At 69.7% G+C, this 57,671-nt stretch carries 48 protein-coding genes and 1 riboswitch (2 of these 49 cut by a window edge); of the genes, 19 read left to right on the plus strand and 29 right to left on the minus strand.

Annotated elements, in window-relative coordinates; translation table 11 throughout:
* The 7 genes from mpaA2 to MHY30_RS02505 form a co-directional block, all read left to right on the plus strand.
* Positions 1–72 carry the 3' portion of an MpaA2 family daptide-type RiPP gene (mpaA2, locus tag MHY30_RS15065; RefSeq protein ID WP_275437869.1) on the plus strand. 57 nt of this gene lie to the left of the window's left edge, so only the last 72 of its 129 coding nucleotides appear in the window; its start codon lies beyond the left edge, outside the window; its stop codon occupies positions 70–72.
* A gap of 59 nt (positions 73–131) precedes the next feature.
* A complete protein-coding gene (gene mpaA3, locus MHY30_RS15070) occupies positions 132–254 on the plus strand; it encodes an MpaA3 family daptide-type RiPP (RefSeq protein ID WP_275437870.1) in 123 nt (40 codons plus the stop codon).
* 70 nt (positions 255–324) lie between these two features.
* Positions 325–1,146, plus strand: coding sequence for a daptide-type RiPP biosynthesis methyltransferase (gene mpaM / locus MHY30_RS02485; protein ID WP_239274923.1), 822 nt, complete (start codon positions 325–327; stop codon positions 1,144–1,146).
* A 1-nt stretch (position 1,147) separates the two neighbouring features.
* On the plus strand, positions 1,148–2,815 hold the full coding sequence (mpaP, locus tag MHY30_RS02490; RefSeq protein ID WP_239274924.1) for a daptide biosynthesis intramembrane metalloprotease: 1,668 nt from the start codon (positions 1,148–1,150) through the stop codon (positions 2,813–2,815).
* Positions 2,812–3,528, plus strand: coding sequence for an ATP-binding cassette domain-containing protein (locus MHY30_RS02495; protein ID WP_239274925.1), 717 nt, complete (start codon positions 2,812–2,814; stop codon positions 3,526–3,528). Before mpaP ends, MHY30_RS02495 begins: the two co-directional genes overlap by 4 nt.
* A complete protein-coding gene (locus MHY30_RS02500) occupies positions 3,525–4,253 on the plus strand; it encodes an ABC transporter permease (RefSeq protein WP_239274926.1) in 729 nt (242 codons plus the stop codon). The genes MHY30_RS02495 and MHY30_RS02500 overlap by 4 nt, the downstream gene beginning before the upstream one ends.
* Before the next feature lie 8 nt (positions 4,254–4,261).
* The gene (locus MHY30_RS02505) at positions 4,262–5,020 is read left to right on the plus strand and encodes a hypothetical protein (RefSeq protein ID WP_239274927.1); all 759 of its coding nucleotides are present in this window, start codon (positions 4,262–4,264) and stop codon (positions 5,018–5,020) included.
* A 40-nt stretch (positions 5,021–5,060) separates the two neighbouring features.
* On the opposite strand, the gene MHY30_RS02510 is transcribed toward MHY30_RS02505, so the two are convergent.
* Positions 5,061–5,255 (minus strand): hypothetical protein, encoded by a 195-nt coding sequence (locus tag MHY30_RS02510; RefSeq protein WP_239274928.1) that lies wholly within the window; start codon positions 5,253–5,255, stop codon positions 5,061–5,063.
* Positions 5,256–5,324: 69 nt separating this feature from the next.
* Positions 5,325–5,777, minus strand: a complete 453-nt coding sequence (locus tag MHY30_RS02515) for an N-acetyltransferase (RefSeq protein ID WP_239274929.1) — start codon at positions 5,775–5,777, stop codon at positions 5,325–5,327.
* A gap of 177 nt (positions 5,778–5,954) precedes the next feature.
* On the opposite strand from MHY30_RS02515, the gene MHY30_RS02520 reads away from it, so the two are divergent.
* Positions 5,955–8,174 carry an NADP-dependent isocitrate dehydrogenase gene (locus MHY30_RS02520; protein ID WP_239274930.1) on the plus strand — a complete coding sequence of 740 codons (2,220 nt, stop codon included), beginning with the start codon at positions 5,955–5,957 and terminating at the stop codon, positions 8,172–8,174.
* A gap of 731 nt (positions 8,175–8,905) precedes the next feature.
* On the opposite strand, the gene MHY30_RS02525 is transcribed toward MHY30_RS02520, so the two are convergent.
* The 3 genes from MHY30_RS02525 to MHY30_RS02535 form a co-directional block, all read right to left on the minus strand.
* The gene (locus tag MHY30_RS02525; RefSeq protein ID WP_239274931.1) at positions 8,906–10,306 is read right to left on the minus strand and encodes a L,D-transpeptidase family protein; all 1,401 of its coding nucleotides are present in this window, start codon (positions 10,304–10,306) and stop codon (positions 8,906–8,908) included.
* A 101-nt stretch (positions 10,307–10,407) separates the two neighbouring features.
* Positions 10,408–11,772, minus strand: a complete 1,365-nt coding sequence (locus MHY30_RS02530) for an FAD-binding oxidoreductase (RefSeq protein ID WP_239274932.1) — start codon at positions 11,770–11,772, stop codon at positions 10,408–10,410.
* The gene (locus MHY30_RS02535) at positions 11,769–12,155 is read right to left on the minus strand and encodes a YrdB family protein (RefSeq protein ID WP_239274933.1); all 387 of its coding nucleotides are present in this window, start codon (positions 12,153–12,155) and stop codon (positions 11,769–11,771) included. Before MHY30_RS02535 ends, MHY30_RS02530 begins: the two co-directional genes overlap by 4 nt.
* Positions 12,156–12,248: 93 nt before the next feature.
* Positions 12,249–12,334, plus strand: a riboswitch (ZMP/ZTP riboswitch).
* A 57-nt stretch (positions 12,335–12,391) separates the two neighbouring features.
* On the opposite strand from MHY30_RS02535, the gene glyA reads away from it, so the two are divergent.
* From glyA to MHY30_RS02555, 4 genes are all read left to right on the plus strand, one after another.
* A complete protein-coding gene (gene glyA, locus MHY30_RS02540) occupies positions 12,392–13,666 on the plus strand; it encodes a serine hydroxymethyltransferase (RefSeq protein ID WP_239274934.1) in 1,275 nt (424 codons plus the stop codon).
* A gap of 228 nt (positions 13,667–13,894) precedes the next feature.
* A complete protein-coding gene (locus tag MHY30_RS02545) occupies positions 13,895–14,779 on the plus strand; it encodes a bifunctional methylenetetrahydrofolate dehydrogenase/methenyltetrahydrofolate cyclohydrolase (RefSeq protein WP_239274935.1) in 885 nt (294 codons plus the stop codon).
* 283 nt (positions 14,780–15,062) lie between these two features.
* On the plus strand, positions 15,063–18,896 hold the full coding sequence (locus tag MHY30_RS02550; RefSeq protein ID WP_239274936.1) for a hypothetical protein: 3,834 nt from the start codon (positions 15,063–15,065) through the stop codon (positions 18,894–18,896).
* Between the two features lie 173 nt (positions 18,897–19,069).
* Positions 19,070–19,555, plus strand: a complete 486-nt coding sequence (locus tag MHY30_RS02555) for a cytochrome C5 (RefSeq protein ID WP_239274937.1) — start codon at positions 19,070–19,072, stop codon at positions 19,553–19,555.
* 89 nt (positions 19,556–19,644) lie between these two features.
* On the opposite strand, the gene MHY30_RS02560 is transcribed toward MHY30_RS02555, so the two are convergent.
* Together MHY30_RS02560 and MHY30_RS02565 are read right to left on the minus strand one after the other, a co-directional pair.
* On the minus strand, positions 19,645–20,043 hold the full coding sequence (locus MHY30_RS02560; protein ID WP_239274938.1) for an HtaA domain-containing protein: 399 nt from the start codon (positions 20,041–20,043) through the stop codon (positions 19,645–19,647).
* Positions 20,040–20,954, minus strand: a complete 915-nt coding sequence (locus MHY30_RS02565) for a LysR family transcriptional regulator (RefSeq protein WP_239274939.1) — start codon at positions 20,952–20,954, stop codon at positions 20,040–20,042. The genes MHY30_RS02560 and MHY30_RS02565 overlap by 4 nt, the downstream gene beginning before the upstream one ends.
* A gap of 121 nt (positions 20,955–21,075) precedes the next feature.
* Here MHY30_RS02565 and MHY30_RS02570 point away from each other — a divergent pair, with 121 nt between their 5' ends.
* On the plus strand, positions 21,076–24,057 hold the full coding sequence (locus MHY30_RS02570; protein ID WP_239274940.1) for a cytochrome P450: 2,982 nt from the start codon (positions 21,076–21,078) through the stop codon (positions 24,055–24,057).
* A 53-nt stretch (positions 24,058–24,110) separates the two neighbouring features.
* On the opposite strand, the gene MHY30_RS02575 is transcribed toward MHY30_RS02570, so the two are convergent.
* The 6 genes from MHY30_RS02575 to MHY30_RS02600 all read right to left on the minus strand — a co-directional run bounded on the left by MHY30_RS02575 (position 24,111) and on the right by MHY30_RS02600 (position 30,622).
* Positions 24,111–24,914 (minus strand): HpcH/HpaI aldolase/citrate lyase family protein, encoded by an 804-nt coding sequence (locus MHY30_RS02575; protein ID WP_239274941.1) that lies wholly within the window; start codon positions 24,912–24,914, stop codon positions 24,111–24,113.
* On the minus strand, positions 24,899–25,684 hold the full coding sequence (locus tag MHY30_RS02580; protein ID WP_239274942.1) for a 2-keto-4-pentenoate hydratase: 786 nt from the start codon (positions 25,682–25,684) through the stop codon (positions 24,899–24,901). Before MHY30_RS02580 ends, MHY30_RS02575 begins: the two co-directional genes overlap by 16 nt.
* Positions 25,685–25,772: 88 nt before the next feature.
* Positions 25,773–26,921 (minus strand): 3,4-dihydroxyphenylacetate 2,3-dioxygenase, encoded by a 1,149-nt coding sequence (gene hpaD, locus MHY30_RS02585; RefSeq protein WP_239274943.1) that lies wholly within the window; start codon positions 26,919–26,921, stop codon positions 25,773–25,775.
* A gap of 1 nt (position 26,922) precedes the next feature.
* A complete protein-coding gene (gene hpaE, locus MHY30_RS02590) occupies positions 26,923–28,437 on the minus strand; it encodes a 5-carboxymethyl-2-hydroxymuconate semialdehyde dehydrogenase (RefSeq protein WP_239274944.1) in 1,515 nt (504 codons plus the stop codon).
* Between the two features lie 17 nt (positions 28,438–28,454).
* Positions 28,455–29,141, minus strand: a complete 687-nt coding sequence (locus tag MHY30_RS02595) for a GntR family transcriptional regulator (RefSeq protein WP_239274945.1) — start codon at positions 29,139–29,141, stop codon at positions 28,455–28,457.
* Complete coding sequence (locus MHY30_RS02600; protein WP_239274946.1) at positions 29,138–30,622, minus strand: fumarylacetoacetate hydrolase family protein; 1,485 nt, start codon at positions 30,620–30,622, stop codon at positions 29,138–29,140. Before MHY30_RS02600 ends, MHY30_RS02595 begins: the two co-directional genes overlap by 4 nt.
* A 105-nt stretch (positions 30,623–30,727) precedes the next feature.
* Here MHY30_RS02600 and MHY30_RS02605 point away from each other — a divergent pair, with 105 nt between their 5' ends.
* Positions 30,728–32,119 (plus strand): MFS transporter, encoded by a 1,392-nt coding sequence (locus tag MHY30_RS02605; protein ID WP_239274947.1) that lies wholly within the window; start codon positions 30,728–30,730, stop codon positions 32,117–32,119.
* A 94-nt stretch (positions 32,120–32,213) separates the two neighbouring features.
* Here MHY30_RS02605 and MHY30_RS02610 read toward each other — a convergent pair whose 3' ends face one another.
* The 3 genes from MHY30_RS02610 to MHY30_RS02620 all read right to left on the minus strand — a co-directional run bounded on the left by MHY30_RS02610 (position 32,214) and on the right by MHY30_RS02620 (position 35,161).
* Positions 32,214–32,441, minus strand: coding sequence for an aldehyde dehydrogenase family protein (locus MHY30_RS02610; protein ID WP_374204580.1), 228 nt, complete (start codon positions 32,439–32,441; stop codon positions 32,214–32,216).
* 148 nt (positions 32,442–32,589) lie between these two features.
* Positions 32,590–34,239 (minus strand): thiamine pyrophosphate-binding protein, encoded by a 1,650-nt coding sequence (locus MHY30_RS02615; RefSeq protein ID WP_239274948.1) that lies wholly within the window; start codon positions 34,237–34,239, stop codon positions 32,590–32,592.
* Between the two features lie 217 nt (positions 34,240–34,456).
* On the minus strand, positions 34,457–35,161 hold the full coding sequence (locus MHY30_RS02620; RefSeq protein WP_239274949.1) for an IclR family transcriptional regulator: 705 nt from the start codon (positions 35,159–35,161) through the stop codon (positions 34,457–34,459).
* A 96-nt stretch (positions 35,162–35,257) separates the two neighbouring features.
* Here MHY30_RS02620 and MHY30_RS02625 point away from each other — a divergent pair, with 96 nt between their 5' ends.
* Both MHY30_RS02625 and MHY30_RS02630 read left to right on the plus strand, forming a co-directional pair.
* Entirely contained in the window at positions 35,258–37,117 is a 1,860-nt protein-coding gene (locus tag MHY30_RS02625) for an FAD-dependent monooxygenase (RefSeq protein WP_239274950.1), read from the plus strand.
* Positions 37,118–37,365: 248 nt separating this feature from the next.
* Positions 37,366–38,838 (plus strand): NAD-dependent succinate-semialdehyde dehydrogenase, encoded by a 1,473-nt coding sequence (locus MHY30_RS02630; RefSeq protein ID WP_239274951.1) that lies wholly within the window; start codon positions 37,366–37,368, stop codon positions 38,836–38,838.
* A gap of 153 nt (positions 38,839–38,991) precedes the next feature.
* Here the strand turns inward: MHY30_RS02630 and MHY30_RS02635 are convergent, their stop codons facing one another.
* On the minus strand, positions 38,992–40,440 hold the full coding sequence (locus MHY30_RS02635; protein ID WP_239274952.1) for an XRE family transcriptional regulator: 1,449 nt from the start codon (positions 40,438–40,440) through the stop codon (positions 38,992–38,994).
* 117 nt (positions 40,441–40,557) lie between these two features.
* On the opposite strand from MHY30_RS02635, the gene MHY30_RS02640 reads away from it, so the two are divergent.
* Positions 40,558–42,444 (plus strand): phosphoenolpyruvate carboxykinase (GTP), encoded by a 1,887-nt coding sequence (locus tag MHY30_RS02640; RefSeq protein ID WP_239274953.1) that lies wholly within the window; start codon positions 40,558–40,560, stop codon positions 42,442–42,444.
* Between the two features lie 268 nt (positions 42,445–42,712).
* On the opposite strand, the gene MHY30_RS02645 is transcribed toward MHY30_RS02640, so the two are convergent.
* Positions 42,713–44,584 carry an ABC transporter ATP-binding protein gene (locus MHY30_RS02645; RefSeq protein ID WP_239274954.1) on the minus strand — a complete coding sequence of 624 codons (1,872 nt, stop codon included), beginning with the start codon at positions 44,582–44,584 and terminating at the stop codon, positions 42,713–42,715.
* A gap of 233 nt (positions 44,585–44,817) precedes the next feature.
* On the opposite strand from MHY30_RS02645, the gene MHY30_RS02650 reads away from it, so the two are divergent.
* Positions 44,818–46,911: an ETX/MTX2 family pore-forming toxin gene (locus MHY30_RS02650; RefSeq protein WP_239274955.1), complete on the plus strand. Its 2,094-nt coding sequence runs from the start codon at positions 44,818–44,820 to the stop codon at positions 46,909–46,911.
* A gap of 65 nt (positions 46,912–46,976) precedes the next feature.
* Here the strand turns inward: MHY30_RS02650 and MHY30_RS02655 are convergent, their stop codons facing one another.
* From MHY30_RS02655 to MHY30_RS02690, 8 genes are all read right to left on the minus strand, one after another.
* Positions 46,977–48,428 (minus strand): MFS transporter, encoded by a 1,452-nt coding sequence (locus tag MHY30_RS02655; protein WP_239274956.1) that lies wholly within the window; start codon positions 48,426–48,428, stop codon positions 46,977–46,979.
* Positions 48,429–48,596: 168 nt separating this feature from the next.
* A complete protein-coding gene (locus tag MHY30_RS02660) occupies positions 48,597–48,950 on the minus strand; it encodes a Fe-S protein (protein ID WP_239274957.1) in 354 nt (117 codons plus the stop codon).
* A gap of 78 nt (positions 48,951–49,028) precedes the next feature.
* Positions 49,029–49,502, minus strand: a complete 474-nt coding sequence (gene ribH, locus MHY30_RS02665) for a 6,7-dimethyl-8-ribityllumazine synthase (RefSeq protein WP_239274958.1) — start codon at positions 49,500–49,502, stop codon at positions 49,029–49,031.
* The gene (gene ribA / locus MHY30_RS02670; RefSeq protein WP_239274959.1) at positions 49,502–50,770 is read right to left on the minus strand and encodes a GTP cyclohydrolase II; all 1,269 of its coding nucleotides are present in this window, start codon (positions 50,768–50,770) and stop codon (positions 49,502–49,504) included. The genes ribH and ribA overlap by 1 nt, the downstream gene beginning before the upstream one ends.
* The gene (locus MHY30_RS02675; RefSeq protein WP_239274960.1) at positions 50,767–51,423 is read right to left on the minus strand and encodes a riboflavin synthase; all 657 of its coding nucleotides are present in this window, start codon (positions 51,421–51,423) and stop codon (positions 50,767–50,769) included. Before MHY30_RS02675 ends, ribA begins: the two co-directional genes overlap by 4 nt.
* Positions 51,423–52,454, minus strand: coding sequence for a bifunctional diaminohydroxyphosphoribosylaminopyrimidine deaminase/5-amino-6-(5-phosphoribosylamino)uracil reductase RibD (gene ribD, locus MHY30_RS02680; RefSeq protein WP_239274961.1), 1,032 nt, complete (start codon positions 52,452–52,454; stop codon positions 51,423–51,425). The genes MHY30_RS02675 and ribD overlap by 1 nt, the downstream gene beginning before the upstream one ends.
* 273 nt (positions 52,455–52,727) lie before the next feature.
* Positions 52,728–53,591 (minus strand): Fpg/Nei family DNA glycosylase, encoded by an 864-nt coding sequence (locus MHY30_RS02685; RefSeq protein ID WP_239274962.1) that lies wholly within the window; start codon positions 53,589–53,591, stop codon positions 52,728–52,730.
* 138 nt (positions 53,592–53,729) lie between these two features.
* The gene (locus tag MHY30_RS02690; protein ID WP_239274963.1) at positions 53,730–54,293 is read right to left on the minus strand and encodes a GNAT family N-acetyltransferase; all 564 of its coding nucleotides are present in this window, start codon (positions 54,291–54,293) and stop codon (positions 53,730–53,732) included.
* Positions 54,294–54,486: 193 nt separating this feature from the next.
* Between MHY30_RS02690 and MHY30_RS02695 the strand changes: the two genes are divergently transcribed.
* Positions 54,487–55,362, plus strand: coding sequence for a type IV toxin-antitoxin system AbiEi family antitoxin domain-containing protein (locus MHY30_RS02695; RefSeq protein WP_239274964.1), 876 nt, complete (start codon positions 54,487–54,489; stop codon positions 55,360–55,362).
* Between the two features lie 261 nt (positions 55,363–55,623).
* On the opposite strand, the gene trpS is transcribed toward MHY30_RS02695, so the two are convergent.
* The 3 genes from trpS to MHY30_RS02710 form a co-directional block, all read right to left on the minus strand.
* Positions 55,624–56,628 (minus strand): tryptophan--tRNA ligase, encoded by a 1,005-nt coding sequence (gene trpS, locus MHY30_RS02700; protein ID WP_308192642.1) that lies wholly within the window; start codon positions 56,626–56,628, stop codon positions 55,624–55,626.
* Positions 56,629–56,674: 46 nt separating this feature from the next.
* Entirely contained in the window at positions 56,675–57,523 is an 849-nt protein-coding gene (locus MHY30_RS02705) for an exodeoxyribonuclease III (protein ID WP_239274965.1), read from the minus strand.
* 72 nt (positions 57,524–57,595) lie between these two features.
* Positions 57,596–57,671: the final stretch of a YihY/virulence factor BrkB family protein gene (locus tag MHY30_RS02710; RefSeq protein ID WP_239274966.1), read on the minus strand. The gene runs 1,124 nt beyond the window's last position; only the last 76 of its 1,200 coding nucleotides appear in the window; the start codon falls outside the window, past its right edge; its stop codon occupies positions 57,596–57,598.

Below are 57,671 nucleotides of genomic sequence, written 5' to 3' on the forward strand. Positions count from 1 at the left end.
GACGGGTGGGACTGGCTTCGCGGCTTCGGCTACGGGGTGGCGATCGGTCTCATCGCACTTTCAGCCACCTAGGCGGAGCTGCCGACGTCGCTCGCGCTCCTTCCGTCCTGATGCACCCGAGGAGGTGACACATGTCCAATGATCTCGCGCTGCGCTTCGACGAACTCGATGAGCTCGACGCGCCGATGGAGTGGTGGGAGCACGCCACCTACCTCATCGCCATCGCCGCTGCCGCGGTGACCATCGCCACCTGAACGCCGTCGAGGGGGAGACGACCTCTCGTGTCCCCCTCGACGGACCCCTGCAATCACGGAACGAGGTTTCATGACCGCTCCCCTCACCGCCACCGTGCGCCGTCGACTCGACGAGGCCGCGTGCACCGCCGAGCCGTGTGACGTCTACGACGGTCACGGAGCGCGCTTCTACGACGAGCTCGTCGGTCCCGACCGCTCCGAGATCCGAGAAGTGCTCGCCGTGGCCCGCCGGAGCGGGCCCGCGGTGCTCGATCTCGCCGCCGGCACCGGGCGGGTCACTCTTCCGCTGCTCCGCATCGGCAAGACGGTGACCGCACTCGATCTCTCCCCATCGATGCTGCAGCGCCTGCGGAACGCGCTCCCCGCCGGCTCGGCGTGCGATCTCGTCCTCGCCGACATGCGGACATTCGACCTCGGCCGGGTGTTCGACCTCGCCGTTCTCGCGGCGACATCGATCACTCTGCTCGAACGGGACGATCGTCGCCGCCTGTTCGCCGCCGTCCGGCGCCATCTCCGCCCGTCCGGATCCCTCGTGCTCTCCGTCGCCGGCGACGCCGTTCACCGCACGCTGCGCACCTCGGTGGATCGCGAGATCTCCGTTCGTTCCGGCGGGAACACGGTCGTCTATCTGCAATCGCAACAGGTCGACGCCGTCGGTTCCCGCCGACTGGTCAATTGGATGCCGCTACCCCTCCCGACTGCGCCGGGGCCGGTACCCGTCCTCACGACGAGACTCCACCTCCTCGACGCCGCGACGGTGGCGGACGAGCTGACGCAAGCGGGCTTCCTCGCGCCGGACGTCATCCCCGTCCGCAGTCCGGCCGACGCGGACGCGGAGAGCATGATGCTCCTGCACAGCCGCGTCGAGGGCGGTGAGTACCGTGCCGGCTGACGTGCAGAACCCCCACAATGCCGCGCCGCCACGGCTGTCGGCATCCGTTCGCCTCGAGCGCGCCGGCGGGCCGGACTCCTGGCTCGTCACCGTCGACGGGGTGCCGGTCTCGCGCGCATCGGTCGCGACGACCGAGCTGCTGCGCGCCATGGATGGGGCCACGAGCGTGGCCGAACTGCACCGGCGTTTCGCGCCCGAGCAGCCGACCGGCGCATTCGCGGACCTCATCGATCGGTTCCGCCACGCGGGTCTCCTCGAGGGATCGGAGCGACCGCTGGCCGGGCGCATGACCTATCGGCCGCCCCTGACGATTCAGTTCGCCACACTCCGCGCCCCCGAACTGTTCGAGGTCCTCCATCGCGTGCTGCGACCCGTTCTCGGGCGCTGGGTGCCGTGGGGGGCCGCTGTGTGCGTCGTCCTCGGCGGCGCGGCGCTGATCATGCAGGCCAGCGGTGCGATCACCGCTCTCACATCCCCTCTTCCCATGGTCGATGTCCTCATCGTCGCGGTGGTCCTCGTGGCGGCGACGTTCGCCCATGAGGCCGCACATGGCGTGATGCTCACCTCCGCGGGGGCCCGACCGCGGCGAGCGGGTGTGATGCTGCTCTACCTCGGCCCCGCCTTCTTCGTCGATGTCACCGACGCGTGGCGCCTCCCGTCCCGCCGTTTGCGCGTTGCTGTCGCGCTCGCCGGTCCGGCCGTCCACGCCGTGATGGGCGGCGCGGCGGCTCTGGCGGCGCTCTTCACGACCGACCCGGACGTGCGCCGCACCCTTCTCGTCCTTTCGTGCGCATGTGCGGCGGTCGTCCTCGTCAACCTCGTCCCGTTCGTTCGCTTCGACGGCTACATCGCGCTGATGAGCGCCGTCGATGAGCCGAATCTCCGCGCGCGGACGATGGCCGACGCCGGCGCGACCGTGCGCTGGCTCCTCTTCGGCACCGAGCCGCCACCCCGCGCGCTGGCGCGGTGGTGGAGCGTCCCGTTCGGCCTCCTCAGCGTCGCCGTTCCCACCACGCTGGTGTGGTTCGCTCTCGAGCGCGCCGTGCGGGCATTGTCCGGGACGGGGGCACTCGGAGCGTTCCTTGCCCTGGCCCTGCAAGTGGTGGTGCTCGTCGCCGTCGGAGTGCCGGTCGCGCGCTGGCTCGCGGCCAGTGTCCGGCAGGGGCGGCGACGCCTGCGCGGCCTCGTGATGGGCGCTACCCTTCTCGCCGCGATCATCACGGCGGCTGCCGTGGTCCCCGTCGCGGACGCCCGCGCCGCCGGTTTCCTGCTCGTGGACGGGAGGCCGGTCCTCGTAGTGCCCGCCGATGGCTCCGCGGCCGTCCCCGTGACCGCGGGTACCCCCGTCGAACTGATGACCAGCGGCATCCTCGGCGACGCGCGCGTGGCCGTCGGCACCGTCCGGCCACAGACATCCTGGACCCTCTCGGTCCCCATCTCCGCGTTCACGCCGCTCGCCGCCACGGGCGTGCGCGTCGAGGCCACCGCCGTAGGGGTGGTCGACGTTGCTGCGGGCGACGCGCTGCCGTCCGCGGGTCGCGCGTTCGTCCAGCTGGGGACGCGCTCCCTCCTGTCCCAGGTGTGGTCCTCACACGTGACCGGGCCGCTTTCCACGCTCCTCACCGCATTCCCCTCCTCCCTCTCCGGTTCTCAGGAAGGCCAGTCATGACAGACAACGCCATCGAGGTACGACACCTCACGAAGAAGTACGGCTCGCGCACTGCCGTCGATGATGTGTCCTTCACCGTGCGCCGGGGGAGCATCGTCGGTCTCCTCGGTCCGAATGGTGCGGGCAAGTCGACCACGTTGCGCGCCATCGTCGGGCTCACATCCCCCAGCACAGGGGAGACCCTGATCGACGGCGTCCCTTTCCGCACACTCGCACAGCCGTCGGCACACGTCGGGGTCCAGATGGACGGATTCGGCTTCGAGGTCGGCATCACCGCGCGGCGGCACCTCGAGATCGTGCGGCTGGCGGTCGGCGCACCCCGCCAGCGGGTCGACGAAGTGCTGGAGGAAGTCGGGCTCAGCAACGACGCTCGACGGCGCGTCAAGACTTTTTCGACCGGGATGGTGCAGCGCCTCGGCCTCGCCGCGGCTCTCATGGGCACACCGCGCACGCTCATTCTCGACGAGCCGTCCAATGGCCTCGACCCGGACGGCATCCGGTGGCTTCGCCGATATCTGCGCGCCTACGCCGCCGCCGGTGGCACGGTCCTCGTGTCCAGTCACCAGCTCGGTGAGCTGCAGAACACGGTCGACGAAGTCGTGATCCTTCAGCGAACCGTCGTATACGCGGGGGCGCTCCGTGACCTCGTTCGCGCAGAGGGCGACACCCTCGAGGATCGCTACTTCGCCCTGGTCGAGGGAAGCCGCGCATGATCGGGGCGATCGGCTCGGAGGTGCTCCGCGCGCGGAGCGGGCTCAGCACGCTCGCGGTCATCGTGCTCGCGGTCTTCGTGCCGCTCATCATCCTGACGAGCGACGACACCCTCGGACACATCACGACCATGGATGCCACGACGGCGACGCAGATCGCCCTCGCTCCGATCGGATGGTCTTTCGTCGTCGCCGCATTCACCGGAGCGTTCGGGGTGACCCGGGAGTTCTACTACGTGTCGATGAACCGAACGGTGGTCGAGCTCGGCTTCCGCAGGGTGTTCGTGGCGAAGGCGCTGGCGGCTGTCACGGTCGGTCTCCTGCTGACGACGGGGGTGGTTGCGGTGTGGTCCGCGGTCGTCGCAATCGTTCTCCCCCTTCACGGCATCGCCCCGGTCCCTTCGGCCGGGGCGGCGGCAACGCTCGTCGGAGCGCTGCCGGGTGCGCTGCTCGGTTCGGTCATGGGCGCATCCGTCGGATGGGTCGTGGGGAACTACTACGTCGCCGCCGCCGTGGTCTTGGCTGGCCCGCTCGCTCTGGAACTGGCGTTGCTGGGGACGGCGCCTGAGGTGGCACGGTTCTCGCCAGGCCTCTCGCTCGCCGGGCTGGCTTCGCCGCAGAACCATCCCGATCTTCTCCCGGCCGCCGTCGCGGGCCCGATCGCCGTGGTGTGGACCGTGGCGCTGGCGGCAGCCGCGTGGGCCATCGGCCGGCGGCGGTTCGCGTGAGGGGCGCCATGACCGACCGGATCGCGCTGCCCACGAGCCTGAAGCGCACCGTCCTGTCACAGGCGCTCTGCGCAGCGCGAGACCTGCCCCTCGTGGGTGTGGCGGGGGTCGCCGCGGTGCTGTCGGCGTCGATCGCGGCGAGCATTCCGACGGATGTCGCACTCGCTCCGGACGCGGAGAAGGTCCTCCTCGCTGAAACGCTCTCAACGGTGATCGCGGTCTACGCCGCCGTGATGGCCGCGATCTACGGTTCGTTCCGATACACGATCGACCGCCGTGTCGGTGTGGTGGCGCAACGCGCCACGGTGCAACCGCGGGGGTGGGCGCTCGTCGGCCGCATCCCGTTCACCGCTCTCGGGGGAGCGGCCGTAGGGATGGCGGCGCTGCTGGGGGCACGCCTGGCTCTGGTGCCAGCGTTCGCATTGCTCGGGCTCCACGCCCGCGACGTGGCCGCGACCATCGTCGTGGCCGCGGCGGCATCATTGTGGGGTCTCGGGGTCGGGCTGCTCGTGCAGGCGCATCTGCCGGCCCTCTTCGTCGCGCCCATTTCGTTGAGCCTCGCGGTGATGCTCGCTCCGGTGTGGCCGACGTTCTGCGAGTGGTTGCCTCTGCCGACGTTTCTGCGGGCGGGAGGCCTGGACCTGTCTGTGCTCGGCCTCGCCGACGGTGGCGTTGATCAGAGTCTGGCCGTGCTCATCGCGAGCGTGTGGCTCGTTGGTGTCGTCGTGGTAGGAGCGGGATCGTTCCTGCGTCGCGACCTGCGCTGACCACGGCGCGCACGGCTGCGTCACGGCATCCGAGCGGAGCTCACAACGCGTCGGTGGCCCGCCCACGGGTCCGCCGTCCCGCGGAGATGAGCCCCTGCACGACCAGGATCGCTCCGCCCGAGACCATCACCACGGTCGTGGCGACGTTCCACCACTGAGGGGCGGCTCCGAGCTGTGCAAAACCGAACGCGGCCATGGCAACGCCGAGAGGGAGGGAGAAGCGAGGGGAGGACATCTCACGACGGTAAGGGCGAGTCGGGGTCCCGGGGGTGCCGTTTCACCCCCGCCGCCGACGATCTCGTCCTCACACGCGAACGCGGGCGATGGTCTCGCCGTACTCCGTCTCACCGACCGGCTCGAAGCCCGCGCGCTGGAAGAACGCCTCGGGGCCGCCGACACCGGGTTCGTAGATGACGTCGACGTGGTCCATTCCGCGACGACGCGCCTCATCGAGCAGCTCGCCGAGGGCGAAGCGGCCAACGCCGCGTCCCTGGTCGTCGGCGTCGACGTTGATCCGCCACAGCACCGACCGGAAGTGCTCTTCGTGCGCTTCGGGGTCGAAGTTGGCGCTCACGAAGCCGACGACCTCGTCGCCGTCGACCACGACGCGCTGCCAGGAGGTCTGCGGATCCATGACCGTTGCGGCGATGCCGTAGCTCACCGGAGCGAGGAACTGCTCCTGCCCGGGCTTGAGCGACAGGTTGTTCACCGCCACGATCGTGGCGGCGGAAAGTTCGACGAGACGAAGGTCGGCCATGCGCCCAGGCTATCCGGCCCGCCGATCCGCGCAACATTCCGGATGCCGACCTCCGCCGTCCGCGTGTTGTGGACATCGAAGCGACGAACCGCCCCGAAGTATCTCGATATCAAGAGACTTTGCGCCGGTGCGATAGGCTGGAGCGCAACCCTGGCCGCCTCTACGGAGAGATTCGACGTGCCCGATTCCACCATCATTTACACGTACACCGACGAGGCGCCGGCGCTCGCGACCGCGTCGTTCCTGCCCATCGTGCAGGCCGTCACGACGCAGGCGGGCGTCGACGTCGAGACCCGCGACATCTCGCTCGCCGGCCGTATCCTCGCGGCCTTCCCGCAGCGACTCACGCCCGAGCAGCACGTGGGGGACGCGCTCGCCGAGCTCGGTGGCCTCGCCACTCTTCCCGAGGCCAACATCATCAAGCTGCCGAACATCTCGGCATCCATCCCGCAGCTCAAGGCCGCGATCGCGGAGCTGCAGTCGCAGGGCTATGACGTCCCCGACTACCCCGACGACGCGACGAGCGTCGAAGACAAAGACGTGCGGGCGCGCTACGACCGCATCAAGGGTTCCGCGGTCAACCCGGTGCTGCGCGAGGGCAACAGCGACCGCCGTGCCCCGCTCGCGGTGAAGAACTACGCCAAGAAGCACCCGCACCGCAACAAGCCGTTCGCCGAGGGCTCGAAGACCCGCGTCGCCACCATGGGTCACGACGACTTCAAGAGCAACGAGAAGTCGTGGGTCGCCGCCCACGACGACGTGCTCACCATCCGCCACACCGCCGAGGACGGCACGGTCACGGTGCTGAAGGACAACCTCAAGGTGCTCCCGCGCGAGATCGTGGATGCCACGTTCCTCTCGGCAGCGGCTCTCGACGCGTTCCTCGCCGAGACGGTCGCCCAGGCCAAGGCCGACGACGTGCTGTTCTCGGTGCACCTCAAGGCCACGATGATGAAGGTCAGCGACCCGATCATCTTCGGTCACGTCGTGAAGGCGTACTTCGCCGACGTCTTCGCGCAGTACGGCGACACCATCGCCGCCGCGGGTCTGAACCCGAACAACGGCCTCGGTGGCATCCTGTCGGGCCTCGGCTCGGTCGAAGGGGGCGCCGAGATCGCTGCGGCGTTCGAGAAGGCCGTCGACGCCGCCGCGCGCGTGTCGTACGTCAACTCCGATAAGGGCATCACGAACCTGCACGTCCCCTCGGACGTCATCGTGGATGCCTCGATGCCCGCCCTCATCCGCAACGGCGGCAAGCTCTGGGGCGCCGACGGGGGAGAGGCCGACACGCTCGCGGTCATCCCCGACTCGTCGTACGCGGGGGTCTACCAGGCCGTCATCGACGACGTGATCGCCAACGGTCCGCTGAACCCGGCCACCATCGGCACCGTCCCGAACGTCGGTCTCATGGCGCAGGCGGCCGAGGAGTACGGCAGCCACGACAAGACGTTCGAGATCAGCGCCGCGGGCCGCGTCGAGATCGTCGACGGCGACGGCAACGTCGTCATCGAGCACGACGTGCAGCCGGGCGACATCTGGCGCGCGACGCAGACGAAGTACGTCGCGATCGTCGACTGGGTGAACCTCGCCGTGCGCCGCGCTCGCGCCACGAACGTTCCGGCCGTGTTCTGGCTCGACGTCAACCGCGCGCACGACGCCCAGATCATCGCGAAGGTCTACCAGGCGCTCGCGACGATCGACACGCACGGTCTCGAGATCCTCATCCTTCCGCCGGCCGAGGCCACCCGCTACACGCTCGCCCGTCTCCGCCACGGCCTGGACACCATCTCGGTGACCGGCAACGTGCTGCGCGACTACCTCACCGACCTGTTCCCGATCCTCGAGGTCGGCACGAGCGCCAAGATGCTCTCGATCGTGCCGCTGCTCGCCGGCGGTGGACTGTTCGAGACCGGCGCGGGCGGCTCGGCGCCCAAGCACGTGCAGCAGCTCCTTGAGGAGGACTACCTCCGCTGGGACTCGCTCGGCGAATTCTTCGCCCTCGCCGCCTCGCTCGAGCACTACGCCGGCTTCACCGGCAACGCGCGTGCGCAGGTTCTCGCGGACACGCTGGATGCCGCCACCGGCACGTTCCTCGAGAACGACAAGTCGCCGGGCCGTGCGCTCGGCACGATCGACAACCGCGGCAGCCACTTCTACCTCGCCCTGTACTGGGCGCAGGAGCTGGCGCAGCAGACGACGGATGCCGACCTCGCCGCGGTCTTCGCGCCGGTGGCCGAGGCTCTGGCCTCCAACGAGTCGACCATCGTCGAGGAGCTCCTCGCCGTGCAGGGCCACGCCGCCGAGATCGGCGGCTACTACCGCCCCGACACCGCGCTGGTCGAGAAGGTCATGCGTCCCTCCGCAACGCTGAACGGGATCATCGACGCCCTGCGTTGATTCCCCGACCCGAGAGGGGCGGATGCCACTGGCATCCGCCCCTCTCTTGTCTTCGCGCTGCATAACTCCGGCGGAACCCTGGCGGGTGGGGCGCTTGGGGCCGCGGCGGGCGCGGGGTGCAGGAGTTGTGCCCGGCGGGCGTGCGGTTTCTGCCCGCGCGCAGGGTGCGGAGAAGGGGCCGGATGCCGCTGGCATCCGCCCGTCTCTTGTCTCGCGCTGCATAACTCCGGCGGAACCCTCGTGGGTGGGGGGTTTGGGCCCCGGCGGGCGCGGGGTGCAGGAGTTGTGCCCGGCGGGCGTGCGGTTTCTGCCCGCGCGCAGGGTGCGGAGAAGGGGCCGGATGCCGCTGGCATCCGTCCCGCCTCTTGTCTTCGCGCTGCATAACTCCGGCGAAACCCCGGCCGGTGCGGCGCTTGGGGCCCCGGCGGGCGCGGGGTGCAGGAGTTGTGCCCCGGCGTCGCGCGGCGCGCGGCGACGTGCGGCTTCTGCTCGCCCACCGGGCGCGAAGAAGGAACCGGATGCCATGGCATCCGACCTTTCTCCTTTTCGCGCCGCATAACTCCGGCGGAACCCCGGCCGGTGCGGCGCACGAGGCCCCGGCGGCACAAAATGCAGGAGTTGTGCCCGGCGGGCGCGGCGCCACGGCCCGGCGACGCACGGCTTCCGCCCGCGCACCGGATACGAAGAAGGGGCCGGATGCCGCTGGCATCCGGCCCCTGTCTGCGGGTCGATCAGTAGTGGACCGAGACCTCGGTGCCGCGGTAGGCCCAGTCGTACAGCTCTTTGGCGTTGGCGATCGTGAGGTTGATGCAGCCGTGGCTCATCGGGGTGCCGAAGTTGTTGTGCCAGTAGGTGCCGTGGAAGCCCTCGTCGCCGTTGAAGTAGGCGACCCACGGGACGTCCTTCGTGCACCAGTCGTAACCGGGGACGCAGCCCATGTCCTGCATGGGGGTCTTCCAGCCGATGCGGAAGCTGCCGGTGTGGGTGTCCCACCCGCTCTTGCCCGACGACATCGACCAGTTGCGGTAGACCTGGCCGTTCTCGTACAGGGTCACGGTCTGCGCGCTCAGGTTGACGTCGATCCACCGCTCTGTCGTGGTGGTCTCGAAGGGGGTCTCGGTGACGTTCAGCGCGTACTTCCCGTTGCCCTCCGACAGCTGCTCGGCGAATGCGGCGGCGATGCCGGCGGTGTCGCCGATCGCCCGGCCCGTCTGTCCTTCGACGCGGGCGTGGATGACCTCGCCGCCGCGGTCGACAATGACGTCGGCGTTCACGGCGGGGCGGTCCACAGCAGCGGCGAGACCGTCGACGACGGACTGGATCGCCGCCTCGTCTGCCGTGATGGCGAAGTCGCCCTCGCCGTCGGAGGTCACGGTGAGCCAGGATGCCGCGACGGCGCGGTCGACCGGCACCGTGCGTTCGTCACCCACGTAGAAGCCGGCGGAATCGAGGATGCCGTTGAGCGTAGCGGCGGCGGCGTCGGCCTCTTCGGTGGTGACGGGGGCTTCGACCGGGACGAGGTCGGCCTGTGCGGTCGCGGCGACCGTGCCCTCGTCGAACGCGGTCTGCAGCGCGGCGGTGACCGCGGCGATGTCGATGCCCTCTCCGGCCTCAGAGGGGGTCGTCACGTAGGTCTGCGAGCCGGCGTCGAAGGCGACGGTCGCGTCGACCGGTGCCTGGTAAGTGCCGGGGGCGCGGTCGCGCAGCACGGTCGCCGCTTCTGCGGGGTCGATCTGCACCTCGACGCCGGTGCCGGCGGGGAACCACGCGGACGGCTTCCACATCGGGTTGTCGGCGAAGGCCTTCTCGGCGATGGCAGTGGCATCCACGGTCGCGCCGAGGTCTGCTCCGGTGACGGTCACCTCTCCCGCGGGGCTCTCGACGGTGATCTCCGTGTCGGCGAGCCGCGCCGAGATCGCCTGCGCCGCAGCGCCCGCCGTCAAGCCGCCGATCTGCACGCCCGCCACGGATGCGCCGGGGGCGATGAGCACCAGCGAGGCCGCGATGAGGGCGACCGCGGTCGCGCCCGCGGGGATGCCGATCCACAGCCCCGAGCGGTTCTTCCGCTTCGCGGGCTCGGCCGGAGTCCAGGCGTAGGTGACGCCGTCGGTGCCGTTCGCGCCGTCGGTCATAGGTGAACCCCCCACAAAAGTCAGTCTTTCCATGGTAGGCGGGGGTTCTGCGCCCGAGCCGTGACGTTTGTCACGTTCTGATTACGCCCGGTGCGCGGAGGTCAGATTGCGAACACTTTGCCCGGATTCAGGATGCCGAGCGGGTCGAAGACGCGCGCGATGTCGCGTTGCAGGCGCCACTGGTCGTCCCCCAGTTCGTCGGCGAGCCAGCGCCGCTTCAGGACACCCACCCCGTGCTCGCCCGTGAGCGTCCCGCCCAGGTCGAGGGCGGCGCGGAACAGCTCCTCGGCGGCATCCCACACAACGGCGGGCACGTCGGGGCCGTCGAAGACGAAGTTGGGGTGGAGGTTGCCGTCGCCCGCGTGCGCGACGGTGGGGATGTTCAGGCCGAACCTCCGCTCGATGCGCGCGATCGCGTCGAACATTGCGGGCAGGGCGCTGCGCGGCACCGAGACGTCCTCGATGAGCGTCGTCCCGAGGGTCTCCATCGCCGGGTGCAACGCGCGACGCACGGCCAGCAGCGTCTCTCCCTCGGCGTCGTCCACCGCGACCGCCACCTGGCCACCGGCACCGCGGAGCACCTCCGCGATCGCCCGGGCCTCGTCGGCGGCGACGGGTCCGTCGGTCTGGATGGTGAGCTGCGCGGCGCCCGTGGGCGGAGCCGGCATCGACAGCAGGCGGTGCACGGCCGCGAGGCTCGTGGCATCCATGAGCTCCATGATCGCGGGCTGGATGCCGGATGCCGTCACGGCCGCGGAGGCCACGGCGGCGGTCCGCACGTCGTCGAACAGGGCCGTCAGCGTCACGCGCTCACCCGCGACCAGGCGACGGAGCTTGAGGGTCGCACCGACCACGACGCCGAGGATGCCTTCGGATCCGATGACGAGCGAGGTGAGGTCCAGGCCCGTGACGCCCTTGACGCTGCGATGCCCGAGGTGCAGGAGTCGGCCGTCGGCGAGCACGAGGTCGACGCCGAGCACCGCGTCGCGGACGACGCCGTACTTCGCGCACAGCAGCCCTCCGGCGCCCGTGGCGATGTTGCCGCCGACCGTCGAGATCGCGCGGCTGGCAGGGTCGGGGGCCCACCACACCCCGTGGGGTTCGAGAAGGGCGTTCAGCTCGGCGTTCAGGATGCCGGGCTCGACCACCGCGAGAAGGTCGTCGGGGCGGACCTCGACCAGCCGGTCCATGCCGCGCAGCGACAGCGAGATCTCGCCGCGCCCGGTGTTCGCTCCGCCGGCGAGCCCGGTGCCGGCGCCGCGGGGGACGACCGGCGTGCGGGTGGCTGTCGCGATACGCAGAACCGCTCGGACGTCGTCGACGGATGCCGCGTGCACCACCGCCAGGGGCGACCCGGCCGACGCATGGCCGGACTTGTCGGCGCGCGCGGACTCGAGCGCGGCGGGCGAGGTGTCGACGCGATCGCCCAGCTCCGCCCGCAGGAGCGCGACGACGTCGGGAGTCACGCCAGGCGCCGGCGGCCGTTCAGGGCACCGAAAGTGACGGCCACGATCGCGAACACGAGGCCGATCCAGGCCTGACCCATGCTCCACCATGCGATCGTCGCCGCGGCGTAGACGAACAGCTCGACGAGGGCGCGGACGAACGGGTGAACGGCCAGCACCGCGCGGGGCGAAACGAAGAGCGCCCAGACGAGGATCGCCAAGGCGGGCGCTCCGAGGCCCGCGACGATGTTCCACGGGAGCGGCCACGCGGTGAAGCCCCAGATCGCGAGGCTCAGGAACGCGGCGATACCGCACAGGACGCTCCCGATCTCGACCGCCGTCGGGCGCGGACGCATTCCGGGGGCAAGGGGCGCCTGCGCGCGGACGTGGGGAGTGTCGGTCACGCCGCTATTTTACGCGGGCGCCGGCGCGCGGCATCCGGGATAGCTCGCCCGTGAGCGACTGCCCCGGGCGCGTCGCGCGCGGACCCGGTAATGTGAAGACGTCGCGACTGGCGTTGAGGTGGGCCACCACCGGGGAGCGACCGCTTGACGGTATTCGACCGCACGCCTGGGTCGATGCGGTATCTCCGCGGACTCGCCGAGTCCGCGGCATCCGGAACCATCGTCAAGGAGATCGCATGACCGATCCGTACTTCAACGCCCCCCTGTCGGAGGTCGACCCCGAGATCGCCCAGGTGCTTGAGCGGGAGCTCGACCGCCAGCGCGGCTACCTCGAGATGATCGCGTCGGAGAACTTCGTTCCCGTCTCGGTGCTGCAGTCGCAGGGGTCGGTGCTGACCAACAAGTACGCCGAGGGCTACCCGGGCCGCCGCTACTACGGCGGCTGCGAAGAGGTCGACGTCGCCGAGTCGCTCGCGATCGAGCGCGCCAAGGCGCTGTTCGGCGCGGAGTTCGCCAACGTGCAGCCGCACTCGGGCGCGAGCGCGAACGCCGCCGTGCTGCACGCGATCGCCCGCCCCGGCGACACGCTGCTGGGCCTCGCCCTCGACCAGGGCGGTCACCTGACCCACGGCATGAAGATCAACTTCTCGGGCCGGCTGTACGACATCGTCGCGTACGGCGTCGACCCCGAGACATCGGTGATCGACATGGACGAGGTGCGCCGTCTCGCCGTCGAGCACAAGCCCAAGGTCATCATCGCCGGATGGTCGGCGTACCCGCGCCAGCTCGACTTCGCCGCGTTCCGCGCGATCGCCGACGAGGTGGGCGCGTACCTGTGGGTCGACATGGCGCACTTCGCCGGCCTCGTCGCCGCGGGCGTCCACCCGTCGCCCATCCCGCACGCCCACGTCGTCTCGACCACGGTGCACAAGACGATCGGCGGACCCCGCTCGGGCCTCATCCTCACCAACGACCCCGATCTGGCCAAGAAGATCAACACCGCGGTCTTCCCGGGCCAGCAGGGCGGTCCGCTCATGCACGTCATCGCCGCGAAGGCGACGGCGTTCAAGCTCGCGATGACGCCCGAGTTCAAGGAGCGCCAGGAGCGCACGGTGCGGGGTGCGGCGATCCTCGCCGACCGTCTCACGCAGGATGACGTCAAGAGCGCCGGCATCGCCGTGCGCTCGGGCGGAACCGACGTGCACCTCGTGCTCGTCGACCTGCGCGACGCTCAGATCGACGGTAAGCAGGCCGAAGACCTGCTGCACGAGATCCACATCACGGTCAACCGCAACGCCGTCCCCAACGACCCGCGTCCGCCGATGGTGACCTCGGGCCTGCGCATCGGCACCCCGGCCCTCGCGACCCGCGGTTTCGGCGACGCCGAGTTCACCGAGGTGGCCGACATCATCGCCCTGGCCCTGCAGCCGGATGCCGACCTCGAGGCGCTGCGCTCCCGCGTGGCCGCGCTCACCGCGGCGTTCCCGCTGTACCCCGACCTGCAGCAGTAAGCCCCGCCGGGGCGGGGCGCCCTCGCGGCGGCCCCGCCCGGCATCCGGTGCTCCCGTCCTTCGGCGGCGGGGGCTCGGCATCCGGTCACACGCTCGTCCTGCGGAGCGGCCGGGCCCGAGGCATAAACGCGATCCGCGCCCATAAACACGGGCAGAACGCGTTTATGCGAGTGAGAAGCGTTTATGCGTGACGGGGTGACCCCGATCGACACGAGGAAGAGGGATGCCATGACGGCGACGAGACTCGACGGCAAGGCCGCTGCGGCTGCGATCAAGACGGAGCTCGCCGAGCGGGTCGCGGCCCTGCGCGAGCGCGGGATCGTGCCCGGGATCGCGACCGTGCTCGTCGGTGCCGATCCCGCCTCGCAGCTCTACGTCGGCATGAAGCACAAGCAATCCGAGGCGATCGGCATGAACTCGATCCAGGTCGAGCTGCCGGCCGAGTCCACGCAGGAGGAAGTGGAGGCGGTCATCGACGGCCTGAACGCCGACCCGTCCTGCCACGGTTACATCGTCCAGCTGCCGCTGCCGAAGCACCTCGACACCGACGCGATCCTCGAGCGCATCGACCCCGCGAAGGATGCCGACGGCCTCCATCCCACGAACCTCGGGCGGCTCGTGCTCAACGTCAACGCACCGATCACGACGCCGCTGCCCTGCACCCCGCGCGGGGTCATCGAGCTGCTGCTGCGCAACGGCTACGACCTGCGGGGCAAGGAGGTTGTCGTCGTCGGTCGCGGCGTCACGATCGGTCGGTCGATCGGGCTGCTGTTGACCCGCCGCGAGATCAACGCGACGGTGACCCTGACCCACACGGGCACCACCGACCTGGCGAAGCACCTGCGCGAGGCCGACGTGATCGTCGCCGCGGCCGGAGTCAAGCACATCGTGCGTCCCGAACACGTCAAGCCCGGTGCGGCGGTGCTCGACGTCGGTGTGACGCGCGAGACCGACCCCGAGACCGGAAAAGACCGCGTCTACGGCGACGTACACCCCGACGTGGCCGAGGTCGCCGGGTACGTGTCCCCGAACCCGGGTGGAGTGGGCCCGATGACGGTGGCCCTGCTCATGACGAATGTGGTCGAGGCCGCGGAGCGCATGATCGCTCGCTGAGCCCGGATATCAGCAGTTCCGTGCAGCCGCGGGATCTCCCGGTCCACGGTTCCTCCACAGGCAGGTGACGCCGCGGGTGATCACTGTGGCGCGACACCCCCGCCCAGCCTCCGCCGAGGGCTGAACTCCCGCGCTTTCGGCTAGATCACCCGGTGGCGCGGCACCGCCGTGCGTTCGATCGGCGCGCCTCATCCGCCGTTAAGTCTCCCCTGAGGCTTGCACCCGATGCCTCTATTCGCATTTTGGGGCCGCAGACGGCCGCACTACCTCAGGGGAGACATAAGTGACCATTGACGTGCCCGAACGGGGAGTCAGCGTCGAGGACGGACAGGCGACGGCCAAGCCGATCGGTCGTCGTACCGTCCTCGCCGGAGCGGCGTGGGCCGTTCCTGCCATCGCTGTCGCCACCGCCGCGCCTGCCCACGCCGCTTCGGGCCTGCGCCTCGCATTCGACAACACGACCTACGCCGCCGTCGCCTGCGGAATTCTCACCGGAGTCCAGGTGTCCCTCCTCAATGGCTCCCAACCAGTCCAGGGCGCGTCCGTGGTTGTGTCGCTGCCCTCTGGCTACACCTTCGACGGCGGCTCGAGCTCGAACAGCGGTGTCACAGACGCGTCGGGGAAGTACGCCGTGCCTCCCATCAACATCGGGGTGGGGGCTTCCGACAATTCGATCACGGCCACTGCCGGCTCGCTCGTCGCGAACACGCTCGTGACGGTCGCGCCGAACACCAACGCACTGGGGGCATCGCAGACGAATCCGATCGCCCAGACCTGGGCAAACACCCCCAAGGGGGCGAAACCGGTCGGTGCGAACTACTTCCTTTCCGCGAACGGGGAGTTGTGGTTCGAGAACACGCGAGTGGCAACCGGCGTGGTCACGGCTGTCGGCGTGTTCCACCGCGGATACAACGCGCAGTACGCGGACTACGTTCTGTCCAACGGCCGCAAGTACCGCGCCAAGTGGAGCGGAGTGGAGGCCGAATACGACAAGGTGCCCGCTGGCATGCGTCCCGTGGGACAGAGATACTTCCTGAGTGACGCCGGCGATCTCGTCTGGGACACGGATGCCAAGCCGGTCACCGGAAACGTGAGGTCGGTGGTGGCATGGGCCGACAATGACGAGATCTTCGCCGACATCGAGTTGACGACGGGCGTTCTCGTTCGGGCGCACGATGAGAACATCATCGCCACTTTCTCGCCGATGCCCGAGAACGCCGTGCCGATCGGGGCGGACTACTTCCTGTCGCCGGATGGCGACCTCTTCTACCAGGCGAACTTCGTGGCCGCGCAGGTGGCCTCGGCGGCGGGGTGGTATCATCGCGCTCGCAACGCCCCGTACGCCGACTACATGACACAGTCGGGCAAGGCGCTTCGCGCGTGGGAGCACCGGCCTCGCGATAACGCGTACACGAACGTGCCCGCGGGTGCGAAGCCTGTGGGCGGCTTCTACTACCTCGCGTCCAACGGCGACCTCTACTGGGACGGCAAGTTCGCCACCGCGGGCGTCGACGTGGCGACCGGATGGTGCACCTCCGGTGGTGATCTGCACGCGGACCTCCGTCTCAAGTCGGGGGCAGCCGTCCGGATGAAGTTCGAGAAGATCGACCTCATGCTGTCACCGATGCCTGCAGGCGCAGTGCCGATTCGCGCGGAGTATCATTTCGACGCCGCGAACGGGGAGCTCTACTACCAGGGGAAGCTGCTGGTGGCGGGCGTTGTCAGCGCCATGGGGTGGCACCAGGTGGGTCAGGCCAACTACGCGGACTACATCACCACGGCGGGGCAGGCCTACCGCGCCCGGTACGAGTCTGCGACAGACACGCCTTACACGGGCATCCCGACTAATGCGACGGCGCTCGGCGGTGGGTATTTCCTCGCTGACGGCGTCCTCCGGTGGCGCGACAAGATCGTCGCACGAACCGTCGAATCGGCCGTGGCGCGGTCCGATCGCGACAACACCTGCTGCGACTTCCGCCTCAGTTCTGGAGCCTTGGCGCGCGCGCGAGACGAACGGATCGAGCGCACATACTCACCGATGCCGAACGACGCAGCCGCTGTCGGGGCGGACTACTTCCTCACCCCGAGCGGAGAGCTGTATTGGCAAGGTCGTCTCATCGCGACGGACGTCATCTCCGCAAGCGGGTGGTGGTTCCGCACCTGGAACGAGCAGGTTTGCACGTACGTGACTCGCGACGGCGTCGGATATCAGGCGGGTAACGAGCGGCCGGCCGATCAGACGTTCCGGCCGACGGGAGTGGCCTACGTCAAAGCTCTCACAAGTGATTACTTCCTCACGGCAGACAACACGTTGTACTGGAACGCGGACAAGGTCAATCTCCAGATCGACAAAGTGATGACGTGGAATGACTCCGGCGGGACGCATGCAGATGTGCGCACAGCGGACGGCAAACTGCACCGACTCTGGGACAGGGGCATCGAGGAGTCCTACCCGAGCCTTCCCGCCGACGCCGTGCCCTTGGGCAACAGCTACTTCCTCACCTCAGCGGGAAGCCTGTACTTCAAGGAACAGCTCGTCGTCACCGGTGTAACCGACGCGGTGGGATGGTACGACTCGAAGGATCAGGGTAGTCGTGCCGACTATCGTGGTTCCGATGGGATCGTGCGGCGTGCGCACCGCGAGCAGCCGAACCAGAAGACCTACACGGACGCGCCGGCCGGAGCACAGCTCCTCGGTTTCGGATACTTCCGCACCTCGACGAACGAGCTGTGGTTCGAGGGGACGCTCGTTGCCCCCGGAATCGCGTCGGTCGGGGCATGGAGCGACAACGACTACTTCTATGCCACCTACAGACGCACGGATGGACAGGCTCTGCGCGCTCGGGGTGCGACCCCCAACCAAAGCACGTGGATAGCGGGCAATGCGCCCCTGAACGCCAACCTGATCGGAGCTCGATACGCGCTCGACAGCACCGGGGTGCTGTACTTCGACGGTCAGGGCGTCACCAATGGTGTGACCGGTGCGGTCGGTTGGTACTTCCGCAACAACGATCAGTTCTATGCCGACTACTTCAAGAACGGGGTCGCGGAGCGGGCCGCGGGGACAGTCGCGGGGAACCCCGTTTACGGCGGCACGCCATCGGGGGCCGCTCTATTGGGCTACGGTTACTTCCTCGCCGGCACGGATCTGTGGTACGAGGGCGCCGCGATCCGGACGGGCGTCACCTCGGGGGCCGGATGGGCGAACGGGCAGGACCCCTTCTGCGACTACCGTACCGCTGACCTGGCCTCCTACCGGGCGAAGCGTGCCATCCCGCAGGACGCCGTCTGGACCACAGGCTTGACGCCCATCGGATCCGAGCCGCGGGGTGCGGACTACTACCTCAGCGGTGACGGTGTGCTCAGCTTCCGAGGCACATTGGTCGCGACCGGTGTCACCGAGGCGATTGGCTGGATGAACCCGCAAGTCGACCGGCAGTTCGCCGACTACCGGGGTGCGCAGGGCAATGCCTTCCTCGCGGACCAGACCTCCGTCAATCCCACCATCTACAACAGCGTTCCCTCCGACGCGGTGGCCGTCGGCGCGGGGTACTGGTTGACTCCGGGCGGCGCTCTCTACTTCGGTAACGCGAGCATCCGAACGGGGGTCGCCACGGCACGCGGATGGGCCGAGTTCGCCCAGGAGAGCGGGCCGTCGCAGCTGGCGACGTATCGGGTGGCCACAGGTGCCGCCTTCCGTGCCCGCGGCGCCGCCGCAGCCAACCGCTCGTGGGCGCCCGGCCTCACTCCACTGGGTGCCAAGCCCGTCGGCGCCGGGTTCTTCCTGCTCGGTGATCAGCTGTACTGGGGAGGATCGTTCGTCGTGGGCAGCGTGCAGGTGGCAACCGGCTGGCAGGACTGCCAGGACGACGTGCAGTTCGCGGACTACTTCAAGACAGACGGAACGGCCTACCGTGCAAGGAGGGCTGTCAATTCCCTGGACCTTTCCTACGCGGCCATGCCGGCTGGTACGGAGCCTGTCGGGGCGGGGTACTTCCTCAGCCCGGACAAGAAGCTCTACTTCCAGGGTGCGTTGATCGCTCAGCAAGTCGCGTCGGCGGCCGGGTGGTCGAATCCGCCGCAGAGGGCGGCCTACGCTCAGATCGTCGCCTGCTGATTCCTCAGTGACGACTCCGAGGCGGGGGTGCGACGTATCGCACCCCCGCCTCGGCGTTCTGAGGGGCGACTCGTAGCCGCCGCCGGGTAGACGACGGGTGACGAAATGCGGTACTCCTCGTGCGAGTTGCCAAGGGGCTACACGGATGGTGCTCGTCGTGGCATCGTTCCTGTATGACTGAGTCCGTGCTGAACGACCTTCTCCGCCGCGTCACCGAGAGCGGACTGCTCGACGAGCCGAGCATCGACGACGACACCGTCGTCGGCCTCGCCCATCTGGACGCCGCCGGCGTCGAGGTGGAGGTCGACCTCGACCCCGAGATCGACGACGTCGACGATCCCGACATCGACGCGATCATGGCATCCCTCTCCGAGATCCTGGGCGTCAGCGAGGACCGCTGGCGCGCGATCGTCGACGAGGTCGTCTCCGACATCGAGGACGCGCTCGACGACGACGAGGTGGATGCCGAGATCGACCTGCGCACCGACCTCGAGGCCGTGGGTGTCGGCGTCTTCGCCGACGCGGTCATCGTCGTGTTCGCCGGTGCGACGTCGTTCCCCGACGCGCTTGTGCACGTCCAGCTGACGCCTGAGCTCGAGGTCGAGGACATCGAGATCGTGGGCGATGACGACGAGGAAGACGATGACGACGAGGACTGACGCCTGAAAGCCGCCGACGAACGGCCGGGAGACCCACGGGTGCCCCGGCCGTTCCGCGTTCGCGGCAGCTGTGGGCTGAGGCAATCGGCTCAAGAGCCGATGCGGAAATCCTCGAGCGGTGTGCCCGCCTCGTACGGGCCGAAGAAGAGGTCCGCGCCGTCGGCGGTGAGCGCGACCCCCGTGCCGGTGGATCCGTCGAACGCCGCGACCGTGGCGAAGGGCAGCCTCACACCGTCGTCGTCGGGGTCGGCGATCTCGAGCACCCACGTGCCCGCGCGGTCGACGAGAGCCGGGTCGGCGAGGGTCACGCGCATCATCCCCCCGTGGCCGGTGAAGGTCACGCTGCCGGAGAACCGGTGCCCCTCGCCGGGGAAGACGAATCCGCCGTCAGCCTCGCGCACGCCGCCCGCGACGACGACCGCCCCGTCGCTCATGCCGCGCACGTAGCCCACGAGGGACGTCTTGACCGCCCAGCGCAACACGCTCACGACGACGTCCAGCGGATCGAACGAGCGAACGACACCAGGGCTCGCACACGCTCGGGTGGATCGATCGTCGCCGACCAGATGACGTCGATGCCGACGGGATCGACGGGCGGCGAGATCTCCTTCATGGCCACAGGGTAGCCCTCGTAGCTGGCCGGGTTCGCGGGGCGCTGCACCAGGATGCCGTAGCCCAGTCCGCGGCCGACGAGTGTGCGAACCGCCTCGTAGCTGGCGGTGCGATGACGGATTCGCGGGGTGAGCCCGCGCGCCTCGAACAGCGACAGCGTGTGCGCCGAGGACGGCGGGGCGTCGAGCAGGATGAGGTCGCGCGACACGACGTCCTCGAGCCGCACGCTCTCTCCCTGGGCCAAGGGGTCGTCGGCGGCGAGCAGCACGTGGGCGGGCAGGGCGAAGAGGCGCTCGCGGCGCGGATGGCCGGGAACCAGGGTGTCGTACACGAAGGCGACATCGACCTCGCCCGACTCGATCCGCCCCTCGAGCTGATCGTGGGTGGCCTCGCGGATGTGGAGGTCGACCCGCGGGTGGGCCTCACCGAAGTCGTGCAGGAGCGGGGGCAGCACGGTGGGGGCGAGGGTCGGGTAACACCCGATCGTGATGGGCCCGACGAGTTCTCCGGGTTCGGCGCGCAGGCCGATCATGAGTTCGCGGGATGCCGCCAGCAGAGGCCGGGCGTGTTCGACGACGTAGGCCCCCGCGCTCGTGAGCGACACCCCGTGCGCGCGGCGTCGCACTGTAAGCGGCGTGCCCGCGAGCCGGTCGAGGTCGGCGAGCGAGTCGGAGAGGGTCGACGGGGAGATGCGGACGTCCGCCGCCGCGGAGGCGATGGTTCCGGCGTCGGCCACCGCGACGAGATAGGCCAGTTGCCGCAGCGTGAAGTCGGGCACGTCAGGCATCGGGCGCACCTCACATCGGTTCTATCGAAGAATGAGACCGGAAATAACCGCTTTCCCCGGGGTATGCATCGAACCATACTCGAACTGTTCGCCGCCGAACACCGACACGAGGAAGTGCACCGTGAGCCGACCCGCCCCGATCGCCGACTGGGTGACGATCCCGGACCTGTACCGCGACCCGTTCCCCATCTACGACCGACTGCGCGCCGAAGGCGGCGTGCACTGGGTTCCGAGCGTGGGCCGCTACCTCATCACGACCTATGACGCCGTGCACACGACCGAGTTCGACCAGGAGACGTTCTCGGCGAACGAGGAGGGCTCGCTACAGATCCGTGCCATGGGGCATTCCATGCTGCGCCGTGACGATCCGGAGCACTACCCCGAGCGCAAGGCCTGGCAACCGGTGCTGCGGCCGGGCGTCGTCAAGCGCACGTGGACCAGCGTGTTCGAACGCAACGCGGACCGCTACCTCGACGAGATGCTCGCCAAGGGGCCGGGTGCCGACATCATCTGGGATTTCGCGGCGCCGTATGCGGCGGAGAACCTGCGCGAGATCCTCGGCTTCCACAACGTGCACCAGGAAGATCTGCAGCGCTGGTCGCAGACGCTGATCGACGCGACCGGCAACTACGCCGACGACCCCGAGGTGTGGACCAAGGGCAAGCGCTCTTTCGACGAGGTCGACGCCGCCCTCGACGAGATGCTCGCGTGGCACGCGAAGCACCCCGATCACTCGCTCATCTCGACGCTGCTGCGCATCGCCGACTACGAGATGCCGATCGAGAAGATCCGCGCGAACATCAAGATGACGATCGGCGGCGGCCTCAACGAGCCGCGCGACGCCCTCGGTGTCGCCGCGTGGGCTCTGCTCGAGCACCCGGACCAACGCCGCGCGGTCGAGGCCGATCCTTCCCTCTGGCCCGCGGTGTTCGACGAGGCCATCCGCTGGATCGCACCCATCGGGCTGTACTCGCGTCAGGTCACGACCGACACCGTGCTCGCCGGGGTGCGGCTTCCCGCCGGGGCGAAGCTCGGCATCTGCATCCTTTCGGCCAACCGGGACGAGAACGTCTGGGCGGATGCCGCGGAGTTCGACATCCGCCGCGAGGTCAAGCCGCACCTCGCCTTCAGCAAGGGTGTCCACGTGTGCCTGGGCGCCTGGGTCGCCAAGGCGGAGGTGGCGACCGTCGGCTTGCCGCGTCTGTTCGAGCGCCTCCGCAGCGTGGATCTGCACCCGGAACGCCCGGCCGTGATCGGTGGGTGGGTGTTCCGCGGGATGCTGGAGCTTCCCGTCACCTGGGACACGTCGGCTGCCGCTCGTGTGCCCCTCGCCGAGACGCCGTCCGCCGTCCCGGCGGCAATGGTTCCCCACGTGGCGATCGTCGGCTCGGGCCCCGCCGGCTGCTTCACCGCGCAAGCGGTTCGGCGCTCCTTCCCCCACGCCGAGATCGACGTCTTCGATCGCTTGCCCGTGCCCTACGGTCTCGTGCGCTACGGAGTCGCCGCCGACCATCAGGGCACCAAGTCGGTGTCGCGGCAGTTCGACCGCCTTTTCACTGAGGAGGGCGTGCGATTCCACGGCGGCGTCGCGGTCGGGCAGGACGTCCCGCTCGACGCGCTCCGCTCCGCTTTCGACGCCGTGGTGCTCGCCTCGGGTGTCTCGGCTGACGCGCGCCTCACCGTACCGGGCGCCGACCTTCCCGGGGTCGTGGGTGCCGGGGCACTGACCCGACTGCTCAACGGGCACCCCGACCATCACGGTGACGACGTCGCGCTCGGCCCTCGCGTGGTGGTGATCGGCCACGGCAACGTCGCGCTCGACGTCGTGCGGTTGATCGCTCGCACGGGCGCGGACCTCGACGGGAGCGACGTCGACGACGCCGTGCACGGGCGCGTCGCGGGCGATGTCCGTGTCGTGCACGTCGTCGGGCGTTCCGCGCCGGAGACCGCCAAGTTCGACCCCGTCATGGTGCGCGAACTCGCCGCTATCCCGGGCATCGGCCACACGGTGCACGGAACCGACCTCACGGCGGTGCCCGAGGGCAAGGACGCCCGTGTCGACGCCGTCCGGACGCTCGAGCGCGCCGCCGACGAAACCGCCCGGGTGCAGGTGCACTGGTGGTTCGGTCTCACCCCGGAGGCGATCGAAGGTTCGGCATCGGCGGAGGGCGTGCGTTTTCGCGGCGCCGACGGCGCGGTGCGGCTCGACGCGGACGCAGTGGTCACCGCCGTCGGATTCGCCGCGGATCCGACGACCCTCGTCGAGCCCGGCGCCTACCCGGACGGGCGCATCGAGCCCGGACTCTACGTGGCCGGCTGGCTGCGCCGCGGCCCGCGCGGCACGATCCCCGATCAGCGCGCCGACGCGAGAGGCCTCGCCCGCGTCCTCGCCGACGACGTGGCGAAGGGCGCGATCACCGGCGGAGCGGCAGGTCTCGCGGCCCTCGACCTCCCCGATCACGTCGACTTCGACGGATGGCGACGGATCGACGCGCGCGAGACGCTCCGGGCCGCGCCCGGCCGCGTGCGGGCCAAGCTCCGCACGCGGGAGGATCTGCTCGCCGCCGCGGCCGACACGTCGACCCCGCTCCCGACGGTTGCGGTGTCGCGCTCCAAAACGGGCGGGGAGAGCAGCGTGCCCGTCACGCTCCTCTTCGGCACCGAGTCGGGGAACGCCGAGCTCGTTGCGGAAGACCTCGCGCGCCACCTCGGAGATCGCGCCGAGACGCGGGTCGTCGACCTCGGCGACCTGGACCTCGCCGACCTCGACCCCGGCCGAGTGCACCTCGTTGTCTGCTCGACCTACGGCGACGGCGAACTGCCCACGACCGTGCGCGGGTTACGTGAGCGGCTCCTGTCCGAGCGGCCGGGGCTCGATGGCATCCGCTATGCCGTTTTCGGTCTCGGCGACCGCAGCTACACGAAGACCTATTCGCGGGGGAGCGAGATGATCGACGAAGCGCTCGCCGCGTGCGGCGCCACGCGGGTGGGGGAGTACGGCCGCCACGATGCCGGTGGGCCGATGGATGCCGCGGAGGTCGCGCGCGAATGGGCCGATGGCGTGCTCGCCGAGCTCGCGGCTCGAGAGCTCGTCGCCCGCTGACCGGTGGTGCCGCGGGTCGCTCGCGGGGAGCGCCGGAGGGGAGCCGACCGCGGCTAGTAGCTGGCGCGGTCGGAGGCGTCGCCGCCCGACGACCACCGGGCCGCGAGGGCTTCTGAGCCTCGGGCGAGGAGAGCGACGTCGGCGCCGACGAGGAGGAAGGACGCCCCGGCATCCCGGTATGCCTCCGCCATATCGGGGTCGAACGCGTTCACGCCGACCGGCTTCCCGGCCGCGCGCACCGCGGTGAAGGCCCGCAGGACCGCAGCCACGACGTCGGGATGCGTCTGCCGGCCGAGAAGACCCAGGGATGCCGCGAGGTCGCTGGGCCCCACGAAGACACCGTCGATTCCGTCCACCGCCGCGATGTCGCCCGCGGCGTCGACCCCCTCGGCCGTCTCGACCTGCACGAAGAGCGAGACGTGGTCGTCGGCGGCGGCGAGATAGTCCTCGACGCGGTTCCATCGCGCCGATCGCGCGAGCGCCGACCCCACGCCCCGCACGCCGCGCGGCGGATAGCGCACCGCCGCCACGAGTTCACGGGCCTGGTCGGCGGACGACACCATGGGGACGAGGATGTTCTGGGCGCCGAGGTCGAGCACCTGCTTGAGTGTGACCGTATCGCCGATGGGGACGCGCACCACCGGTGTCGCCGGGTAGGCGGCGATGGCCTGCAGCTGCGTGAGCACCGACGTGAGGCCGTTGGGCGAATGCTCCATGTCGACGAGGATCCAGTCGGTCCCCGAGCCCGCGATGATCTCGGCCACTAGGGGGCTGCCCGAGCAGACCCACATCCCCGCGAGGGGGCGGGACGACTCCGCGAGGCGGTCGCGGAAAGTCGGAGCTAGACGAAGCGGCATTCGATCGTTCCCATCGGTCCGTAGTCGCACAGCACGCTATCGCCCCGCGACACCCACATCGGGCGCGTGAACGATCCGGCGAGGATGATCTCGCCCGCTTCGAGCCGTGCGCCGTGCTGCGCGAACTTGTTCGCCAGCCAGGCGACGCCCGTGGCGGGGTGGCCGAGCACACCGGCAGCGACACCCGTCTCTTCGATGTCGCCGTTGCGCGAGAGCACGCCGGGCACCCATCGCAGATCGATCTCGTCGGGGCGCTTGTGCACGTCGCCCAGGACCATCGCGCCGTAGGCGGCGTTGTCGGAGATCGTGTCGACGATCGTGCGGCCCTCGAGGTCGATGTGGGAATTGAGCACCTCCAGGGCCGGGACGGCATAGTCGATCGCCGCCAGCGCGTCCTCGAGAGTGCAGTCCGGTCCCTCGAGAGGCTGCTTCAGCACGAACGCGAGCTCGACCTCGATGCGGACGTTCGAGAAGTGCTCCACCGGGATGTCGTCTCCCGAGCGGTACACCGTGTCGTCGAACATGACGCCGTAGTCGGGCTCGGTGATCCCCGTGGCCTGCTGCATCGCCTTCGAGGTCAGCCCGATCTTGCGCCCCACGAGCGTGCGGCCCGCCGCGATCTGCGTGTCGCGCCAGCGGCCCTGGATGGCATACGAGTCGGCGACCGTGGCATCCGGGAACCGTGCGGTGATGCGCGGGATCATGCTGTGCGTGCGGTCGGCCTCGGCGAGCTCGGCCGCGATCTGGTCGATCTGCTGCTCGGTGAGCATGTGTTCCTCCGTGTCTTTCGGCCTGAGTCGCCAGAATTTGTCGCCTCCGGGCGAGCCCGGGCGACAAATTCTGGCGACTCGCGCCTCGTTAGAGCTGGTTGCCGAGCTTGAACTCGGGAGAAGGGGATGCCTCGGGGGCGCGGGTGTAGGAGAAGCCGTCGGCCCCGATCGTCACGGCCATCTCGCTCGCGTCGGTGCGGGCACGCACCGGCTGCGGGTTGCCGTCGAGGTCGAGGACGAGCGACGCCTCGGTGTACCACGACGGCACGACCGCGTTGCCCCACCAGTCACGGCGCTGGTTGTCGTGGACGTCCCACGTGACGACCGGGTTGTCGGGGTCGCCGGTGTAGTAGTCCTGCGTGTAGATCTCGACCCGGTGGCCGTCGGGGTCGCGCAGGTAGAGGTAGAACGCGTTCGAGACGCCGTGACGCCCGGGTCCGCGCTCGATGGCATCCGACCGCCGGAGCGCGCCGAGCTTGTCGCAGATGGCGAGGATGTTGTGCTTCTCGTGCGTGGCGAAGGCGACGTGGTGCATGCGGGGGCCGTCGCCGCCGGTCATGGCCGTGTCGTGCACGGTGGGCTTCCGCCGCATCCACGCGGCGTAGACCGTGCCCTCGTCGTCCTGGATGTCTTCGGTGACGCGGAAGCCGAGCGTCTGCATGAAGTTGACGGCGCGCGGCACGTCGGGCGTCACCTGGTTGAAGTGGTCGAGGCGGACGAGCTCGCCCGGCGTGTGCAGGTCGTAGCGCCACGACAGACGCTCGACGTGCTGGGTGTCGAAGAAGAACTCGTACGGAAACCCGAGCGGGTCCTCCACGCGCACGGAATCGCCGATGCCCTTCGTGAAGCCGTCACGGCGCCGCTCGACCCGGCATCCGAGCTCGGAATAGAAAGCGACCGCCTTGTCGAGGTCGTCCGCGCTGCGCACGCGGTACGAGAACGCCGCGACCGCCGCGACCGGACCCTGGCGCAGCACGAGGTTGTGGTGGATGAACTCCTCGGTCGAGCGCAGGTAGATCGCGTCGCCGTCCTCCTCGGTGACGTAGAGCCCCAGCACGTCGACGTAGAACTCCCGGGATGCCGCGAGGTCGGTGACGACGAGCTCCATGTAGGCGCAGCGCAGGATGTCGGGCGCGGGGGAGGAGGGCGTCGGGATGGGGTTGTCGGTGCGGATCGGCGCCTCGGCGGAGACGAAGAAGCCCGAGGAGGTGCGGGTCATCTGGCTGCGGTCGGTCATCTCAGGCTCCTTTGCCGAAGGTCGGGTTGTGGGACGGGCCGAGGGTGATGTGCACGGCCTGCTGGTCGGTGTAGAAGTCGATCGAGCGGTACCCGCCCTCGTGGCCGAGGCCGGATGCCTTCACGCCGCCGAACGGGGTGCGGAGGTCGCGCACGTTGTTGGAGTTGAGCCACACCATGCCGGCCTCGACGTTCTGCGCGAACAGGTGAGCGCGCTTCAGGTCGTTCGTCCAGACGTAGGCGGCGAGGCCGTACTTGGTGTTGTTCGCCAGCTCCAGCGCCTCGTCGTCGGTGTCGAACGGCGTGATGGCGACGACCGGACCGAAGATCTCCTCCTGGAAGATGCGCGCATCGGGGGCGACGTCGGCGAAGACGGTCGGCTGGACGAAGTTCCCCTCGTCGAAGCCGTCGGGGCGGCCGCCGCCGGCCACCAGTCGGCCCTCGGTCTTGCCGAGCTCGACGTACGACATGACCTTGGCGTAGTGCTCGGGGTGGACGAGCGCGCCGACCTCGGTCTCGGGGTCGTCGGGGTAACCGACCTTCACTCGCGCGGCCTGCGCGGCGTAGCGCTCGACGAACTCGTCGTACACGGCCCGCTCGACGAGGATGCGGCTACCGGCGGTGCACCGCTCGCCGTTGAGCGAGAACACACCGAAGATGGTCGCGTCGATCGCGGCATCCAGGTCGGCGTCGGCGAAGACGATCGCGGGGCTCTTGCCGCCCAGCTCCATCGAGAGACCCTTGAGGAAGGGGGCCGCGTTGGCGAAGATGAGCTGCCCGGTCGAGCTCTCTCCCGTGAAGGAGATGAGCGGCACGTCGGGGTGCTTCACGAGGGCGTCGCCGGCGTCCTCGCCGAGCCCGTTGACGAGGTTGAACACCCCTTCGGGGAGTCCCGCCTCCTCGAAGATCCCGGCCCACAGGGATGCCGACAGCGGCGTGAACTCCGCGGGCTTGAGCACCACGGTGTTGCCGGTGGCGAGGGCCGGGGCGAGCTTCCACGACTCGAGCATGAACGGTGTGTTCCACGGCGTGATGAGGCCCGCGACGCCGATCGGCTTGCGGTTGACGTAGTTGAGCTGGCGGCCCGGCACCTTGAACGCATCGTCGGTCTGCGCCACGATCAGGTCGGCGAAGAACCGGAAGTTCTCGGCCGCGCGCCGGGCCTGTCCCAACGCCTGCGTGATCGGCAGGCCCGAGTCGAAGGACTCCAGCTCCGCCAGCCGCGCGTCACGGGACTCGACGATGTCGGCGATGCGGTGCAGCACGCGGGAACGCTCGCGGGGGAGCATGCGAGGCCATGGTCCGTCGGTGAAGGCCTTCCGTGCGGCGGCGACCGCGCGGTCGATGTCGGCCTTCTTGCCCGCCGCCGCCGTGACGTACGTCTCGTTGGTGACGGGATCGAGGACGTCGAAGGTGTCGCCGTCGGCAGAGTCGACGAAGGCGCCGTCGATGTAGTGACGGATGCGCTCGGGCAGATCGGCGGGGATGGTCCGCTGCAGCGTCTGTGTGTCGCTCATGGGGATGCTTTCCTGTGTCAGACCGCCGGGAGGCCGAGGACCTCGTCGGGGTGTTCGTGGATGAGGTAGGCGTCGAGGGTGGCAGCGCGATGCCGGCGCGAGGCCTTCTCGATCTCGCCGAGGGGGGCTGCGGACTCGATCAGGCGGAGGATGTTCTCGTGCTCGCGGACACTCTCTGCGGCGCGACCCGGCACGAAGCTGAAGGTCGAGTCGCGCAGGTGCCCGAGGCGGGCCCATTCGGCCTGGACGAGTTCGAGCATGCGCGGGTTCGCGCAACGCTCGAACAGGATCGCGTGGAACTCCTGGTTCAACGCGGTGAAGACGCGCGGGTCGAAGTGCTCGAGTGTCTCGATCATGCGTTCGTTGATCGCGCGGGCACGGTGGAGATCGTCGGAGGTCAGCGCCCGTGCCGACAGCGCGGTGGCCGCGCCCTCCAGGATGCTGAGGGCCTGCATGCTGTGCCGGTACTGCGAGTCGTCCACCATCGACACCCGCGCCCCGACATTGCGCTCGAACGTCACGAGACCCTCGGCCTCGAGCTGACGGATGGCCTCGCGCACGGGCACCACGCTCATGTCGAGATCGCTCGCGATCGAACCGAGCACCAGGCGGTATCCCGGGGTGAACTCCTGACGCGCGATCCGGTCCTTGATCCAGTGGTACGCCTGCTGCGACTTGCTGAGCGTCACTTCCGCGGCCCTCACGAACGTTCCTTCTCGTAGCGGGCGCGCCACTGCGCGTTCATCGGGAAGAGACCGTCCACGGGGTGTCCCGCCGCGACCTGCGTCGCGATCCAGGCATCCTCTTCCTCCTGAGCGAGGGCGGCGTCGACGACCTCTTCGACGAGTGCGGGCGGGATGACGATGACCCCGTCGCCGTCACCCACGATGACATCACCCGGCTGGACGGTGGTGCCGCCGCACCCGATCGCCACATCGGTGTCCCACGGCACATGCCGGCGGCCGAGCACCGCCGGGTGCGGTCCACGCGAGAAGACGGGGAGACCCACCGCGGCGACGGCCGCGTAGTCGCGCACGCCTCCGTCGGTCACGATGCCCGCGGCGCCGCGGGCCTTCGCACGCAGGGCCAGGATGTCGCCGAGCGTGCCCGACCCTGATTCGCCGCGGGCCTCGATCACGATGACCTCGCCCTCTCCGACGCTGTCGAAGGCGCGCTTCTGGGCGTTGTACCCGCCGCCGTGCGAGGCGAACAGGTCTTCGCGGTGGGGGACGAAACGCAGCGTCCGAGCCAGGCCGACGAGCGTGGACCCGGGATGCATCGCGGCCACGCCGTCGATGGAGACATCGTTCAATCCGCGCTTGCGCAATTGCCCCGACAGCGCGGCGACAGGGACCCGCGTGAGCTTCGCGCGCAGTTCGTCGGTGAGTCGGAACGGTGCGGGTGCGGCGGGGAGTCCCGCGCTCTCGCGCGAGCCCCACGCCTCGGCGCGCTGGTGGTCGTCGACGGAGGGGAGGGAGCCGAGCGTGTCGTCGAACGGTTCGTCGCCCTGGACGACCGTCGTCACCAGGCGGCCTGAACTGGGCGACTCGGCGACGCCGGGAGCGTCGACCTCGACCTCGACCACGGCCCCCGGAAGGACGACGCTCGAGCCCGCGGGCGTACCCGTGAGGATGACGTCGCCGGGTTCGAGCGTGAGGTGCTGCGAGAGGTCGGCGACGATCTGGGTCAGCGGGAACAGAAGGTCTTCGGTCGTGTCGTCCTGGACGAGCGCGCCATCCACCCACGTGCGCACGCGAAGGCCGGTCGGCGACACGGTCGCCGCGGGGATGAGCCGGGGGCCGAGCGGCGTGTAGCCGTCACGCCCCTTGGACCGGACGTTGGACCCTTTGTCGTTCGCGCGGAGATCGTAGACGCCGAAGTCGTTGGCCGCGGTCACCGCCGCCACATGGCCCCATGCCTCGTCGGCCGCGACCCGCCGCGCGGTCGCGCCGATCACCAGGGCGATCTCGCCCTCGAAGGCCAGCAGTTCGGTGCCGGCGGGGCGTTCGATGGTCGATCCCGATGCGGCGATCGAGCTGGACGGCTTGAGGAAGTAGGACGGGTGGGTGGGCCGTCGGCCGCGCTGGTGGGCGCGCGAGGGGTAGCTCAGGTGCACCGCGATGACCTTCCCGGGACGGGCGGGCAGCGCGGCGAAGCGCGGGTCTGCGGCATCCGTCGTGCTCATGAGGCTCCTTCGCTGCTCATTGCGTCGTATTCGAAATCGTATATGATCTGACGCGGCGGTTCAACCGACCGACTGACAGCGACGTCGACAGAGGGACACCCAACGATGAGTTCTCCAATCTCTCCCACAGCGGGCGGCTTCACGCCGACCGGTACCATCTCCACTCCCGCCGATCGGCGCCGTGTCGTCTTCGCCACGGTGGTCGGCACGACCGTCGAGTGGTACGACTTCTTCATCTACGCTCAGGCGGCGGGGCTCGTGTTCGCCGCGATCTTCTTCGAGCCCGCCGGCCCCGGGATCGCGCTCATCCTGTCGTTCCTGACGGTGGGGCTCAGCTTCCTGTTCCGGCCGCTGGGTGCCTTCCTGGCGGGACACTTCGGTGACAAGTACGGCCGCCGCGTGGTGCTCATGGTCACGCTGATCCTCATGGGCGTTTCCACGACGCTCGTCGGCCTGCTCCCCACCTACGCGGCCATCGGCGTCGCAGCCCCGATCCTGCTGATCTTCCTGCGCATCCTGCAGGGCATCTCGGCCGGTGGGGAGTGGGGAGGCGCGGTGCTCATGGCCGTCGAGCACGCCCCCAAGAACAAGCGCGGACTCTTCGGCGCATCGCCCCAGATCGGCGTGCCGATCGGTCTGCTCCTGGCATCCGGAATGATGGCGATCATGGCGCTCATCGCGCCCGGCGACGCCTTCCTCGAGTGGGGATGGCGCGTGCCGTTCCTCTTCAGCGTCGTCCTGATCTTCGTCGGGTATTACATCCGCAAGCGCGTCGAGGAGAGCCCCGTCTTCGTCGAGCTCGCCGAGCGCCGGGAAGAGACCAAGACGCCCATCGTGCAGCTGTTCCGCAAGCACTGGGCCCTCGTGCTCATCGCCGCGTTCGTCTTCGCGGGCAACAACGCGGCCGGATACATGTCCACCGGCGGATACATCCAGAATTACGCCACCAACCCCGCCGGCCCGCTCGGGCTCGACCGCGGCCCGGTGCTGTGGGCCGTCGCCGGAGCGTCCGTCGGATGGCTCGTCTTCACATGGCTCTCCGGCTGGATGAGCGACATCATCGGTCGGCGCACCACGTACATCATCGGCTGGATCGCTCTCGCGATCGGCGCCGTCACGCTGTTCCCGCTCGTGAACACCGGGGAGATCGCGCTGGTGTTCCTCGGGCTCCTCATCCTGACCGTCGGCCTCGGCTTCACGTACGGCCCGCAGGCGGCCCTGTACGCAGAACTGTTCCCCGCCTCCGTGCGGTTCTCGGGGGTGTCAATCTCGTACGCGATCGGCGCGATCCTCGGCGGCGCGTTCGCCCCGACCATCGCCACCGCGCTGGTGCAGTCCACCGGTACGACGTGGTCGGTGGCCTTCTACCTCGTCGGGATGGCCGTGCTCGGCCTCATCGCGACCCTGCTGCTGCGCGATCGTCGCGGCATCCCGCTCGGTCCGGACCACGAGGCCGAGCAGGCCGTTTCGCCGATCTACGGGATGTCTCGGTCCTGAGCCGCCTCCCCGGATCCGGTCATCGGCGCGCCGGTGGGGCGCAGGCCCACCCGGCGCGCCGATGCACGTGCCGGCGATGATCGTCACCGCGTGATCACCTTCGGGGCGGCCACGGCCTTGAGGCCTTCCTTCCCGAACTCCATCCCAGCGGCTTCCCCTGCTCTCGAGCGACGATCTGGGCGAGCTCCTCGGCGTGGGCATCGATCTCGTCGGCGGCCCGGTGCAGGATCGCCGACCGCTCGGCGTGCGTGAGCGCGGCCCAGGCGGGTTGCGCGGCGCGCGCTGCGGTCACCGCCCGTGCGAGTTCGGCCGCCGTGTGCACGGGGGCGTAGCCGATGGTCTCGCCGGTGGCGGCGTCGAGAACAGCTCGACCGGGGGCGCGGTGGTGCTCGGGGTGCCGCTGATCGGCGTGCCGAGCGCCAACGGCCGGCCGCCGCTGGACTGACGACGCGGTCCGCTCCGCCGTCGGGCTAGGAGTTCACGCGGATGATCTCCTGCTGATAGGGGGCGATGACGCCGCCGCTGATGCGCAGGTCGAGGAGGAGGAACGGCCGCTCGTCCGCGTCGCGCTGGGTCCACCGGGCGAGGGCGTCGAGGTCGGCCAGGTCGCGCACGACCACCCCCTCCGCACCGAACCCGCGCGCGACCGCGGCGAAATCGACCTCCGGGATGAGCATCGGCTCGCGGGCCAGTCCCTTCAGGCCGTAGAGGTTCACCTCGGCCCCGTAAGCGGCGTCGTTCCACACCACCGCCAGACCGCGGCCGCCGGCGACGCGCACGGCCGATTCGAGGTCGGCGATGGCCATGAGTCCGCCGCCGTCACCGGTGGTGAGCACGATCGTCGAGTCCGGCCGGGCGGCGGCGGCTCCGGGCACGCTGGGGAACCCGAGCCCGATGGACTGGTACGCGGTGCCGACCATCATCACGCGGTCGGGGGACTCCACCGGCCAGTACATGTTCGACCATCCGAGGAAGTGCCCGCCGTCCGACACCACGACCCTGTCCTCGGGGAGAAGCTCGCCGATGCGGACCGCGACCGTCCGCGGGTCGAGGCGCCCGTCGGGGGCGACGCCGTCGCCCGCGTCGCGCGCGCACAGCGCCGCGATGTCCAGGGACTCCCGCCATCCCGACGGTCGCGTGCCGCGGGCGAGCAGGCGCGCGGTGATCGCCGAGGCGGCATCGGCGGCGTCCGCCCGCACGAAACCCCCGACCTGCGGATGGGTGGCCGAGGGTGCGGTGTCGACCTGGAACACGCGCGTCCCCGGCGCGAACAGCTCGCCGAAGCGCATCGTGAACTGGTTGAGGCCGGCGCCGAAGACGACGGCGACATCGGCCTCGCGCACGAGCTGCATCGCGCCCTCGGCACCGAAGCCGCCGGTGACGCCCAGGTCGTAGCGCCGGTCGGGGAAGATGCCCCGGCCCAGCGCTGTCGAGGCGGTGACCGCTCCGGTCGCCTCGGCCAGCGCGCCCAGCGCCTCCCCGGCGTCGGCGAGCCAGGCGCCGCGCCCGGCGAGGAGGAACGGGCGCTCGGCGTGGGAGAGCGCGTCGGCGACCCGGTCGAGCGCTGCGGCCGTGAACGGGCTGGGGGGTCCGGCCTGCGTCGTGAGGGTGAGCGGCGCGGGAGGCGGGACTTCTCCGGCATCGCGCGCGGCCACGTCGTACGGGATCGCGAGGATCGCCGGGCGGCGGTAGGTGAGGGCGTGCTCGAGGGCGATGGCGGTCGTCGCCGCGGCATCCCGCTCGCCCACGGTGTACGTGCGCACCCCCACCGCCGAACCGAGCGCGATCTGGTCGACGCCCCAGGGCCGTGGGCCCGACGTCGGCTCATCACCGACGACGAGCACGAGCGGGATGCGGGCCTGCGCCGCCTCCGCGAGAGCGGTCAGCGTGTTCGTGAAGCCCGCGCCGTAGGTGGCGGTCGCGGCCGCGATCCGGCCGCTCGCGCGGTGGTAGGCGTCGGCGGACACCACGCCGCCGGCCTCGTGCCGCACGGCGGTGAAGGTGGCACCGGTGCGGTCGAGCTCATCCAGGAAGTACGCGTTGCCGTTGCCCATCACCCCGAACACGTGGTCGACGTGAGCGGCGAGGGTGCGGGCGACGTGCGCGGAGACAGAGGGCATGGCGAAGCCTTTCGAGACGGAACGGGATGGATGCCGTATGTGTCTCGCGCTCGTTCTGCGCTACGTGCCCCTTTTTCGAGCAGCGACGCACTGCTTCGTGCGCCTGACGGGGCGAGTATAGCTCGCGTGAGGTGCCAGGATTTGTCGCCTGCGGGACCCCGCAAGCGACAAATCCTGGCACCTCACGCACGGGTGTGGGCGGGGGCGCGGGGGTGGGTCAGAGGCCGAGGCGGATGGACTCGGCGGCCGAAGCGAGGCGCGCGGCGATCACGGGGTCGTCGACCTCCGTCGAGACGTAGACGGCGGCGAGGGCTGCGGGAGGGCGCCCCTGCACCGACAGCGGAACGGCCACCGCGCGGAGCGAAGGGACGACCTCGTCGTGACTCGTCGCCCACCCGCGCTCCACCGTCTCGGCGACCTCGGCGGCCAGGCGTGCATCCACGGCGTCGGGCCACAGCCGCGGCGGGAGCTGCGCGAGCACCGCGCGGCCGGGCGCTCCGCGGGTCACTGGATGCCGTGCGCCCGGGCGCTGCGCCACGGCAGTGACGGCGTGGCGTGGCTCGACGCTCGCGAGCGTCACGCACTCGTCGTGGTCGAGCACCACCAGGAAGCACGTCATGCCGAGGTCGTTGGCGGCGGCGGTGAGCTCGGGCAGCGCCTCGGACTGGAGGTCGGCCGCGACCCCGGCGGCCAGCGCGGCGAGGCCCGTTCCGAGGCGCACCGCGCCGGTGGCATCCCGCGAGACGAGTCCGTGGTCTTCGAGGGTGCGCAGCAGGCGGTAGGCGACGGAGCGGTGCAGACCCACGCGTGCGGCCAGGTCGTCGATCGACAGCGGCGTACGGGCGGCGGAGAGCTCTTCGAGCAGCCGGATGCCACGGCTCAGCGTCTGCGAGGCAGGGGCGGCGTCTTGCCGTGTCGGCATCGGTCGAGTAACCTCTCGTTCGATAGCTGAACGTCGCGTTCGAATATAGAACAGCAACGGACGGCCCCGCAACCCGACATCGACGTCAGGAGAACCATGCAGTTCCACCATCACGGCTACGTCTCCGGCGACCCGCGCATCCAGCCCGCCGCGGGCACCGGTATCGACCGACCGGCGGAACTCCCCGACGAGGTCGACGTGCTGATCGTCGGGTCGGGGCCTGCGGGAATGCTCCTCGCCGCGCAGATGTCGCAGTTCCCGCAGGTCACGACCCGCCTCATCGAGAAGCGTGACGGGCGGCTCGTGCTCGGTCAGGCCGATGGCATCCAGCCCCGTAGCGTCGAGACGTTCCAGGCGTTCGGCTTCGCCGACCGCATCACCGCCGAGGCCTACAACATCGGCTGGATGAACTTCTGGGCCCCCGACCCGGCCGCCCCCGAGCGCATCGTGCGCACCACCCGCACCGAGGACTACGCCCTCAAGATCAGCGAGTTCCCCCACCTGATCGTCAACCAGGCGCGCGTCCTGGACTACTTCGCCGAAGCGGCCGCCCACGGCCCGGCGCGCATCGTGCCCGATTACGGCGTGGAGTTCCTGGGGCTCACCGTCCGCGCCGACGACGTCGAGGTGCGGGTGCGCACGGTCGAGGGCGAGCGCACCGTCCGCGCCACGTACGTCGTCGGCTGCGACGGCGCGCGCAGCGGCGTGCGGCAGTCGATCGGCCGGACGCACGCCGGCGCCGCCGCCCAGCACGCGTGGGGAGTCATGGACGTCCTCGTCGAGACCGACTTCCCGGACTGGCGCATCAAGTGCGCGATCAACGCCGCCGCCGGCAACATCCTCCACATCCCGCGCGAGGGCGGGTACCTCAGCCGCATGTACATCGACCTCGGAGAGGTCGCCGACGACGACGACCACCGGGTGCGGCGAACCCCCCTCGAGGAGATCATCCGCCGCGCGAACGAGATCCTGCACCCCTACTCGATCGATGTGAAGCAGGTCGCCTGGCACAGCGTGTACGAGGTGGGGCACCGCGTCACCGACCAGTTCGTCGACGACCTCGACAACCCGCGCGTGTTCCTCACCGGCGACGCCTGCCACACGCACAGTGCGAAGGCCGGGCAAGGCATGAACGTGTCGATGCAGGACGGCTTCAACCTCGGCTGGAAGCTCGGTCACGTGTTGACCGGCCTCGCGCCGACCGATCTGTTGCGGACGTACGACGCAGAGCGCCGCCCCGTCGCACAGCAGCTCATCGACTTCGACCGGGAATGGTCGTCGCTGATGGCGCGCAAGCCCGGCGAGATCACCGACCCCGACGAGCTGTCGACGTACTACCTCGCCACCGCCGAGTTCCCGTCGGGGTTCATGACGCAGTACGGTCCGTCGCCGATCATCGGGGCGGACGCGGCTCAGGAGCTGGCATCCGGATTCCCGGTCGGGAAGCGCTTCAAGAGTGTCGAGGTCGTTCGAGTGTGCGACGGCAACCCCGTGCACCTCGGCCACCACGCGCGCGCCGACGGGCGCTGGCGGCTGTACGCCTTCGCGGATGCCGACGGCACGGCGCTGCGGGCGTGGGCCGAGGCCGCACACGGGATCGTCGAGCGGTTCACGCCCGCGGGTGCCGATCTCGACGCGGTGTTCGACGCGAAGGTCGTCTATCCCGGACGGTGGGAGGACGTCACCGACGTGCCGGCGCTCTTCCGACCGCGCTCGGGACCGCTCGGGCTCACCGATCTCGAGAAGGTGTTCGCCGCGACGCCCTCGGCCTGGACGACCGCCGACATCTTCGCCGAGCGCGGCATCGGCGCCGCGGGGGCCGTGGTGGTGGTGCGCCCCGACCAGTACGTCGCCCACGTCCTGCCGCTCTCGGAACCGCAGGCGCTGGAGCGCTTCCTCGACGGCGCGATGGCACCGGCGCTCGCGGCGCCGCAGGCCGCACCCACCCCGGCATAAACGCGATGCGCACGCATAAACGCGCGGACGGCGTGTTTATGCGCGGGAATCGCGTTTATGCGGCGCGCTCGGTGTGGCCGCGCCGGACCGGGCCGCGCCGGGCCGCGCCGGGCCGGGCGGGGCAGCTCCGGCCGCGCCCGGGCTCCACGGCGGCGAGCAGAACGTCGCGCTTGTACGACACGTATATCGGCGCCGCTCCACCGGCTGACCAGAATGAGCGGGAGACCCGCACCGACCCAGGAGGACCCATGACCGATTCGCGTGAGAGCGAGCTGCTGGCATCCGTACCGAACGGCCTGTTGATCGCCGGGGAATGGCGTCCGGCCGAGGGGGGCAAGACCGTGAAGGTCAGCGACCCGGCCACCGGTGACGTGATCCGTGAGATCGCCGACGCCTCGGTCGCCGACGGCGTTGCGGCAATGGATGCCGCGGCCGACGCGTTTCCGTCCTGGGCGGCGACGCCGGCGCGGGAGCGGGCCGAGATCCTCCGTCGTGCGTTCGACCTGCTGCAGGAGCGCAAGGAAGACGTTGCGCTGCTCATGACGCTCGAGATGGGCAAGCCCCTCGCCGAGGCGCGCGGCGAGGTCGGCTACGGCGGCGAGTTCCTCCGCTGGTTCAGCGAGGTCACCGCCCACACCCAGGGTCGCTACGGCGCCAACCCCGAGGGCACCGGTCGCATGATCGTCACGCAGCACCCCGTGGGCCCCTGCTACCTCATCACCCCGTGGAACTTCCCCCTGGCGATGGCCACCCGCAAGATCGCCCCCGCGCTCGCCGCCGGTTGCACGGTCGTCATCAAGCCCGCCACCCTCACCCCGCTCACGACGCTGTTCTTCGCGCAGATCCTGCAGGATGCCGGAGTGCCCGCGGGCGTTGTGAACGTGGTGACCACCACGAGCACCGGCCCCGTCTCCGAGCGCATCATCTCCGACCCGCGCCTGCGGAAGCTGTCGTTCACCGGCTCGACCCCTGTCGGTCAGAAGCTGTTGCAGCAGGCGGCGCAGGGCGTGCTGCGCACGTCGATGGAGCTCGGAGGCAACGCTCCGTTCGTCGTGTTCGACGACGCCGACCTCGACAAGGCGGTCGAGGGCGCGATGCTGGCGAAGTTCCGCAACATCGGCCAGGCGTGCACCGCCGCCAACCGCTTCATCGTGCAGCGCTCCGTCGTGGAGGAGTTCACGCGCCGCGTGACCGAGCGCGTTCAGGCGATGAAGATCGGCCGCGGAACCGAAGAGGGCGTGCAGATCGGGCCCCTCATCGACGACCGCGCGGTCGACAAGGCGAAGACCCTCGTCGGGGATGCCGTCGAGCGGGGCGCCACCGTGACCACCGGCGGCTCGCCCGTCGATGGCCCCGGCACCTTCTTCGAGCCGACGGTCGTGTCGGACGTGCAGCCCGGCAGCGACATCCTGCGCGAAGAGATCTTCGGGCCGGTGCTGGCGATCGTCCCCTTCGACACCGAGGACGACGCCGTACGCATCGCCAACGACACGGAGTACGGCCTCGTGTCGTACGTCTTCACCGAGTCGCTCGCGCGCGGCCAGCGCATGATCGAGCGTCTCGAGACCGGGATGATGGGCCTGAACGTCGGCGTCGTCTCCAACGCGGCGGCCCCGTTCGGCGGCTGGAAGCAGTCCGGCCTCGGCCGCGAGGGCGGCGACGAGGGCATCCACGAGTACCTGCAGACGAAGTACACGCTGACGGCGAACCCCTTCGCCTGACCCCCGGATGCCACGGCCCCGCCGCCCCGATTGGGGCGTGGGCACGTGGCATCCGCCGTCGTCCCCGCGCGAGTCGCCAGAATTTGTCGCTTCGGGGGCGATGAATGCGACAAATCGTGGCACCTCACGCCCCGGTGACTGGGGCGCCGGGGGCTAGGCGTCGGGGGCGGAGGCGTGGCGGTCGAGGAACGCGAAGACCTCGGCGTCGTCGACACCGGGGAACATTCCGCGCGGCAGCGGCGAGAACATGTGCCGGTGCACGCGGGCGCTCGGCCACGCCTTGCCCTGCCAGCGCGCGGCGGCCTCGGCGTCGGGCCGGCGGCAGCAGGACTCGTCGGGGCAGCGCGACACGCCGCGTTTGGACGTCTCGCGCCCGCGGAACCAGCGTGCATCGTCGAAGGGCACGCCCACCGTGATCGAGAAGTCGCCGTCGGTGGTCGTGCCGGTCTGCGTGGAGCACCAGAACGTCCCGACGGGCGTATCGGTGTACTGGTAATGCTCGGTGGTCCGGTTGTGCTCGTCGAACGCTGCTCTCGCCGAGAACTTCTTGCACACGATCTGCCCCTCGACCGACCCGGTGACGTCGCTCGGCAGGGGCAGCCCGTCGTTCTCGTACACGCGGGCGATCGCGCCGTCACCGTCGACGCGCAGGAAGTGCAATCGGATGCCGAGGTGGGTCGTCACGAGGTTGGTCATGCGCATCGCCGCGGCCTCGTGCGTGACGCCGAACGCGTCGCGGAAGTCCTCCACCGCGAGGTTGCGGTCCTTCTTCGCCTGCGTCAGGAAGGCCACCGAGCTGGTCTCGGGCATGAGGCAGCACGCGGCGTAGTAGTTGATCTCGAGCCGCTGCTGGAGGAAATCCGCATAGTCGGTGGGCGGACGGTGGCCGAGGAGCCGGTGCGCCATCGCTTGCAGCGCCATCGACCGTAGGCCGTGCCCGCCGGGGATGGATGCCGGTGGGAGGTAGATGCGCCCGTTCTCGAGGTCGGTGACCGAGCGGGCCGAGTGCGGCAGGTCGTTGACGTAGATGAGTTCGAAGCCGAGCTGCTCGGCCATGATGCTGACCGTGCGGTGCGTGAGTGCGCCGGTGCCGTGTCCGGCGGCCTTCAGCTGCTTCTCGGCGAGCCGTTCGATGTCGGGCAGGTGATTGTCGATCCCGCGCATGCGCAGCCGCAGCTCGGTGTTGGCGCGACGCGCCTCTTCGGGGCTCGCGATGGTCTCGCGCTCCCGCCGCTGCAGCTCGCGGTGCAGGCCCAGCACCGCCTCGATCGTTTCGTCGCTCGTGCCTTTGCTCACCTTGATCGGGGGGATGCCGAGCTGGCGGAAGAAGGGGCTGGACTGGGCGCGTTCGAGCTCGATCTCCAGCGCGGCGCGCCGGTTCGGCGGTTCGGTCGAGAGGAGCTCGGTGACCTCGGTTTCGGTCGCGCGGGCGATCTCCTGGAGGAGTGACAGCTTGGGTTCCCGCTTGCCGTTCTCGATCAGGCTGAGCTGACTGCCGGCCACGCCGACGAGCGCTCCCAACTCGTCGAGGGTGTACCCGCGGGCGAGGCGGTGATGCCGGATGCGGTGTCCGAGAGTGGTCAGTTCGAGCGACGACGCCATTCCTTGACGATAGCGAAAGAAACGAGGAATTTGCGACCGAAGACCGGTGAAAGTCGGCGTGCAAAGTCGCACAGTGGAGGAAGACCACCGAATTCGCTCTCAATCGAGGAGATCGACATGGCACTCGCCGACATCTTCGCCGGACGTCCGTCCGGTCGCCCCGCCGCGACGGACTCGGCGCGACCCGCCGGTCGCGGCATCCGTCCCTCCCTCGAAGGACCGGGCCTGGCCGCGCTGACCGCGTGGGTCGATCAGGTCGCCGCGCTCACCCAACCCGACCGCATCCACTGGGTCGACGGTTCGGCGGCGGAGAACGACGCCCTGCTGCGAGAGATGGTCGACGAGGGCAAGCTCATCAAGCTGAACCCCGAGTGGCGGCCCGGCTCGTACCTAGCCCGCTCCCACCCCAGCGACGTCGCCCGCCTCGAGTCGCGCACCTACATCGCCTCCGAGCGCGAAGAGGATGCCGGGCCCACCAACAACTGGATCGCTCCGGCCGAGATCCGCCAGACGCTCGAGGGCGTCTTCGAGGGCTCGATGCGCGGGCGCACCATGTACGTCGTTCCCTTCTCGATGGGAGCCGTCGGTGGTCCGCTGAGCCACATCGGCGTCCAGATCACCGACAGCGCGTACGCCGTGGCATCCATCGGCATCATGACGCGCGTCGGGACCGCGGTGCTCGAGCAGATCGCCGCGGGCGCGCCGTGGGTCAAGACGGTCCACTCGGTCGGTGCTCCGCTCGCGCCGGGCGAGGCCGACGTCGCATGGCCCTGCAACGACGAGAAGTACATCGTGCACTTCCCCGACACCCTCGAGGTCTGGTCGTACGGGTCGGGGTACGGCGGCAACGCGATCCTGGCGAAGAAGTGCTTCGCCCTGCGCATCGCCTCGGTCATCGGGCGTGACGAGGGGTGGCTCGCCGAGCACATGCTGCTCATCCGCGTCATCGACCCGAAGGGCAAGGCGTACCACGTCGCCGCGGCGTTCCCGTCGGCGTGCGGCAAGACGAACCTCGCGATGCTGCGGCCGACGATCCCCGGGTGGCGGGTCGAGACGCTCGGCGATGACATCACGTGGATCCGTCCCGGTGAGGACGGGCGTCTGTGGGCGATCAACCCCGAGGCGGGGTTCTTCGGTGTCGCCCCCGGCACGGGGGAGTCGACGAACGTCACCGCGGTCGAGACGCTGTGGGGCAACACGATCTTCACCAACGTCGCCCTGCGTCCCGATGGCGACGTGTGGTGGGAGGGTCTGACCGACGAGGCGCCGCCGCACCTCACCGACTGGGAGGGCAACGACTGGACGCCCGCGTCGGGTCGTCCGGCCGCGCACCCCAACTCCCGCTTCACCGTCGCCGCCGCGCAGTGCCCGCAGATCGCGGACGACTGGGAGACCCCCGAGGGCGTTCCGCTGGATGTCATCCTGTTCGGCGGCCGGCGCGCCACGAACGTGCCGCTCGTGCTGGAGGCCACCGACTGGTCGCACGGCGTCTTCCTCGGCTCGACGGTGTCGAGCGAGAAGACCGCCGCGCAAGAGGGGACCGTCGGCGAGCTGCGCCGCGACCCGTTCGCGATGCTGCCGTTCTGCGGCTACAACATGGGCGACTACTTCGGCCACTGGCTCAAGGTGGGCGAGAAGCTCCGCTTCGATCGCGCCCCCCGAATCTTCCAGGTCAACTGGTTCCGCAAGGACGACGACGGCCGCTTCCTGTGGCCCGGTTTCGGCGACAATGCGCGCGTGATCGACTGGATCATCCGCCGCGTCGACGGCCAGGTGGAAGCCGTGGACAGCCCCATCGGGCGTCTGCCCCGCGTCGAGGATCTCGATCTCACCGGTCTCGACCTCCCCGAGGCCGACCTGGCCGAGCTGTTCGCGATCGATACCGAATCGTGGCTGGCCGAGGCCGACCTCACCGAGGAGTTCTTCGACACCTTCGGCAGCCACCTCCCCGCCGCGTTGCGCACCGAGCTCGCTGCGCTGCGGTACCGCCTGCAGCGGGTCTGATCCTCCGACCCGCTCGCCTCGCTCCGCTCATCGCGGCGCGGGCCGGGCCCCCGACTCGACGCCCCTCCCTGCTCTTGGCGCGCGGGAGGGGCGTCGTCCTGTCCGCGGACGCGCGCTCTGCGACGTGCGGGAGCGGCGCCCTTCACGCATAAACGCTCTCCGCGCGCATAAACGCGTGCGCATCGTGTTTCCGCGCGGGGATCGCGTTTATGCGGGAGGGTGGCGACGTACCCCGGGCTCATCCCGCCGCGCGGCCGCGCACGGGGGCTCACACCAGAAGCTGGTGTTTCGCCAAATCGCGGTAGAGAGGAACGGATGCGACGAGCTCGCTGTGCGTGCCCTGCCCGACCACCCGGCCGTTCTCGAGCACCACGATGAGGTCGCTGTCGACCACGGTCGACAGGCGGTGCGCGATGACCAGCAGTGTGCGGCCGGTGGCGACGGCGTCGATCGCGTCGCGCATGCGCTGTTCATTCACGCCGTCGAGGGATGACGTCGATTCGTCCAGCAGCAGCACCGGGGGAGCGGCCAGCAGCGCGCGCGCGATCGCGAGCCGCTGACGCTCGCCGCCCGAGAGCATGACGCCGTCTTCGCCGACGGGCGCGTCCACGCCGAGCGGACTGCGTTCGAGCACATCGCCGAGGTTCACGGCTCGCAGCACGCGCTCGCAGTCGGCGTCGGATGCCTCGGGCGAGGCCAGCCGGAGGTTGTCGGCGATCGTGCCGGCCAGGGTCGGGGCGTCCTGCTCGACGTAGCCGAAGCGCGCGCGCAGTTCGTCGCGGGGGAGCTCACGGGCATCGATGCCGTCGACGAGGATCGCGCCGCCGGTGGGGTCGTAGAACCTCTCGACGAGGGAGAGCACGGTGCTCTTCCCCGCGCCCGACGGGCCGACGAGGGCGACGCGAGACCCGCGGGGAACGGTGAACGACACCCCGCGCAGCACTTCCCGTTCGCTCTCCTCCGCCTCGGCGGCGGTCTCGTCCGCGGCCCGGTCGAGGTGCGCCTGCGCGAGCACGTTGCGCGCCTCGCGAGCGGCGGCCTCGCGCGCCTGGATGACGTGGTCCGGGTAGCGGAAGCGGACGTCGCGGAACTCGATCGCCGCGGCATTCGGGCGGGGTTCCACAGAGCCGGGGCGGTCGTCGTCTTCCTCCTGGGGGAGGTCGAGCACTTCCTGGATGCGCCCGAGCGCACCCAGCGCCTGGTTTACCGAGGTGATCGCGCCGATGGCCGACGCGAGCGGCTGAATGAGCAGGAACAGGAAGATCACGAACGTCACGAGCGCCGCGACGTCGATGGCCCCGGATGCCACGCGGAAACCGCCCACACCCAGCACCACCAGGAGGGACACCTGCAGGGCGATCCCGGCCACGGGCACGATGAGGGCGGACACCTTCGCGATCCGTACGCCCGCGCCGTAGGCCTCGGTGGCGGCGCCGGTGACGGACGCGACCTCGCGTTCGGTCGCGCCCGCGGCGCGGATCGTGCGGATCGACCCGACAGCGCGCTCGACGCCCGACGCCAGCTCGCCGACCTTCGCCTGCTGCGCGGCCGACGCGGCGCGGATACGCGTGCTCAACAGGCCGACGGTCGCGATCGACACGCCGAGGACGAGGGCGATCAGGCCGAGCAGCAGCGGGTCGATGAACGCCATCGCGACGATCGCCCCGACGAGGATGAGCGCGTTGCCGACGGCATCCGCGAGGCCCTGCGTGAGGACGGCGTAGAGCAGGGTCGTGTCGGTGCCGACGCGGGACACGAGGTCGCCCGTGCGGCGCGCGTCGAACTCGCTGATCGGCAGGTGCAGGATGCGGGCGATCAGGCGCCGCCGGCTGGAGTACACGACGGCGGTGCCCGTGCGCTGCAGCAGGTAGTGCTGATACCCCGAGATGAGCGAGGACAGCACGACGAAGCCGACGAGAAGCCAGACGAGCGGGCCGAGGGGAATCGACTCCTGCACGCGGGAGATGACCTCGCCCACGAGAACGGGCTGCACGAGAGTCGCACCGGCTCCGAGGACGCTGAGCACCGCGACGACGACGAGCGCGCGGGTGTGTTCGAGCAGGAAGGGCAGCAGCTGACGGACGGACGCGCGCGGGCCTTCGGTGGCGCGGCGGGAGCGTGGAGGGAGGTTACGGGGCATGCTCACCTTGGGGAATTGATGGGTGACTCGACCGTACCTCGACCGTGGTCGCTGTGGCCGCATCCACCCGCCCTGGCGCGACGCGGTAAGCCCAGAGACGCGCGAGGCCGCCGCTTCACCCAGGCCGTTGCGACGTTCGCGTCGCCTGCGGAACGAATCGATTCGACAGACACTGTGCAGCACTCGCATGGCGTCATCAACGATGAGGGCGCCGACTACCTGAAGGACAAGGAATGAAGAATCACACTCCGTCCGTACACCCGCGATGGCGATCGTGCATCAGTTCACGGGAAGAAAGTGCAAGCGGCAAGCTGCGTGCATTCGGTGCCTTCGTCGCCACCGGTGCTCTTGTCGCTGCAGTGCTCGTACCTTTGGCGGTTACCCCACCCGCGCCGGCGCACGCCGACAGTGGCGCCTTTGACGAGATCAGTGTGGCCGGCGCGTTGCGTAGTGCCCCCGAGCTGTATGGCTACAAGATCGATACCTCGGCAGTTCAGCTGCACGTGCAGGACATAACGGTCGTCAACCCCGCTTACGAGAAGACCGACACGCTGGGATATCACAAGAGCATCTTGCGTAATCCCACCGACAGAACGCAGACGTTCTTCACCACCGCCGACGATGTGACGACTACAGCGACGGTCACCACTCAGTCTGAGCATTCTGTCGATACGAGCCTGAAGATCGGAAGATCCGTGACGGTGGGAATGGACTTCAAGATTGCGAAGGCTGAGCAGTCGTACAGCGTCGAGGTGCAAGTCGGATACGGTTTCAAAAACTCCAAAACGTGGACTGATACCCGTACGACCACGATGAGGGTCCCCTCGCAGCCGATCCAGGTGCCTCCGCGCTCGGTAGCGACCGTGTCGCAGTGGGTAGACCAAGGAACCTATTCGGCCGAACTCGGAGTCGAGGGACGAATCCAGGGAGATGTGAAGCTCACCAGATGCGGCACAACTGTCTCCATTCCAATCGGGCAGCTCGTTTCGCTGAAGCGCGACCCGGGCCGCGGAGCTCTCTTCCCCAGCAGTATTTCGGTCGAGGGTGACCACCTCAACTTGAAGTCAAGCGCGCAGTGGTCTACGAACAAGGCGACTCACCAGATGGTGGATGTCGCCATCACGTCTTTGGATGGCGCTGCCGCTTCTTCTCTGCCGCCAACAGTGGTGCCGCTGGACCCTGAGGGGGCGGCAGAATCCGAACGCAGCTTGAGCGCACCCGAGGGCCAGGCTGAGCACGGAGCCGCGCGATCTGCCGAGGAGCCCGAGATCGAGTCCATGCGCCAGATCATCCCGTGTGATGGCTCGGTGTACGGGCCGCGTCTGACATTGGCTAACGCGGCAGGGACCTACGACCTCCCTGCCCTCCCGGCAGGACTCATGCCGGTCCACGTGGCCACGGCTCAGATGGGAGTCACGCCGGGACAGTTGGCGTGGGGATCGTACGTCATTGCATCCGACGGTCGTCTCTACCGGAATGCCACCGTTCACGGCAACGGAGACACGGGGTGGATCGCCGCTCCTCCATACAAGGTGACGGCCATGGCAGTCTCGAGTCAATCGCCGGGCACCATCATCTACACGGACGGTCGCACCGTGTGGGACTATCGAGACAACGCATACCCCGCCCTCCCCGCCGGTGTCAGAGTCGCCGAGCTTGCATATCCTTCGTTCACGGAGGAAAGCGCAATCCCTACGGTCTTGAGCTCCGACGGGACCGTGTACCAGTTCAGGAATTACGCCTGGGTGAAGCTCGCGGGTTCATCGGTTACGTCCATCGTCGCATCGGAACAGAGTCCCGACCTGCTCTATCGAGCTGCCGACGGCATTCACTTCCAAGGCGCTGACGGAAAGAACGTCGTTCTTCCGCCGCTGCCCGCGGGGGAGGAACCGATGAATCTGCAGGGAACCGCCGTCGACGGGCGAGCCGTGCTTTTCGTGCACTCGACGAGCGGTCGCGTATACACCGCCAGCGCCGACCGCAACACGTTGGATTTCTCGACCTGGTCAACGCAGCCGCAGACCAATATCGTCGCGTTCTCGCTTGCGGCGTCGGGCGGTCCGATCGCCATCTTCAGCGATGGCCAGAAGATCTACACCACAGATGGGCGAGAGCTCCCCGCGAGCCCCTCGGAATCACCCATCGCACGCCTGCAACGCGGCACCACTGCCGACGGCAGAGTCGCGGTGAACTGGTTCATCGATATGGATGGCCAGGCATTCTTCAACATCGATGGGCAGCCCGCCTGGCTTCCGGTGAGGGCAGATCTCATTCGTGGAATCGAGGTGTCCAGGAACCACGAAGCCGTGATTCTGGGGAGAGATTAAGTGAAGCCACCCGGGTGTCACCAGGCCTCGCGCCGGTGGCACCCGGGTACTCCGTCGCCGATGTGCTAGGGAGCGGTGGCGCCCGCGGCGAGATTGTCGTCGTAGTCGACGTCCTTCGTCTCGGGCGAGAGCACGAGCGCGATGAGGGTGAGCACACCCATCGCCGACAGGTACGCGCCCACGAGCCACGGGTTGCCGTCGCCCGCGGCCCACAGCGCCACCGCCACGATCGGGGCGAGCGCGGCACCCAGGATCGACGAGACGTTGTACGAGATCGCCGAGCCGGTGTAGCGGGTGTTCGTCGGGAACAGCTCGGGCAGCACCGCGCCCATCGGGCCGAACGTGGAGCCCATGAGCAGGAACCCGAGGATGAGGAAGGCCTGCACGTACACGCGCGTCAGGGCGGGGTCGGCCTGCGGCAGCAGGAAGAACGCGAACGTCAGACCGAACACGATGATCGCGATCGTTACCCCGATGAGCAGGCGCTTGCGGCCGATCCGGTCGGCGATCGGACCCGACAGCATGGTGAAGATGCCGAAGAAGACCACACCGATGATCTGCATGATGACGAAATCGGTGTAGCCGAATCCGAGACCGGGAACGTACGTCGACGCGTCGAAGGCGGTTCCCGCCGTCTCCGCCGCGGCGGCCGCGCCCTCGAGCGTCGGCTTGGTGCCGTACGACAGCGTGAAGCTCGTCATGAGGTAGAAGAGCACGTAGGTCGCGAGCATGATGAACGTGCCGAGGATCAGCTGCACCCAGTTGCGGCGGATGACCTCGCCGAGCGGGAACTTCCGGATCACACCGCTCTTCTCGGCCTTCGCGAAGGAGTCGCTCTCGACGAGCTTGAGGCGCACCCACAGCCCGACGATCACCATCACGGCCGAGAAAAGGAACGGGATGCGCCAGCCCCACTCGAGGAACTCCGCGGAGCGTTGCGCGGTGCCGTCGGGGTGGGGAAGCGCGAAGTTGATGGCGAGGAAGATGCCGTTGGCGATGATGAAGCCGATCGGTGCGCCCAGCTGCGGGAAGGTGCCGTACCAGGCGCGCTTTCCCTTGGGGGCGTTCTCGGTGGCGACGAGCGCTGCTCCGGACCATTCGCCGCCGAGGGCGAAGCCCTGCGCGAGACGCATGATCAGAAGCAGGACGGCGGCCCACACGCCGATGTCGTTGTAGGTGGGCAGGCATCCGATGAGGAAGGTCGCGATCCCCATCGTCAGCAGGGATGCCACGAGGGTGGCCTTGCGGCCGAATCGGTCGCCGAAGTGGCCGAAGACGACGGCGCCGAGGGGGCGCGCGACCATGGCGGCACCGAAGACGCTGAACGACAGGAGGAGCGAGGTGGTCTCGTTGCCCGTCGGGAAGAAGAGGATCGGGAAGACGAGGACCGCCGCGGTGGCGTACGCGTAGAAGTCGTAGAACTCGATCGTGGTGCCGATGAGGCTCGCGGTGATGACGCGCGAGCGCGGATTGGCGGGGGCCGACGACGAGCGGACGGTGGGGGAGGGGGAAGTCATGACTGCCTGACGAGAGATCGATTCATCGCGTCCGTCGTGGGGGCGCAGCGGTGGCGCGGGATCGGACAGGCGGGGTGCGCGGGTCCGGACGCGCGGCGGGGGTCACCGGGGAGGACCCGGGTGAGGGTCCAGACCCTCCAGTCTAGGCGCTGGACGCGGCGGACTCGATCAGCGCCAGAGGACGGCGAGCGCAGCGTTCAGGAGCGTCAGCGGACCTACGAGCCAGAACAGCACGGGCGGCACCGCCCCGGTGCGCTTCTGGCGGGCCGAGCCGATGCCCAGCAGCGCGCCGATGATGATGAGAACGACGAGCTTCGTGCCGATCTTGGCGTAGTTGAGGTCGTAATCGATCCCCCACGGGGCCGCAAGAGCGAGCCCGGAGACGAGGGCGATCACCATGCCGTAGCTCATCAGACGCGTCACCTGGACGCGGCGGGCCACGGCCTCGACAACCCACGCGCCGAACAGGACGGCGAACCCGACGAGGTGGACCAGGACGACGACGTGACGCAGGATCTCCATGATCGTCAGATTAGGGATGCCGCCCCGCCGGCGCCAGCAAGGCGCGCCTCACCGCGGTGGCGCGCCTCACCGGCGTCGTCACCCGCGCAGGTCGCGCAGGACGAGAGCGGTACGGAGGGCGGCATCGGCCGCCTCGGCTCCCTTGTCTTCCTTGGATCCTTCGAGACCGGCGCGGTCCAGGCCCTGTTGCTCGTCGTCGAGGGTGAGAACGCCGAACCCCACGGGCTTCCCGGCATCGATCGCGACACGGGTGAGCCCGTCCGTCGCCGCCGAGGACACGTACTCGAAGTGCGGGGTACCGCCCCGGATGATGACGCCCAGAGCCACGACCGCGTCGGCCCCGCCCTCGAACGCCGCGACAGCGGCCACGGGCAGCTCGAACGAGCCCGGCACGCGCACTACACGGTACGTCGCGCCCGTGGCATCCAGGACGCGCTTCGCCCCGGCGATCAGTCCGTCGGTGATGACCTCGTGCCAGGTGCCCGCGACGACGACGACGTTCAGTCCCGTCGCGTCGATGCCGCCGGCCTCGGGTGCTCCGCTTCCCGCCATCAGGAGAGTCCTTCCTTCATGTGCGCGAGCGCGTCGCGCAGTTCGTCCTCGTCGATGACGTGACCCATGCGGTCGCGCTTGGTCTCGAGGTACTGGTGGTTGTTGGGTCCGACGCCCACGAGCAGAGGAACCTGCTCGACGACGTCGAGGCCGAAGCCGCGCAACTGGGCGACCTTGTCGGTGTTGTTCGTCAGCAGGCGGACCTGCTCCACACCGAGGTCGGCGAGGATGCCGGCGGCGGCGGCGTAGTCGCGGGCGTCGGCGGGGAGTCCGAGAGCCAGGTTGGCGTCGACGGTGTCGAACCCGCGCTCCTGCAGGCTGTAGGCGCGGAGCTTGTTGATGAGGCCGATGCCGCGACCCTCGTGGCCGCGCATGTAGATCACGATGCCCCCGTCGCGATCGATCGTGTCGAGCGCGGCATCCAGCTGAGGACCGCACTCGCACTTGAGCGAACCGAACGCCTCGCCCGTCAGGCACTCCGAGTGCACGCGCACGAGCGGGGCCTTCTCGGTCAGGTCGCCGGAGACCACGGCGATGTGGTCGGTACCGGTGATGCGATCCTTGTACGCCAGGAACCGGAAGGTCCCGTGCGAGGTGGGGACGTTGGCCTCGGCACGCAGGCTCACGCGGCGGCGGGGCGCCGACGTGCCCTGCAGGGGCTCGACCTCGTCGAGGTGGGCGATGAGCTGCTCGATCGTGATGACCGGCACGCCGTCGCGCTCGCCGAGCTCGATCAGGCCGGGCAGGCGCATCATGCTCCCGTCCTCGGCCACCACCTCGGCGATCGCGCCGACCGGCTCGAGTCCGGCCAGACGCATGAGGTCGACCGCAGCCTCGGTGTGTCCGGCGCGCTCGCGCACGCCGCCGTCGACCGCGCGCAAGGGCAGCACGTGCCCGGGGCGGATGAGGCTCGCGGGCACCGCATCGGGGTCGGCGAGGACGTTCAGCGTGCGCGCGCGGTCGGCGGCGCTGATCCCGGTGCCGACGCCCTCCGCGGCGTCGACGCTGACCGTGTAGGCGGTACCGCGGGCGTCCTGGTTGACCTCGACCATCGGCGGCAGATCGAGGCGGTCGGCCCAGTCGGCCGGCATCGGGGCGCAGACGTAGCCGCTGGACCACCGGACGGTCCAGGCCAGCCACTCGGGGGTGGCCAGCTGCGCGGAGATGACGACATCGCCTTCGTTCTCGCGATTCTCATCGTCGGCGACGAGGATGGGTCGGCCGGCGCGCAGGGCCTCGAGGGCCTCGGGGATGGTGGACAGGCTCATGCGGAGCCCCTCTCGGTCGATGCGGCGGGCGCCGCGGGGTTCTCGGTGCTGCGGAAGGCCAGCAGGCGCTGCACGTGCCGGGCCAGGATGTCGGTTTCGAGGTTCACGGGGGTGCCCGCCTCGGCGCGGCCGAGGGTCGTGGCCTCGAGGGTCTCGGGGATGAGCGACACCTCGAGCCACGGCTCGGGGACGGCGGCGTCGCTCACGGCGCTCACGGTGAGCGAGACGCCGTCGATCGCGATGGACCCCTTGTCGACCACGAGCGGGGCGAGGGCGGCGGGGATGCCGACGCGCACGACGCTCCATTGCGCGCCGGGACGCACCTCGCGCACGACGCCGGTGCCGTCGATGTGGCCCTGCACGATGTGTCCGCCCAGGCGACCGTGCGCCGCGGTGGCCCGCTCGAGGTTGACGGGGCGACCGGCTGCGACGTCGGCGAGCGTGGACATGTCGAGCGTCTGCTTCATGACGTCGGCGGTGAACCAGTCGGGGCCCCGCTCCACGACCGTGAGGCACACGCCGCTGACCGAGATCGAGTCGCCGTGGCCGGCATCCGACACCGACAGCGGCGCCTTCACGGTCACGCGCACGCCGTCTCCGGACGGCTCGACGGCGGTGATCTCGCCGATCTCTTCGACGATTCCGGTGAACATCAGGATTCTCCCTGGGTGTCGTGGACAGGACGGGCGACGACGCGGATGTCGTCGCCGAGGACGTCGATGGAGGCCACCTCGAGCCGCCGTGCCGCGGTGATGCTCGGCACGCCGAGCTCGCCGAGCGCGAGACGCGAACCGCCGAGGAGGACGGGGGCGACGTACACGAGCACTTCGTCCGCAAGTCCCTCGCGCAGGAGCGCGCTCTCGAGGGTGGGGCCGCCCTCGACGAAGACGGACTGGATGCCGCGGGTGCCGAGGTCGTCGAGCACCGCCGCGAGATCGTGGGTGACGAAGAACAGCGGGGTCTTCGGGTGGCGGCGGACGGCGGCATCCTCGGGAATCCCGGTCTCACCCACGATGACGGGCACGGGCTGCTGCTCGAGGAGGGTGCCGTCGGCGTCGCGGGCGGTGAGGGCGGGATCATCGGCGAGAACGGTGCCGGTGCCCGCCAGGATCGCGTCGGCCGCGGCGCGGCGGACGTGCACGTCACGACGCGCTGCGGAACCGGTGATCCACTGGCTGGTCCCGTCGGCGGCGGCCGCGCGGCCGTCGAGGCTCTGCGCCCACTTGACCGTCACCCGCGGGCGACCGGTGCGCTGCAGGTGGACCCAGTCGCGGATGAGCTCCTCGGCGCTCTCGCGCTCGAGGCCCGCCTCCACGTCGACACCACCTGCCCGCAGACGGGAGGCACCGCCCGCGGCGGCATCCGTCGGGTCATCGAGGGCGTAGACGACGCGGGCGACCCCGGCTTCGAGCAGCGCCACCGCGCAGGGCCCCGTGCGCCCCGTGTGATTGCACGGTTCGAGCGTGACGACGGCCGTCGTTCCGCGGGCCTCGCCGGGGCGCAGCTGCGACAGTGCGTCGACTTCGGCGTGCGGCGTGCCCGCGCCCCGGTGGAACCCTTCGGCGAGCACGACCCCCGAGGGGGAGAGGATCACGGCGCCGACCTGCGGGTTGAGCCCGCGGGGACCGTTCCGCGCAAGACGCAGCGCACGGCGCATCGCGTCTGTCTCGGCGGCGGATGCCATTTCCCTGTCCTTCCCGTCGTGCGCGGGGAAGAGGGCAGGGCGGCGCGGCGCGCCGACCGTGCTGCCTCCTATCCGGACTAGAGGAGATCGCTCGCCTCATCACCGTCGGTTCCGGAATTCCACCGGATCGGCCCCACCGCCGGAGCGGAAGGGTTCGCGGACTGTCACCGCCGGTTCGGATTCTCACCGACCCCGGAGCACGTGTTGCTTGGTCGAAGTCTAATCAACACCGCCGACACGGATTCATTCCCGCCGACTCGGAGCGAAACCGTGCTACTTGAGCAGGCGCGACAGGCGTCTGTCGGCGAGGACCTTGCCGCCCGTCTGACACGTGGGGCAGTACTCGAGGGAGTTGTCGGCGAAGAAGACGCTGCGCACCTCGCCGCCGCACACCGGGCACGCTTCGCCGCGTCGGCCGTGCACGCGCATGCCCCGCCGCTTGGCATCCTTCAAATCCGCCGGCGGCTTGCCCCGGGCGGTCTCGATCGCCTCGGTCAGCGTCGAGATCATCGCCGCGTACAGCGTGTCAATCTCGGCATCGGACAGGTTCGCGGCGAGGGCGTACGGCGACATCTTCGCGGCGTGGAGGATCTCGTCGGAGTACGCGTTGCCGACACCGGCGATGATGGATTGGTCGCGCAGCACGCCCTTGATCAGCGTGCGGCGTGCGGCCAACAGCGCGGCGAACGCGTCGCGGTCCAGGGCGCCGTCGAGCGGGTCGGGACCGAGGCGCGCGATCCCCGGCACGTCGGCGGGCGACCGCACGGCGTACACCGCGAGCGACTTCTTGGTCCCCGCTTCGGTGAGGTCAAACCCGGACCCGTCGTCGAAGCCGACGCGCAGCGCGATCGGCGTCTTGCCCGGCTTGATGAGCGTCGACGGCAGCGCGTCGTACCACCGCAGCCATCCGGCCTTCGCGAGGTGGAACACCACGTGCATGCCGGCGTCGGTGGCGAGATCGAGGAACTTCCCGTGACGATCCACCGCCGTCACCTTCGTGCCCACGACCGCGCTGATCGGTGGGTCGTAGGTCTTGAGGGCGTTGATGGCCGAGACCGTGGCCTTCGTGAACGTCAACCCCACGACGCGTCCGCGCAGGAACTCGACGAGTCCTTCGACCTCGGGCATCTCCGGCATGGACCCATCGTGGCATCCACCGCCGACATCCGACAGGCCCGTGCCGCGCCTGTCTGCGCCGGCACGACTCCGGCGGGGGTGGGTTAGCCGGGAGATGGATGCCGGGCGTGGGCGGGTTCTGCCGGAGTTGTGCGGCGGTCAGCCCAGGGGGAGCGGCCACTCCTGCGGTGTCCGGTCGTCCTGACGGAGCAGGCCGCCGATCCACAGGTCGGCGCGGCCGAGGCTGTTGAGGTGGGCTTGCCGCAGCAGCCCCTCGTACCGGAACCCGAGTCGCCGAGCGATCCGGGCGGAACCGATGTTGCCGACCACCGCGCGCCATTCGACACGCTCGACGGCGGGCCGGTCGTCCGCGAAGGCCCAGTCGATCACGGCGGTCGCCGCCTCGACGGCGATGTTCTGCCGACGCGCGTCGCGCGCGATCCAGTAGCCGACCTCGGGCGCACCGGTGTCGATCTTGGCCAGCCCGATCATCCCGGCGAGTCGACCGTCGTAACGGATTGCCCAGGTCGGCTGTGTGCCGTCCGCCCACCACGCGGCGGTCAGCTCGATGAAGTGCTCGGCGTCCTCGCGGAGGTACGGAGACGGCACCGTGGTGTACCGCTGGATCTCGGCATCCTGACATGCCGCGTGGATCGCCGCGACATCGGCCGTCGTCGGGGCCGAGAGTTCCAGCCGGGCCGTCTGCAGGTGGTCGGGTTCCATCCGGCCACGCTACCGACCGAGCGCAACTCCTGCGATCCGTCGGTGTGCGGCAGGGGGATGCCATGGCGGTGACGTTCCGCCGGAGTCATGTCGCGTCGCAAGGCTCCTCCCCAGCGGGCAGATCGCGGCATCCCTCCCCGGGAGCGTCTCCGACGGTGATCGAGTGCCCGCGTCGGCGTGCACGGTGAGGAGCATGACGAGCCCTGCATTCCGCACCTACCGTGAGCTCCGCGAGGAGGGCTGGACGCGCCACCGCATCGACCGCGCTGTGCGAAGCGGCTCCTTGGTTCGTCTCCGGCGCGGGAGGTACGTCGACGCCACCACCGACGCCACGGTGCAGGATGCCGGCAGTCTGGGCGGGCGTCTGGATTGTGTGTCCCTGCTGTCCCTTCTCGGCGTCTTCGTTCTGCATTCCGAGCACCTGCACGTGCAGTTCGATCGCGAAGCGAGCAGACTGCCCGACCGGCCTCCCTCGGTCGTTCCTCACTGGCGTTCGAGTGTGTCCGGCCCCGGCGACCTCCACGCGGATCTCATCGAAGCGCTGGCGCAAGCGGTGGTGTGCCAGGGGCCTCGCGCGGGAATCGCTTCGGTGGACAGTGCGCTGTGCCTACGGCTCATTTCCGACGGAGAGGTGGATGCCATCTTCGACAGGCTGCCGCGCCGCTACCGCCGCCTTCGGTGTCTCGTGGACGGGTCGGCCGAGTCCGGGCCGGAGACGTTCGTCCGACTCATGCTGCGCGCTCTCGGCGCGCGATACGAGACACAGGTGCGTATCCGCGGGGTCGGCCGGGTCGACTTCCTCGTCGACGGGTGGCTCATCGTCGAGTGTGACAGTCGCGCACATCACTCGTCCTGGGAGGCGCAGCTGAGTGACCGACGCCGCGACCGAGCGGCAGCGGCTCAGGGGTACCTCACCGTGCGCCTTGTCGCCGAAGAAATTCTCTACAGCCCGGACGTGGTGCGTGGCGCGCTCGCCGGGGTGATCAAGGGGCCGCGTCGGCGCCGCCAAGGTTCATTGCCGCTCGTCGACGCGCACAAGTCCTGTGCGATCGCCCGCCCTGCCCGCTGAGACGGGTCAGGCGGGTCTGGGCAGGAGTTGTGCGGGCAGCCCTCGTGTGGATGCCGGCACGTCGGGCGGCGGGCGCCAGGCGACCCCTGCGCAACTCCGGCAATCGTCGCCCCACCGGGCGGGCTGCCCGCGCCTACGCGGGAAACTGCAGGAGTTGTGCCCGGCGCGTGGCGCGGGGCGCGTGGCACCCGCTGCGCGTGGCACCCGGGGCGCGTGGCACCCGCTGCGCGTGGTGCCGGGGCGCGTGGCGGCCGCGCCGACTCAGCCGCGGCGCAGGAGGCCGATCCGGTCGTAGACGTCGGCGAGGGTCTTCTCGGCGACGGATGCCGCCCGCTCGGCGTTCGATGCCAGCACGCGGTCGAGCTCGGCAGGGTCGTCGAGCAACTCGAGGGCGCGCGCCCGCACGGGCTCGAACTCCGACACGACGACCTCGGCCAGGCCCTTCTTGAAGTCGCCGTATCCGCGGCCGGCGTACTCGTCCTCGATCGCGGTGATTTCGCGGCCCGTCAGGGCCGAGTAGATCACGAGCAGGTTCGAGACGCCCGGCTTCTCATCGCGGTCGAAGCGCACGGCTCCTTCGGAGTCGGTGACCGCGCGCATGATCTTCTTCGCGCTGACCTTCGGTTCGTCGAGCATCCACAGCACGCCCGCGTCGGACTCGGCCGACTTCGACATCTTCGACGTGGGGTTCTGGAGGTCGTAGATGCGTGCCGTCTCGCGCTGGATCATCGGCTTCGGGACCGCGAAGGTCTCGCCGAATCGCTGGTTGAACCGCTCCGCAAGGTCGCGGGTGAGCTCGATGTGCTGCTTCTGGTCGTCGCCCACGGGCACGACATCGGTCTGGTACAGCAGAATGTCGGCGGCCATCAGCACCGGGTAGGTGAAGAGGCCGACGTTCGTGGCATCCGTCCCGTATCGGGCGGACTTGTCCTTGAACTGCGTCATGCGGCCGGCCTCGCCGAAGCCCGTCAGGGTCGACAGCACCCACTGCAGCTCGGCGTGCGCGGGCACGTGGGACTGCACGTACAGCGTCGATCGCGACGGCTCGATGCCCGCGGCGATGTACTGCGCCGCCGTGCGGCGCGTCTTCTCGCGGCGCTCCGCGGGGTCGCCGGGCTGCGTCAGGGCGTGGAGGTCGACGACCGAGAAGTAGGCGTCGTACTGGTCCTGCAGCTCGCGCCACTGGAGGAGAGCCCCGATGTAGTTGCCGATCTGGAGGCTGTCGGCGGAGGGCTGCATTCCGGAGTAGAGGCGCTGCTGGGTCACCGTACGATCCTAGGCCGCTGTCAGGATCTCGACCGCGCGTCCGGCTTCAGGTGCCCAGCGTGTAGTCCGCGATCACCGGGGCATGGTCGCTCCATCGGGTGTCGTACGACGGCGCCCGGTCGACGCGGTAGTCGGTCACGCGCTCCGCGAGAGACGGCGTCACGACGTGATAGTCGATGCGCCAGCCCGAGTCGTTGTCGAAGGCCTTCCCGCGCATCGACCACCAGGTGTACGGCCCCTCGACCTCGCCCGCGTGGCGCCGGCCGACGTCGACCCACCCCAGCCCGGGTCCGGTCGAGCCGTCCGCTCCCTCGACCTGTTCGCCCGCGGGTCCGAAGAAGCGGTCGAAGTACGCGCGCTCGCGGGGGAGGAAGCCCGCGTTCTTGCGATTGCCCTTCCAGTTCTTGATGTCCAGCTCACGGTGTCCGACGTTGAGGTCGCCCATGACGACCGCGAGCGGCTGCGCGGCACCGAGTTCGCCCAGGCGCCGCTCCATGGCATCCAGGAAAAGCCACTTCGCGTCTTGCTTGGGGGTGTCGACCTCACCGCTGTGCACGTAGGCGCTCACCACCGTCAGGGTCTCGCCGTCGATGTCGAAGTCGGTCTCGATCCAGCGCCCCGAGGCGTCGAGCGGCTCCGGGCCGAGGTGCGTGCGCGTCTCGACACCGGGAAGGCGGCTCACGATCGCGACGCCCGCACGACCCTTCTGCAGCGCCTCGTCGTTGACGATCTGCCATCCGGGGAGGGCTTCGGCCAGCTGATCGGCGGTCGCCCGCACCTCTTGCAGGGCGAGGATATCGGCGCCCGAAGCGTCGAGCCACTCGGTCATTCCTTTGCGGACGGCGGCACGGATGCCATTGACGTTGACGGAGACGATGCGTACGGAACGAGCCACCCGTCGAGCGTAACCGGGCCCTCCGACACGGGGCCGGCCCGTCCACGGTTCGCCGCCGACCGCGGGCGGCGCTCAGTCGAACAGGAGCGTCGACCGGCGCGGCGCTGGCAGCTCCGCCTCGAGGCGGGCGAGGTGAGCCCGCGCTCCG

Origin of the sequence: Microbacterium sp. ACRRU, assembly GCF_022346945.1 — a bacterium.
Classification (GTDB): Bacteria; Actinomycetota; Actinomycetes; order Actinomycetales; family Microbacteriaceae; genus Microbacterium; species Microbacterium mcarthurae.

Excerpts from the sequence above, each read along its gene's own strand:
- mpaA3 (WP_275437870.1), top strand. The coding sequence starts at position 132 with ATGTCCAATGATCTCGCGCTGCGCTTCGACGAACTCGATGAGCTCGAC.
- mpaM (WP_239274923.1), top strand. The coding sequence starts at position 325 with ATGACCGCTCCCCTCACCGCCACCGTGCGCCGTCGACTCGACGAGGCC.
- MHY30_RS02495 (WP_239274925.1), top strand. The coding sequence starts at position 2,812 with ATGACAGACAACGCCATCGAGGTACGACACCTCACGAAGAAGTACGGC.
- MHY30_RS02500 (WP_239274926.1), top strand. The coding sequence starts at position 3,525 with ATGATCGGGGCGATCGGCTCGGAGGTGCTCCGCGCGCGGAGCGGGCTC.
- MHY30_RS02505 (WP_239274927.1), top strand. The coding sequence starts at position 4,262 with ATGACCGACCGGATCGCGCTGCCCACGAGCCTGAAGCGCACCGTCCTG.
- MHY30_RS02510 (WP_239274928.1), bottom strand. The coding sequence starts at position 5,255 with ATGTCCTCCCCTCGCTTCTCCCTCCCTCTCGGCGTTGCCATGGCCGCG.
- MHY30_RS02515 (WP_239274929.1), bottom strand. The coding sequence starts at position 5,777 with ATGGCCGACCTTCGTCTCGTCGAACTTTCCGCCGCCACGATCGTGGCG.
- MHY30_RS02525 (WP_239274931.1), bottom strand. The coding sequence starts at position 10,306 with ATGACCGACGGCGCGAACGGCACCGACGGCGTCACCTACGCCTGGACT.
- glyA (WP_239274934.1), top strand. The coding sequence starts at position 12,392 with ATGACCGATCCGTACTTCAACGCCCCCCTGTCGGAGGTCGACCCCGAG.
- MHY30_RS02545 (WP_239274935.1), top strand. The coding sequence starts at position 13,895 with ATGACGGCGACGAGACTCGACGGCAAGGCCGCTGCGGCTGCGATCAAG.
- MHY30_RS02555 (WP_239274937.1), top strand. The coding sequence starts at position 19,070 with ATGACTGAGTCCGTGCTGAACGACCTTCTCCGCCGCGTCACCGAGAGC.
- MHY30_RS02565 (WP_239274939.1), bottom strand. The coding sequence starts at position 20,954 with ATGCCTGACGTGCCCGACTTCACGCTGCGGCAACTGGCCTATCTCGTC.
- MHY30_RS02575 (WP_239274941.1), bottom strand. The coding sequence starts at position 24,914 with ATGCCGCTTCGTCTAGCTCCGACTTTCCGCGACCGCCTCGCGGAGTCG.
- MHY30_RS02580 (WP_239274942.1), bottom strand. The coding sequence starts at position 25,684 with ATGCTCACCGAGCAGCAGATCGACCAGATCGCGGCCGAGCTCGCCGAG.
- hpaD (WP_239274943.1), bottom strand. The coding sequence starts at position 26,921 with ATGACCGACCGCAGCCAGATGACCCGCACCTCCTCGGGCTTCTTCGTC.
- hpaE (WP_239274944.1), bottom strand. The coding sequence starts at position 28,437 with ATGAGCGACACACAGACGCTGCAGCGGACCATCCCCGCCGATCTGCCC.
- MHY30_RS02600 (WP_239274946.1), bottom strand. The coding sequence starts at position 30,622 with ATGAGCACGACGGATGCCGCAGACCCGCGCTTCGCCGCGCTGCCCGCC.
- MHY30_RS02605 (WP_239274947.1), top strand. The coding sequence starts at position 30,728 with ATGAGTTCTCCAATCTCTCCCACAGCGGGCGGCTTCACGCCGACCGGT.
- MHY30_RS02615 (WP_239274948.1), bottom strand. The coding sequence starts at position 34,239 with ATGCCCTCTGTCTCCGCGCACGTCGCCCGCACCCTCGCCGCTCACGTC.
- MHY30_RS02620 (WP_239274949.1), bottom strand. The coding sequence starts at position 35,161 with ATGCCGACACGGCAAGACGCCGCCCCTGCCTCGCAGACGCTGAGCCGT.
- MHY30_RS02625 (WP_239274950.1), top strand. The coding sequence starts at position 35,258 with ATGCAGTTCCACCATCACGGCTACGTCTCCGGCGACCCGCGCATCCAG.
- MHY30_RS02630 (WP_239274951.1), top strand. The coding sequence starts at position 37,366 with ATGACCGATTCGCGTGAGAGCGAGCTGCTGGCATCCGTACCGAACGGC.
- MHY30_RS02635 (WP_239274952.1), bottom strand. The coding sequence starts at position 40,440 with ATGGCGTCGTCGCTCGAACTGACCACTCTCGGACACCGCATCCGGCAT.
- MHY30_RS02640 (WP_239274953.1), top strand. The coding sequence starts at position 40,558 with ATGGCACTCGCCGACATCTTCGCCGGACGTCCGTCCGGTCGCCCCGCC.
- MHY30_RS02645 (WP_239274954.1), bottom strand. The coding sequence starts at position 44,584 with ATGCCCCGTAACCTCCCTCCACGCTCCCGCCGCGCCACCGAAGGCCCG.
- MHY30_RS02650 (WP_239274955.1), top strand. The coding sequence starts at position 44,818 with ATGAAGAATCACACTCCGTCCGTACACCCGCGATGGCGATCGTGCATC.
- MHY30_RS02655 (WP_239274956.1), bottom strand. The coding sequence starts at position 48,428 with ATGACTTCCCCCTCCCCCACCGTCCGCTCGTCGTCGGCCCCCGCCAAT.
- MHY30_RS02660 (WP_239274957.1), bottom strand. The coding sequence starts at position 48,950 with ATGGAGATCCTGCGTCACGTCGTCGTCCTGGTCCACCTCGTCGGGTTC.
- ribH (WP_239274958.1), bottom strand. The coding sequence starts at position 49,502 with ATGGCGGGAAGCGGAGCACCCGAGGCCGGCGGCATCGACGCGACGGGA.
- ribA (WP_239274959.1), bottom strand. The coding sequence starts at position 50,770 with ATGAGCCTGTCCACCATCCCCGAGGCCCTCGAGGCCCTGCGCGCCGGC.
- MHY30_RS02675 (WP_239274960.1), bottom strand. The coding sequence starts at position 51,423 with ATGTTCACCGGAATCGTCGAAGAGATCGGCGAGATCACCGCCGTCGAG.
- ribD (WP_239274961.1), bottom strand. The coding sequence starts at position 52,454 with ATGGCATCCGCCGCCGAGACAGACGCGATGCGCCGTGCGCTGCGTCTT.
- MHY30_RS02685 (WP_239274962.1), bottom strand. The coding sequence starts at position 53,591 with ATGCCGGAGATGCCCGAGGTCGAAGGACTCGTCGAGTTCCTGCGCGGA.
- MHY30_RS02690 (WP_239274963.1), bottom strand. The coding sequence starts at position 54,293 with ATGGAACCCGACCACCTGCAGACGGCCCGGCTGGAACTCTCGGCCCCG.
- MHY30_RS02695 (WP_239274964.1), top strand. The coding sequence starts at position 54,487 with ATGACGAGCCCTGCATTCCGCACCTACCGTGAGCTCCGCGAGGAGGGC.